The following is a 49,352-nucleotide window of genomic DNA, read 5'->3' as shown; positions in this document are numbered from 1 at the left end:
CGGGCGTGGCCAGCGCGGCGGCCGCCGTGGCCGAGCCGGTCTGCACGAAGGCGCGCCGCGTCAGCCGTCCGCCGGGCATGCCTTTGGGTGAGCCATCGCGTGCCATTGTCGTTTCCCCGTGATGAAAGGCTTTACCTGTATCCTGTGATCACATATCGTGCGCAAAAGCAATGCCCGAAAATCCAACCGGGCCAACCATGAGGGCAATCATGCAAGCAACCCCTTCGCGGCGCGGATTCCTGGCCGGCCTGGGCACGGCCGCGGTCGGCATCACGTTTTCCGGGCTGGCGGGGTGCAAGAAGCATCCTTCGCAGATGGTCAATTTCTACAACTGGGATACCTACGTCGGTAAGCATACCCTGTCGGGCTTTGAGCAGGCCAGCGGCATCGGCGTGAATATGAGCCTCTATTCCAACAACGACGAGCTGTTTGCCAAGCTGCGCGGCGGCAATCCCGGCTATGACGTGGTGGTGCCAGCCAACGATTTCGTGCAGCGCATGGCCAAGGCCAACATGCTGATGCCGCTCGACCATGCCAAGATTCCCAACATGAAGAACATCCTGCCGCGGTTCCAGGATGCGCCGTTCGATCCGGGCCGCAAATATGCCATGCCCTATACCTGGCTGGTGCTGGGCATCGGCTATCGCAAATCAAAGATCCAGGGCGTGCCCGACAGCTGGAAATGGGTGCTGGATTCGCCGCAATACAAGGGCCGCATTGCCGTGCTGTCTGACGCGGCAGACCTGTGCCGGCTGACCGAAATCTACCTCGGCGCCGACATGAACACGTTCGACAAGGCGACGCTCGCCAAGGTGCAGGACCTGCTGATCCGCCAGAAGGGCAACATCGCCACGTTCCATGACGACAATGGCCAGGATCTGCTGCTGTCTGGCGATTGCGACATCGTGATCGAATACAACGGCGACATCGCCCAGGTGATGCGCGAGGACAAGGACCTCGCGTTCGTGGTGCCCAAGGAAGGCAGCATCCTGCAGTCCGACCAGCTGTGCATCCCCGCTGGCGCGCCCAATCCCGATGCGGCGCACGCGTTCATCAACTACCTGCTGAGCGCAGACGCCGGCGCCGATATCTCGCGCACCATTCGCTATCCCACGCCCAATGGCGCTGCGCTGGCGCAGATGGACGCCGAATATCGCGACAACCCCGCGATCTTCCCGCCCGAGGCGGCGCTCGCCAAGTGCCAATACGCCAACTATCTGGGCGAAGATGCCTATCGTGCGTTTCAGGATGTGATCACCCGCGTGCGCGCGGCATAGGCGGAGGGGGAAAGCGGGCGTTGCTCTCCCCTCCTCTTCAGAGGAGGGGCCGGGGGTGGTGGAGGCGTAGCGCAAGGTTTCGCACCACCCCCCAACCCCCTCCTCTGAAGAGGAGGGGGCTTACTGTTGCTTTATTCCACCGGCTTTTCGGGGTCGTAGACCACGTAGAACTTTTCATAGCCCTTGGAATCCCACCGGCCTAGCCAGCCCTTGGGGATCGATACTGCATCGCCGGCCTTCACCTCCAGCACGGTGCCATCGGCCGAGGTGAGGGTGACGCCGCCCGAAAGGAAGACCATGAATTCGTTCACCGGATAGCCTGCGCCGGTGAAGCTGTCGTGGTTGGGGCCGGCAACGGCATAGGCGCCGCTCATGAACTTCTTGTCGGCCGAATGCAGCTGCGGCAGGTCTGATACAGCCGCGCCGCCTTCGCTGCTGTGGTGCGCGGCGCTGCTGGCGAGGGCGGCGGTGACCGCGCTGCTTGCCAGTTTGGCCGGCTTGGCGATGCTGGCGGCGCCGGTATCAGCAAGGGCTGCGGTGGCGGGCAGGGCCAGCGCCAGGCCAAGGCCCAGGGCAAAATGCCGCGCAGAGCGGATGTGGACGCGCATCGGACGGTCTCCTGTTGCAAAGTGCTGCGATCACAATTGCGATTGGATTGTCCGGCGTCAACTGCGCGATCGGCGGGAAATGTTGCGATTTTGGGCTGCGTGGTGCGTCTGGTGCACCGCCCAATTCGTGGTATGATGCGATCGCACCAGCAATGAGGACGTGCGTGCCCAATTCGTTGCCTCCCAAAGACCTGATTTCCGGCGATTTCCTGTCGGGCAAGGCCATTCCACCGTTTGCCGCGCTGCGCGCGTTCGAGGTGGTAGGCCGGGTCGGTGGGGTGCGCCGCGCCGCCGCGCTGCTGCGCCTCGATCACACGGTGGTGAGCCGCCATCTCAAGGCGCTGGAGGAATGGCTGGGGGTGATGCTGGTCGATCGCCAGGGCGGCCGCGTGACCTTGACCGAGGCGGGGCAGGCCTATCATGCGCGGGTTTCGGCCGCGATGCTCGATGTGGTGTCTGCCACGCGCGAGATCATGGCCCAGGGGCAGATTCACGACCTGCGGCTGTGGTGCGTGCCGGGCTTTGCCACGCAGTGGCTGTCTGCGCAGATTGCCGCGTTCGAGCAGACCGGGCCGGGTTTCCAGGTGGAACTGCGCCCCACCGACCGGCCGGCCAACCTGATCCAGTTCGAAGCCGATGTGGATATCCGCTATTACGGCGATGGCTGGCTGCCGCAGCCGGGCGGGCCGGGGCTGCACACGCTGGTGCTGGCGCGACCGCCGCTACTGGTCGTGGCGAGCCCGGGCGTGGCACGGGCGATGGTCGGGATCGGCGGGGTGGACGATCTCTTGGCCGCGCCGCTGTTGCATGAGGAGCACCACGAGCAATGGCGGTTCTGGCTGCGCGGCAATGGGCTGGACCTGGGGCGCCAGCCGCTGCCCGGCGCGCTGCTGTGGCATGCCCACCTGGCGCTGGCTGCGGCGCGGGCGGGACGCGGGCTGGCCCTGGCCAATCGCTATCTCGTGGCCGATGACCTGGCCAGTGGCGCGCTGGTGGAACTGGCGGTGCCGGGCGCGCAGGCCGTGGCAATCGGGTCTTATTGCATGGTGACGCGCGCCGATCGCGCCAACAATCCGGCCATCGCGCAATTGCGCCGCTTCCTGCGCCAGCAGGTGGAGTGAGCCGATGTGTGGTGCGCCCCATGCACCACCGACGATCGCTTTTCCCCCTCCCGCGTCGGCGTGCCATTTTCGAAAGGTAACCTGAAAAAGATTCACGGCATCGCCGTTTGCAGGAGCTTTCATGGCCAGCCAGACCCAGTCGCCCGCAGCGGCCCCAGCGTCGATCGATTTCGCCAGCATGGATGGCGTGGATCTTGATCATTTCTGGATGCCGTTCACCAACAATCGGTTCTTCAAGCAGAACCCGCGCCTGTTCGTGGCGGCGAGCGACATGCACTATACCACGGCCGATGGACGCCAAGTGCTCGATGCCACGGCGGGGCTATGGTGCGTGAACGCCGGGCACGGGCGCGCGGCGATCACCGATGCCGTGACCCGGGCGGCGCAGACGCTCGATTTCGCGCCGACGTTCCAACTGGGCCATCCCCTGGCGTTCCGCCTGGCCAGCGATGTGGCGCGGATCATGCCGGCGGGGATGGACCGCGTGTTCTTCACCAATTCGGGTTCGGAAAGCGCCGATACCGCGCTCAAGATGGCGCTGGCCTATCACCATGCGCGCGGCGATCACACGCGCTTTCGCCTGATCGGGCGGCAGCGCGGCTATCACGGCACCAATTTCGGCGGGCTTTCGGTGGGCGGCATCGGCGGCAACCGGCGCCGCTTTGTCAGCCAGGTGTGGGGGGTGGATCACCTGTCGCACACCCATGGCCAGGCCGTGCGGTTTTGCCGGGGCATGCAGCCGGGCAATGGTGCCCTGGCCGAGGAGCTGGAAGAACTGATGGCGCTGCATGGGCCTGAAACGATCGCGGCGGTGATCGTGGAGCCGGTGGCGGGCTCCACCGGGGTCTTGGTGCCGCCGCAGGGCTATCTCCAGGCGCTGCGCGATATCACCCGCAAGCACGGCATCCTGCTGATCTTTGACGAGGTAATCACTGGCTTTGGTCGCCTGGGCAAAGCCACGGCGGCGGAATACTTTGGCGTGACGCCCGATATCATCACCACGGCCAAGGGGCTGACCAACGGCACCGTGCCGATGGGGGCAGTGATCGCCAGCCGCGAGGTGCACGATACCGTGGTCAACGGCAGCCCCGAGGGCATCGAGTTCTATCACGGCTATACCTATTCCGGCCATCCCGTGGCGGCAGCGGCCGGGCTGGCGACGCTGGGGCTCTATCGCGAGGAAGGGCTGTTCGAGAATGCCGCCGCGCTGGCTGCGCATTGGGAAGCGGCGGCGCACGCGCTGGCTGATTGCCCGCATGTGATCGACGTGCGCAATCTGGGGCTGGTGGCCGGGATCGAACTGGCCCCGCGCGATGGGACAGTGGGCGCGCGGGCGATGGAGGCGTTCCACCGCGCGTTCGATGCCGGGCTGCTGATCCGCGTGACCGGCGATATCATCGCGCTGTCTCCGCCCTTGATGATCAGCGCCGCGCAGATCGACACGATCTTTGGCATGCTGCGTGAGATCCTGAACGATCTGGCGTGATCACGCATGGCGCGTGACCGGCTTCCCCCGCTCAAGTCCCTGGAAGGGTTCGAGGCGGCCGCCCGGCTGGGCAGCTTTGCCGCGGCGGCGCAGGAACTGGGACTGACGCAATCGGCGATCAGCCACCAGGTGCGCAACCTGGAAGAGGCGCTGGGCCATGCCCTGTTCCGCCGGGTCTATCGCCAGGTGGTCCTGACCGATGCTGGCCGCGATTTCCACCGCACGGTTCGCGACATGCTCAAGGTGCTGCGCGGCGGGGTGAGCCGGCTGGCGCCCTATCGCAAGGCCAATTCGGTGATTGTCTATGCCGATGCCGGGTTTGCCGGGTGCTGGCTGCAGCCGCGCCTGCCGCGCCTCATGGCCGATCTGCCGGGGATGGACCTGTGGCTCGACAGCCGCGGTCTGGCGGTGGATTTCGAGACGACCGAACTCGATATCTTCCTGACCGACGCGCCCGATGGTGGCGACACGGGCCTGCCCAGTGAAACGCTGCTGGGGCTGGACTATGCGGTCTATGCCGCGCCGGCGCTGGCCGGGGCGGCGGCTGGGTTTCTCGAAGGGCGGGGCACCGTGCCGCTGTTGCACGATGAAGGGCCGGTGGATTGGGCGGCATGGTATGCCCACTTCGGCTTGGCGATGCCGGGCGGTGACGCGCTGATCGCCGGGCCGACGTTTACCGCCGTGCCCGCCCTGCTGGGCGCGGCGGCCGATGGGCTGGGCTTGGCATTGGCGGCGCAGGGTTATGCCGCGCCATGGGTGGCGCGTGGTGAGCTGGTGCCCGTGGGTGACCGCATCTGGCTGGGCGCGGCGCAGCTGACCATGGTGGTGCGGGCCAAAGGGCGGGGCGATGCCCATGTCCATGCCCTGGCCGATTGGCTGCGCGCGGCTGCCGCGTCAGGCCAGCCAATCGACCGGTGAGGCGGCCACGGCCTCTGCCAGCCAGGCGCGGAAGCGGGCGATCGGTTGCGCGTCCCACATATCTGCCCGCGCGGTGAAGTAATAGGCGCCCGGCGCGCAGGGGGAAAAGGCCGGATTGCCCGCGCCCAGTTCGACCAGGCGCCCGCTGCGCAGGTGCTCTGCCGCCAGGAAGCCATTGGTGATCGCCACCCCCTGGCCATCGGCGGCCGCAGCCAGGGTCATGTGCGCCTGCCACAGCCGCGCGGCCAGTGGCGGCTGGGCATCTTCCAGGCCTTGCGCGGCAAACCAGGCGCGCCATTCGGCGTCGGAATCCTCGTGCAGCAGGGGCAGGGCCAGGAGATCGCGTGGGGTAGCGACGCGGGCGCCGGCCAGCCAGGGCGCATCGGCCCGCGCCACCGGAAACAGGCGTGGCCGCACGATCGCCTGGCGTGTGAGGTTGCGTGGGGTGGCCAGCGCCGGGGCCGTATCGAGATACCAGCGGATATCGCCCTGCGCCTCGCGCCGGACAAGGTCGGGCGGGCTGTCACTGGGCCGCAGGTCCAGCGCCATGCCGGGGTAGCGGCGGCCAAAGCCGGGCAGGTTGGGGGTGAGCCACAGATAGGCCAGGCCCGCCACCGACCACACATCGAGCCGCCCGCCCGCTGCGCCACCGCGCATCTGGCTGGTGGCGGTGCACAACTGGTCGAACGCCGGGCCGATCAGCGCGTGATAGCTTTCCCCCGCCGGGGTCAGCCCGCCGCCGTGGCGATCGACCAGCATGACCCCCAGCCAGTCTTCCAGCGCGCGCAGATGGCGGCTGACGATGGCATGGCTAACGCCCAGTGCAGCGGCCGTGCGGCGCACCCCACCATGGCGGCCAAACGCCTCGAACGCGCGCAGCGCGGCAAAGGGCGGCAGGTGTGGACGATCTGGCATGGCAATGGTAACCCCTGGTCACCATCCGGGTAGCATTAGTGGGCTTTTGCGCGCAAGCCGATGGTGCGACAAGCATGGGCATCTGTTTCTCTTGCCCGGAGTGTGCCGCCATGGCCGATAACGCCTCTCTTCTTGCCCGCCGTGAACAGGCCGTGCCGCGCGGCGTGGCATCATCCACCGCGGTGTTTGCCGATCGCGCGGACAATGCCGAATTGTGGGACGTGGAAGGGCGCCGCTTCGTCGATTTTGCCGGTGGCATTGCCGTGCTCAATACCGGGCACCGCCACCCCAAGGTCATGGCCGCGGTGCAGGCGCAACTGGAACGCTTTACCCACACCGCGTTCCAGGTCTGCCCTTATGAAAGCTATGTCGCGCTGGCGGAAAAATTGAACGCTCTCGCCCCATTTTCCGGGCCGGCCAAGACCCTGCTGCTCACCACCGGGGCTGAGGCCACGGAAAACGCGGTGAAAGTGGCGCGCGCGGCAACGGGGCGTTCGGCGGTGATCGCCTTTACCGGCGGTTTTCATGGCCGCACGCTGCTGGCCAGTGCGATGACCGGTAAGACCACGCCCTACAAGCGCCGCTTTGGCCCGATGCCGGGCGAGGTGTTCCACGCGCCGTTCCCCACCGGCCTCAATGGCAACACGGTGGAGCGCACGCTGGAGGCGATCCAATACCTGTTTGCCGCCGATGTGGAGCCCGAGCGCGTGGCGGCGTTCATCGTCGAGCCGGTGCAGGGCGAAGGCGGCTTTCACGTGGCGCCGCCGGCATTCCTGGAAGCGCTGCGTGCCCTGGCTGATCAGCACGGCATCCTGCTGATCGCCGACGAGGTGCAGGCCGGCTTTGCCCGCACCGGCAAGATGTTCGGCATCGAAAATTCCGGGGTGGAACCCGATCTGGTCTGCGTGGCCAAGTCGCTGGCCGGCGGCTTTCCGCTCGCCGGGCTGATCGGCCGGGCGCCGCTGATGGACGCGCTCGATCCTGGCGGTCTGGGCGGCACCTATGGCGGATCGCCGATCGGCTGCGCGGCTGCGCTCGCCGTGCTCGAGGTGATCGAGGAAGACGGCCTCTGCGCCCGCGCCGCTGCGATCGGGCAGCGCATGCGCACGCGGGTGGAAGGCTTTGCCGCCGCCGGCCTGCCGGTGGCCAATATTCGCGGGCTCGGCGCGATGTTCGGCTTTGACGTGACCAATGCCGCCGGGGAAACCGATGGCGCCCTGGCCAAGGCGGTGACCGTTGCTGCGCTGGAACGCGGGCTGATCCTGCTGTCGTGCGGCACCAAGGGCGAAACCATTCGCGTGCTTGTACCGTTGACCGCTTCGGACGAACTGATCGACGAAGGGCTCGATCTGGTGGAACAGGCCCTGGCGACAGTGGCCGGCAAGGTGATGGCATGAGTGATATTGTGGAAGTGACCCGCCCCGCGCTCAAGCGCCCCGACCTGTGGCGCGAACAGGCGTTCGTGGCGGGGCAATGGCGCGGCGCGGCGGCGACCATCGCGGTGGACAATCCCGCCACCGGCGCGGTGATCGGCCACGTGCCCGATCTGGGCGCGGCCGAAACGCGCGAGGCGGTGGACGCTGCGCAGGCCGCGTTCGGGCCGTGGAAGGCCAAGACCGCCAAGGAGCGTGGCGCGGTGCTCAAGCGCTGGGCCGCGCTGATGCTGGAGCATGCCGACGATCTGGCCACGATCATGACCGCCGAACAGGGCAAGCCCCTGGCCGAGGCCAAGGGCGAAGTGGGCTATGCCGCATCGTTCCTGGAATGGTTTGGCGAAGAGGCGCGGCGCGTGCGTGGCGAGGTGATCGCCCCGCACCAGGCCGATCGACGCCTGGTTGTCACCCGCCAGCCGGTGGGCGTGGTCGGCGCGGTCACGCCGTGGAATTTTCCGCTGGCGATGATCACGCGCAAGGCCGGCCCGGCGCTGGCCGTGGGCTGCCCGATCGTGATCAAGCCTTCGGAACTCACGCCGTTTTCGGCCCTGGCGCTGGCGGCGCTGGCGCAGGAAGCGGGGCTGCCCGATGGTCTGCTCAGCGTGATCACCGGGCAGGCCAAGCCAATCGGCGAAGTGCTGACCGGCGATTCGCGGGTGGCCAAGTTCACGTTCACCGGATCGACCGCCGTGGGCAAGCTGCTGGCCGCGCAGTGCGCCGGCACGGTCAAGCGGGTGAGCCTGGAACTGGGCGGCAATGCGCCGTTCATCGTGTTCGAGGACGCCGATCTCGATGCTGCGGTCGAAGGGGCGCTTGCCTCCAAGTTTCGCAATACCGGGCAAACCTGCGTCTGCGCCAACCGCCTGCTGGTGCACACCGATGTGCATGATGCCTTTGCGCAAAAGCTGGCCGCGCGCGTGGCCGCCTATCGCGTCGGGCCGGGCCTTGACGGGCCGACCGACCAGGGCCCGCTGATCGACGATCGCGCCGTGGCCAAGATCACCGCGCATGTCGCCGATGCCGTGGCCAAGGGCGGCAAGATCCTGACCGGCGGCAAGCAGGCAAAGGCCATCGGCGCGCGCTTTTTCGAGCCGACGGTGATTGCCGACGTGCCGGCCGATGCCCTTCTCAACCGCGAGGAAACCTTTGGTCCGCTGGCTGGCCTGGTCCGCTTTTCGAGCGAGCAGGAAGCCGTTGCCCTGGCCAACAACACCCGCGCCGGGCTGGCGGCCTATGCCTATACCGCCGATGCCGCGCGGCAATGGCGCCTGACCGAATCGCTGGAATACGGCATGGTGGGCATCAACACCGGGCTGATCTCTACCGAGGTGGCGCCATTCGGCGGGGTCAAGGAATCGGGCCAGGGCCGCGAAGGTTCACACCTGGGCGTGGATGATTATCTCGATGTGAAGCTGGCCTGCATCGCGGTTCCATCGCTATAATTTGCGCCGATCGCCGGATGTTCGGGAGAAAATCCCGAGATCCGGCGAATGCGCGCCAAAAATAGGGAAAAATAGCCCAGCGTTTTCCCATATCATCCTACTGGGATCGTAATCGATCGCTTTGGGAGATCACGCATGCTTGTCGGCACCGTCAAGGAAATCAAGAACCACGAATATCGCGTCGGGCTGACCCCCGAAAGCGCGCATGAACTGGTGGCGCACGGGCACACCGTGCTGGTGGAAACCGGTGCCGGCGCCGGCATCGGCGCTGCCGACGAAGCCTATGTGGCGGCCGGCGCGCAGATCGTGGGCACCGCGGCCGAAGTGTTTGCCCGCGCCGACATGGTGGTCAAGGTCAAGGAACCGCAGGCGGTGGAACGCGCCATGCTGCGCGAAGGCCAGATCCTTTATACCTATCTGCACCTGGCGCCCGATCCCGAACAGACCGCAGACTTGGTGAAGTCGGGCGCGGTGTGCATCGCCTATGAAACCGTGACCGACGCGACCGGTGGCCTGCCGCTGCTCAAGCCGATGAGCCAGGTGGCCGGGCGCATGGCGATCCAGGCCGGCGCCACCGCCCTGGAAAAGGCCCATGGCGGGCGCGGCGTGCTGCTGGGCGGCGTGCCCGGCGTGCTGCCGGCCAAGGTGGCGGTGATCGGCGGCGGCGTGGTCGGCTTCAATGCCGCGCAGATGGCCGCAGGCCTGGGTGCCGACGTGACGATCATCGACCGCAGCCCCGAAGTGCTGGAACGCCTGGCCACCCATTTCGAAAGCCGTGCCAAGACACTCTATGCCGGCAAGGCCAACATCGCCGCTGCCGTGGCCGAGGCTGACCTGGTGATCGGCGCGGTGCTGGTGCCCGGCGCCGCTGCGCCCAAGCTGGTCACGCGCGAGATGCTGTCCACGATGAAGCCCGGCGCCGTGCTGGTGGACGTGGCGATCGACCAGGGCGGCTGCTTTGAAACCAGCCATGCCACGACCCATGCCGAGCCGACCTATGTGGTCGATGGCGTGGTGCACTATTGCGTGGCCAACATGCCGGGCGGCGTGGCGCGCACCAGCACCTATGCGCTCAACAACGTGACCCTGCCCCATGCCCTGGCCATTGCCAACCTGGGCTGGAAGGCCGCGCTGGCGCGCAACGTGCACCTCGCCAATGGCCTGAACGTGGCGTTTGGCAAGGTGACCTATGAAGCGGTGGCCAACGACCTGGGCTATGCCTATACCCCGGCGGCCGACCTGATCGGCTGACGCCAAGCCCACCTGGAGATGCGATGATCCACACCGACCATGCCGCGCTGCGGGCCGCCCATGCTGGGGGCACCGGGCTGTGCACGGTGGTGGGGATCGATGGCAGCTTTTCGCGCCGGGTGGGCGCGCAAATGGCGACCCAAGGAGTCGAGCAAGGAGCCGGCGCGGATGCATCCGTGGCCGGCTCTTTGGCCGATGTCTGCCTGGAACGGCAACTGGCCGGAGACTTGGCGCAGATGGCGCCGGGCGCGGTGCCGGCGCTGCAGCGCTATGGCCGGGGTTCGCCGATCATCGATTTTCGCCTGCCCTGTGGTGGCGGGCTGGATATCCTGCTCGATCCCGCGCCCGATCGCGCTGCGCTGGCGCAGGTGGTGCAAGCACTAGACGCGCGCCAGCCGGCCAGCCTGCCGCTGCCCGTGCCGGCCGATGCCCCGCCGCACCTGCTGCGTGCGCGGCCCTATATTCCCGCGCTCTCGCTGGTCTTGCTGGGCGAGGGCGCGGAACTGGCCGCGACCGCTGCGCTGGCCCGCACGATGGGCATAGCCACGCAGGTCTTTGCCAAGGAAGACACTGGCGCGCTGCGCCTGGGCGGGGTGCCGCAGGGCGCGCAGGCTGATGCCTGGACCGCGATCCTGCTGCTGTTTCACGATCACGAATGGGAACGCACGATCCTGCGCTGGGCGCTCGATAGCCCGGCATTCTACATCGGCGCACAGGGCGGGATGCGCGCGCGGATGGCGCGGCTGGACGATCTGGCCCGCGACGGGGTAAACGAAACCCAGCTGGCGCGGGTAACCAGCCCGATCGGCCTGATTCCCCGCACGCGCGAGCCCGGCGTGCTGGCGCTGTCGGCGCTGGCGGAGATCGTGGGCGCTTACGAGGCGCTGCATCCGCTGGCGTAACGCACGAGGCGGCGGCCCTGTTGCACACCTGCCCGATTGCCATATGATAGCGATAACAAGGGCGCCCGCCTTGGCGCACCAGAGGGGATTGAGGGCAAAGATGCTGACAAGACGGGCGTTTGCAGTTTCGCTGGCAGGAACGGGAGCATCGGTTCTGGCGGGCCGTGCCGGCGCCGCCAATTTTCGGGCCATCCCGCAAAGACCATCGGCGCGGGTGATCGTCGACAATGATTTTGCCGGCGATCCCGATGGCCTTGTCGCGCTGGCGCATCAGTTGCTGACGCCCAAGACCCGGACGGTGCTGATCACCAGCTCGGCGCTGAACCCCAAGCTGACGGATCCCGCCATTGCCGGCAAGACCGCTGCCGCCGGCAAGGATATTGCCGAAGAACTGATGCGCCAGGCCGGCCTGGTCGCGCCGCCGCCGGTGTTTGCCGGGACCGAGGACCTGGGCAACAGCAAGGCACCCGCATCGAAGGCGGCGCTGGCGATCGTGGCAGAGGCAATGCGCGATGATCCCGTGCCGCTGTACTTTACCTGCGGCGGGCCGTTGACCAACCTTGCCGCCGCGCTGCGCATCGAACCGCGGATTGCCCAGCGGATGACGGTGGTGTGGATCGGCGGTGGCAGCTATCCCAATGGCAACTGGGAATACAATCTGGCAACCGATGTTGCGGCGGTGCAAGAGGTTGTCGAGCGCTCCGCCGTTCCCTTGTGGCAGATTCCCCAGGCGGCCTATCGGCAGATGCAGGCCTCGGTGGCCGAACTGGGTGACCAACTCAGGCCGATCTCGCCGTTCGGGGCGTGGCTCTATGATCGGTTTACCACGCCGCCTGCCTTTATCAACGTGGGGGGCAGTTGGCCGCTGGGAGACAGCCCGACGGTGTTGCTGACGGCGATCTCGCCCGAGAGCAGCACTTTTGTTGATCGGACGGCGCGCCGGATCAATGCCGATGGCACATACGGGGCGGAAATCGCGGGACGAACCGTGCGCGTCTATGAGACGCTCGATGCACGGCTGACGTTTGCGGATTTCTACGCCTTGATGCGGCAGCATGCGCAGGGGCACTGATGCGCTGGGCTGCTGACGCCCCCTCCGACGGCCTGCGGCCGCCACCTCCCCCGAGAGGGGAGGATCTGGCTGGGTTATCCTCCCCCCTCGGGGGAGGTGGCAGCCCGTAGGGCTGACGGAGGGGGAAGCAGCGCTGCGGCGCGTGCCAGGTCTTCGGGCGTATCGATGTCCAGTGCCTGCTCGGCCGTCAGCGCCAGCGCGGGCGCATCGCGCAACAAGGCGCCTGCGCCGCGATCTCCCGTCAGCGCCAGCAACGCGGGGAAGTGCTGCGCGCCAAGCAGGGCCGGCGGCAGCGGCTGGCCGTTGCAACTGCTGGTCAGGCGATCGCCATCGAATGCGGCCAGCATCGTGGCAAAGTGTGCCGCCGGCACCAGTGGCATATCGGCGAGCGCGATCAGCACGGCGTCTGCCCCCGGCGCGGCGGCAATGCCTAGCGCAAGCGAGCGGGATTGCGGCGCCTGGGGCGGATCGAGTGCCACGCGGGTAAAGCCTGGCAGGGCTGGCACATCGGGCGCGGCGACGAGGATGCGTTGCGCCAGGGGCAGGGCGGCGGTGGCAGTGGCGACGTGTTCGATTACCGGTTTGCCGGCCAGCTGGGCCGCGAGCTTGCCACCGCCAAAGCGGCTGGCGCGGCCCGCGGCGAGCACGACCAGGGCGATGTTGCGCGTCACCGCGCGCGCCGGATGCGGCTTTCGCTGATCAGCGGGGCCGGGCGGTTGATGAAGGTCTTGAGCGCGAAGCTGCTTTGCACATGGGCGACGCCCTCGATCTGCGTCAGCCGTTCGAGCAGTTCGCGGTAGTGATCGAGATCGCGCACCACGCAGCGCAGCAGGAAGTCTGACCCGCCGGACATCAGAAACCCGCTCATGATTTCGGGCAGTTGCGCCACCTGCCCCTCGAACCGGTCGAGCGCCTCGCGCTGCTGGCGTTCGAGCGTGACCGAGACGAACACGCTCATCTTCCCGGCCAGGGCGCGTTCGTCGAGCCGGGCGAAATAGCCGGTGATCAGGCCGGCTGCCTCCAACTGGCGCACGCGGCGGATCGTGGGGGTGAGCGACAGGCCGATTTCCTCGGCCAAGTCGCGCCAGCTCATCCGGCCATCGCGGGTGAGGCATTGCAGGATGCGGATATCCCAGGAGTCGAGTTCGGGCGGTGCGGTGGTTTCCGACATGTAAGCATGAATGCACTACATTTTGCCAAGATGGTAGTGCAAAGTGCACTCCCGTGCTTTTACCTGCCCCGCAATTGGCAACCCTTTCCAACCCTTTCGCGTTATGCTGCCAGGGAAACCGAAAGGCCTGGGAAAGGATAATCGTGGCAGAATTCGCCAACCAGCAGCCCCTGGCGCTGCATGTGCCCGAGCCCAAGGCGCGGCCCGGTGCCGAGCCGGACTGGAGCGGCCTCAACCTGCCGCCGGTGGGCGCGCAGCCCCGCCCGGACGAGGCCTGTGCCGCTGCCGATACCTGGCCCTTGTGCACCGACCTGATCCGCGTGCTGGATGAAAATGGTCAGGCGCTGGGGCCGTGGAACCCGCGGCTCGATCCAGAAACCCTGCGCGCCATGCTGCGCAACATGGCGCTGACCCGCGCGTTTGACGAGCGCATGTTTCGCGGCCAGCGCCAGGGCAAGACCAGCTTCTACATGAAGTGCACCGGCGAAGAGGCGACCTCGGTGGCGCCGGCTATGGCGCTGGCGGCCGATGACATGGTCTTTCCCAGCTATCGCCAGCAGGGCATCCTGATCACGCGCGGCTATCCGCTGATCGAGATGATCAACCAGATCTACTCCAACAAGGCCGACAAGCTGAAAGGCCGCCAGCTGCCGATCATGTATTCGGCGCGTGACTATGGCTTTTTCACCATCTCGGGCAACCTGGCCACGCAGCTGCCGCAGGCAGTGGGCTGGGCCATGGCCAGCGCCATTTCGGCCGATACCCGCATTGCCGCTGCCTGGGTGGGCGAGGGATCGACCGCCGAGGGCGATTTCCATTCGGCGATGACCTTTGCCACCGTCTATAACGCGCCGGTGGTGCTCAACGTGGTCAACAACCAGTGGGCCATTTCCAGCTTTTCGGGCTTTGCCGGGGGCGAGCGTCAGACGTTTGCCGCCCGGGCGATCGGCTATGGCGTGGCCGGGCTGCGCGTCGATGGCAACGATCCGCTGGCGGTCTATGCCGCCACGCGCTGGGCGGCCAACCGGGCGCGCAGCAATGCCGGGCCCACGCTGATCGAGCATTTCACCTATCGCGCCGAGGGGCATTCGACCTCTGACGATCCCTCGCAATACCGCAGCGCGCAGGAACGCAGCACCTGGCCGCTGGGCGACCCGATCGTCCGGCTGAAGAACCACCTCATCGCGCTCGGCGAATGGGACGAGGATCGCCAGGCAGCGATGGACCAGGAACTGGCCGAGGCGGTGAAGGCCGCGACGCGCGCGGCCGAGGCCAACGGCGTGCTGGGCCACGGGCTGCACCATCCGTTCCACACGATGTTCGAAGACGTGTTCGAGACGCTGCCCTGGCACCTGCAGGAGCAGAGCGAGCAGGCGATGCGCGAGCGGCGGATCAAGTGGCCCGACTGGCGGCCCGAAGATGGAGACGATATGCCATGACGGACCAGGGAACGAGCCGTCGCATGACGATGATCGAGGCGATCAACGACGCCCTCGACGTGATGATGGAGCGCGACCCCGCCGTGGTGATCATGGGCGAGGACGTGGGCTATTTCGGGGGGGTGTTCCGCGCCACCGCCGGCCTGCAGAAGAAATATGGCAAGACCCGCGTGTTCGATACCCCGATCAGCGAATGCGGGATCATCGGCGTGGCCGTGGGCATGGGCGCCTATGGCCTGCGCCCGGTGCCGGAAATCCAGTTTGCCGACTATATCTATCCGGGCCTGGATCAGCTGGTGTCGGAAGCGGCGCGGCTGCGCTATCGCTCGGCCGGGGAATTTATCGCGCCGCTGACGGTGCGATCGCCCTTTGGTGGCGGCATCTTTGGCGGGCAGACCCACAGCCAGAGCCCGGAAGCACTGTTCACCCATGTGGCCGGCCTCAAGACGGTGATCCCGTCAAACCCGCACGATGCCAAGGGGCTGCTGATCGCCGCGATCGAAGACAACGATCCGGTTGTCTTCTTCGAGCCCAAGCGGATCTACAACGGGCCGTTCACCGGCGCCTATGACAAGCCGGTTGAACCGTGGAGCAAGCACCCCGACAGCGAGGTGCCCGAGGGCCATTACACCGTGCCGCTGGGCAAGGCGCGCGTGGTGCGCGAAGGCGAGGCGGTGACGGTGCTGGCCTATGGCACGATGGTCCACGTCGCGCATGCCGTGTGCATCGACAAGGGCGTGGATGCCGAAGTGATCGACCTGCGCACGCTGGTGCCGCTGGATATCGCCACGATCCGCGAGTCGGTGCGCAAGACCGGGCGCTGCATGATCGTGCACGAGGCGACCCGCACCGGCGGATTTGGCGCAGAGCTTTCAGCGTTGGTGCAGGAGCATTGCTTCTACGAGCTGGAAGTGCCGATCGAGCGCGTGACCGGTTTCGACACGCCCTATCCGCACAGCCTGGAATGGGCCTATTTCCCGGGGGCCGTACGCATCGGCGAAGCCCTCGACCGTATCTGCAAGGATTGATCCCATGGCGCTTTACACCTTCCGCCTGCCCGACATCGGCGAAGGCATTGCCGAGGCCGAGATCGTTGCCTGGCACGTGCAACCCGGCGACACGGTGGGCGAGGACAGCCCGCTGGCCGACATGATGACCGACAAGGCCACCGTGGAAATGGAAAGCCCCGTCGCGGGCCGGGTGGTTTCGATCGCCGGCGAAGTGGGCGATCGCATTCCGATCGGCTCGATGCTGGTGGAGATCGAGGTGGCCGGCGAGGTTGGGGAAGGGGCTTCGACAGGCTCAGCCCGAACGGAACCTGAGCACGACGAACCCGCACCCGTTCGCCCTGAGCCTGTCGAAGGGCGCTTGCCGGACGTGGAGGTTGTGCAGGGGGCTTCGACAAGCTCAGCCCGAACGGAGGTTGTGCAAGAACAGCCTGCACCCGTTCGCGCAGAACCTGCTACCGGACACCAGAGCGCCCGCGTGCTCGCCAGCCCGGCGGTGCGCCAGCGCGCCCGGAAATTGGGGATCGACCTGGCCCAGGTGCGCCCGTCGCAGGATGGGCGCCTGCGCCATGGCGATCTCGACCAGTTCCTTGCCTATAATCGCAGCTATGCCCCCGGCGCGGCAGCGCGGGCGGATGAGCAGGTCAAGGTGATTGGCCTGCGCCGCCGCATTGCCGAGAACATGGCCGCGTCCAAGCGCGCGATCCCGCATTTTTCCTATGTCGAGGAATGCGATGTCACCGCGCTGGAAGAACTGCGCGCGCAGCTCAATGCCGGCGGTCTCGATCGTCCGCGCCTGACCATGCTGCCGCTGCTGATCGTGGCGATCTGCCGCACGCTGCCGCAGTTCCCCATGCTCAACGCACGCTATGACGATGAAGCCGGCGTGGTGACGCGCCACGGCGCGGTGCACCTGGGCATGGCGACGCAGACCCCGGCGGGCCTGATGGTGCCGGTGATCCGCAATGCCCAGGCGATGAACCCCTGGGCCCTGGCGCGGGAAATCGCCCGCCTGGCCGATGCCGCGCGCAACGGCACGGCCAAGCCGGACGAGCTTTCCGGCTCTACCTTCACTATCACCTCGCTCGGCCCGCTGGGCGGCGTGGCGACGACGCCGGTGATCAACCGGCCGGAAGTGGCGATCATTGGCCCCAACCGCATTGTCGAGCGGCCGATGTTCATGCCCGATGGCCTCGGCGGCGAACGCATCGCCAAGCGCAAGCTGATGAACATCTCGATCAGTTGCGACCATCGCGTGGTCGATGGCTGGGATGCAGCGAGCTTTGTCCAGGCGGTGAAGAAGCTGATCGAAACGCCGGCGCTTATTTTGGCGTAATTCCGGCTTTGCCGGAATTACGGTTGCGGCACCGGCCCGCTCCCCCACCCGACCTCCCAACGATAGTACCCTATGGGAGGTCGGGTGGGGGAGCGGGCCGGTGCCGCAACGCCGAAACTTCAGTTTCGGCGCAAACGTCAAAAATCCGACGCGCGCGAGGCGGCGCGGGCCTTGGCGAATGAGTCGCGGCGGAACGCCTCGAACGCCACGCGCTGGTCGTGCCCGGCATCCTTGGGATAATCGCGGTATTCGGCGATGATCTCGTCAAAGATCTCGCGCATCTCTTGCCTATGATCGGGGTGCGAGAAAATGTGCAGGCGGTTTTCGCGCATGGCGTCGAGCGTGCGCTGCGCGATCACGTCGGGCTCCATGCCGAATTCGTGAACGCCCGCCAGGCGCTCCACGGCTTCCTGGTTCACCGGCTTGGCGCCACCCTTCAGGCTGTCGGGGCGGATCGCGTCGCTGGCATAGATATAGCTTTTGACCAGGCCCGGGCACAGCACCGAAACGCCGATGCCATATTGCAGCAGCGAGTAGTGCAGCGATTCCGAAAGGCCGCGCACGGCGAACTTGGTGGTGTTGTAGATCCCCGGCGTGCCGGCGGCGAGGAAGGCGGCCATCGAGGCGGTGTTGGTAATATGCCCGCCCTTTTGCGTGCCGGCCTTCACCCGTTCCACCATGCGCGGCACGAAGGTCATCACCCCGTTGATCACACCGTGAAGGTTGACGCCGAGCAGCCAGTCCCAATCGTCATAGCTTGATTCCTCGATCGGCTGGAAAAGGTTGACCCCGGCATTGTTGAACAACAGCGAGACTGGCCCAAATTCAGCCTCCACGCGGTCAGCCGCCTCGCGAAATGCCTCGCGGCTCGACACGTCGAGCTGCACGCCCATGACTTCGCGGTTGTCGAGGCTGGCCAGGGCCTGGTCGATCGAATCCTGGCGAATGTCGGCAATCGCCACTTTGCAGCCCTCGTTGAGCAACTGGCGGACGAGGCCGATGCCAACGCCGTTGGCGCCACCGGTGACGAAGGCCGTGCGGCCGGCAAAATCCTTCATGCGGTTACTCCCATCCGGGTGGCCTTGAGTGCGTTCTGCCGCTCGATTTCGGCGGTGATCGCCGGGTTGCGGAACAGCATGGCAAACGTCTGCTTGTATTCGGGGTTTTCCGGCAGGTGGGTCTGCACCGCGGCGGTGGTCGCCTCGCCCCGTTCCTTCACGCCCACCAGGAATTCGGAGTGGGTGAGGATATAGAGTTCATCGTTGAGGATGCCTTCGAGCACGCGCTCCCCGACCTGCTCCTTGGTCTGGTAGAGGTGCGAGAAATTGCCGCCGGCCTGGCGGCGCTTGTCGGCTTCGGCATAGCCGGTTTCCGCCAGTTCTGCCGGGCGGGTCTTGCCGGCTTCGGCAATGTTGGATTGCACCGCGCCGGGGCAGAACGCGGAACAGATCACCCCGCGCGATTCCAGTTCGGGGCGCATGCATTCCATCATCGAAGTGACGGCCGCCTTGCCCGAGGAATAGATCGTGGTCGCCGCCGCCGGCACGAGGGCGGACATCGAGGCGGTGTTGACGATATGGCCGCCTTCGCCATGGGACAGGATGCGCGGCAGCACGGTAACGATGCCGTTGATCGTGCCGCCCAGGTTCACGCCCATGACCCAGTCCCAATCGGCGAACGTGGCGAGGTCGGTCGGGCCGACCACGGCGACGCCGGCATTGTTGACCAGGATGTGGATCTTGCCAAAGCGCGCCTCGATCGCATCGGCCACCGCGGCATAGTTGGCGCGGTCGGTCACATCGAGCTTGAGCGCGAGGATGCGGTCGGTCGCGCCGCCGGCCACGTCGGCCAGTTCGGCGCTGCCCTGCGCCAGGTGATCGTCGCGAATATCGGCAATCGCCACGTTCATGCCCGCGCCCAGCAGCGCCTTGGCGATTCCCAGGCCGATTCCGCTGGCCCCTCCGGTGACGAGTGCTGTTTTGCCCGGCAGATTCTGCATGGTTCCTCTCCGTTTTTGCAAGATAACGTTTGTTATGGTGGCGCGCGTTGATCGCAGCCCGTCATTTGTTTTTGTGCCTACCCTATTCACTACCTGAGAATTGTATGCAAGACTAACAATGATCCGGATGAAAATGGCCCGATTCCAAGAAAGGCCGGCCGGGAGAGGAGAGACGCGATGGCAGGTGCAATGGCACCGACGATCCCCGATGACGGGGTAGCCGCCCTTCAGGCAGAGGCAGCGTTCGACAGCGAATCGGCCGTGCCGACAACGCAGCCCTGGCCAGCGGCGGGCGCGGCGTGGTTCGCGCTGTTCGCCATCGTGCTGGCCACGTTCCTCAACTTCTTTGACCAGACCGTGTTTGGCATGCTGGCCCAGCGCATCAAGCAGGATTTCGCGTTGAGCGACGAGGCACTCGGGTTCCTGGGTGGGCCGGCCAGCGTGATTTTCTTCGTGGTGGTGGGCATCCCGCTGGCGCGGCTGGCCGATATCTATCCGCGCCGCCTGGTGCTGGCCGGTGGCATGCTGGCGACGGCCACGATCATGGCGCTGGGCGGCATGGCGCAAAGCTTTGGCCAGTTCGTGGGCAGCCGCATGTTCCTGGGGGCCGGCGGCTCTGCCCATGCGCCAGCGTCCTATTCGCTGCTCGCCGATTTCTTCCCGCCCAAGAAGATCACCCGCGCCTTTGCCGTGCTACAACTGGGTTTCATCGGCGGCACCACGGTGGGCGTGGCGCTGGGCGGCAAGTTGATCATGTGGCTGGCGGGCCGGCCCGATCCGGTACTGCTGGGCCTGCGCATCCATTCCTGGCAGCTGATCCTGCTGGGCGAAGCGGTGGCGGGCGTACTGGCGGCCCTGCTGCTGCTGGCGATCCGTGAACCGGCACGACGCGGCCATCAACCGGCCGCGCGCCAGGGCGGCGTGGCGGCTGAAACCAGCCTGGGCCGGCGCGTTGTGGCGTTCACCGGATTGGACGCGGTGCGTGCCATCCATGCGCGTGGCCGCGTCTATTATCCGCTGTTCCTGGGCCTGGCGCTGGCCGCGATCGAAACCTTTGGCCTGGCGTTCTGGCGGGTGCCGTTCATGATCCGCACTTATGGTTGGAACGAGGGGCGCATCGGCATGGTCATGGCGCCGATGCTGCTGGTCAGTTCGCTGCTGGGTATTTTCCTGGGCGGCGTTTTCGTGGAATGGATGGCCAAGCGGCACAAGGACGCCAACGTGCGCTGTGCCGCGATCCTGTTTGCGCTGGTCACGATCTGCGCGATTACCGCACCGCTGATGCCAACGGGCGAAACCAGCCTGGCGGTATTGGCGCTGGGCGGGATGTTCGGCCTGGCCGGCGCCGTGCCGCAGAACGCGGCGATCCAGCGCATCGCCCCCAACGAGATGCGCGGCCAGGTCACCGCGATCTATCTGTTCATGTTCACCTTCTTTGGGGCGATGGGCAGCTTTGTGGTGGGCGTGGTGGCGCAGCGCATCGTGGGCGTGGAAGCGCAGCTGTGGAAAGCGCTGGTGATCGTCGCCGGCGCGCTGCTGCCGATCGCCACGGTGTCGATGATCCTGGCGATCCGGCCCTATCGTGAGGAAGTGGCGCGGCTGGAAGCGCAAGGGCGTTGACAGCCGCTTCCTGATCCGCAATTTGTTAGTGACACATACAAAATGGAGAGAGCGATGACGGGCGAAGCGGCAGGCGATCGTATTGCGCTGCTTGAACAAAAGCTGGCCCAGGTGGAAGCCCGCCTGACCGTGCGCGAGGACGAGCTGGACGTGCGCAAGCTCCAGCATCTCTATGGCTATCTGATCGACAAGTGCCTCTATAACGAAACGGTCGACCTGTTCACCGACGATGGCGAAGTGCGCTTTTTCGGCGGTGTGTGGAAAGGCAAGGAAGGCATTCGCCGCCTCTATGTCGAGCGGTTCCAGAAGCGCTTCACCTATGGCAACAACGGCCCGATCGATGGCTTCCTGCTCGATCACCCGCAGTTGCAGGATATCATCGATATCCAGCCCGATGGCGTCACCGCGCTGGCGCGCGCGCGCTCGATGATGCAGGCCGGGCGGCACAAGGATTTCGAGGGCGACGCCCCGCACCTCAAAGCCCGGCAGTGGTGGGAAGGCGGCATTTACGAAAACACCTACAAGAAGGTGGACGGCAAATGGCGCATGCACATCCTGAACTACATGCCGATCTGGCATGGTGATTTCGAAAAGGGCTGGGCGCATACGCCGCCCGAATACGTGCCGTTCCCCAAGGTGACCTATCCCACCGATCCCAGCGGACCGGATGAACTGCTCGAAGGCCACTGGCTGTGGCCCACGCACAAGATCACCCCGTTCCACATGAACCACCCGATCACCGGCAAGCCGATCGAGGCGCAGCGCCTGCAGCGCGACCTCGATCACGATGCCGCGATCGCCGCAAAGTAAGCCCCAGCCCATGACCACGACGACCTATCCCTCGCTTTGCATGATCATCAACGGCCAGCGCGTGAGCGGGGGTGGGCGGCGCACCCACGCCGTGGTCAACCCGGCGACGGGCGCGGTGCTGGGCGAACTGCCGCTGGCTGATGCCGCAGACCTTGACGCCGCCCTTGATGTGGCGGCGCAAGGTTTTGCGCTGTGGCGCAAGTCCACCCCGCAGCAGCGTGCCGCCGTGCTCAATGGCGCAGCGCGGCTGATGCTGGAGCGCCAGGAAGACCTGGCGCGGATCGCCACGCTGGAGCAGGGCAAGACCCTGCCCGAGGCGCGGATCGAGGTTCTGATGAACGTCGGGCTGTTCCAGTTCTATGCGGGCGAGGTGCAGCGCATCTATGGCCGGGCGCTGGTCCGGCCCACCGGCATGCGCTCTACCGTCACGCACGAGCCGGTTGGCCCGGTGGCGGCCTTTGCGCCGTGGAATTTCCCGCTCGGCAATCCCGGGCGCAAGCTGGGTGCGCCGATCGCCGCAGGCTGTTCGGTGATTCTCAAGGCGGCCGAGGAAACCCCTGCCAGCGCGCTGGGCGTGCTGCAATGCCTGCTCGATGCCGGGTTGCCGCCGCAGGTGGCGCAGGCCGTGTTCGGCGTGCCTGACGAGGTCAGCCGGCATCTGCTCGGCAGCCCGGTGATCCGCAAGCTGTCGTTCACCGGATCGACGCAGGTGGGCCAGCACCTGGCCAAGCTGGCGGCCGACGACATGAAGCGCACGACGATGGAACTGGGCGGCCATGGCCCGGTGCTGGTCTTTGCCGATGCCGACCTTGATCGCGCGATCGAAACGGCGGTGGCGCACAAGTATCGCAACGCCGGGCAGGTCTGTGTCAGCCCGACGCGGTTCATCGTGGAAGAGCCGGTGTTCGAGGCTTTCCGCGATGGCTTAGCCGCCCGCGCGGCGCAGATGCGCGTGGGCAACGGGCTGGAGGATGGCGTGCAGATGGGCCCGATGGCCAATCCGCGCCGGCCCGAGGCGATGGAGCGCCTGATCGGCGACGCCGTGGCGCGCGGCGCACGCCTGCACACCGGTGGTGAGCGGGTGGGCAATGCCGGGTTCTTCTTTGCCCCCAGCGTGCTGTCTGACATTCCCCTGGATGCCGCGATCATGAACGAGGAGCCGTTCGGCCCGGTAGCGCTGATCAACCGCTTTGCCGATGCCGATGCGATGATCGCCGAGGCCAATCGTCTGCCCTATGGCTTGGCGGCCTATGCCTGGTGCCAGGGCCATGCCACCCGCGCCCGCGTGGCGGCCGAGGTGGAAACCGGCATGCTGGGCATCAACACGACGATGATCGGCGGCGCCGATGCGCCATTCGGCGGGGTGAAATGGTCGGGCCACGGGCACGAAGATGGCCCCGAAGGCCTGATGGCGTGCCTGGTGACCAAGACCGTGCACGAAGCCTGATGCGCAACGTCATGGGCGGGCAACATTCGGGAAAAGCAAGCGGCATAGCGGGGCAGGCTTGTCTGCTGCCTGCCGGAGTGCCCGATGCGCCGAATGCTTTTTCCTGCCCTGGTCCTTGCCGCCACTCCCGCTCTGGCGGCGGAGGACGACGCGCAGGTGTGGCTGGCGCAACAATCGTTCCTGAACCTCAACCAGAACCTCGTGCTGTTCACCGACGTGCAGCTGCGCCTGACCGACGATGCGCAGCGCGCCGGGCAGGCGATCGTGCGCGGGGCGCTTGGGGTCAAGCTCGACCGGTCGACTACGGTCTGGGGCGGCTATGGCTATATCCGCAGCGATCCGCTGGGCGGGCGGGTGAGCCACGAACACCGCGTGTTCGAGCAGGTGACCTGGCGCGCGTTTGGCGACGGGGCGGGCAATGGCACCACGCGCCCGACGCTGACCGGGCGCACGCGGCTGGAACAGCGCCTGGTCGACGGGCAGGGCGGAACGGGCTGGCGGCTGCGCCAGCTGGTGCGGCTCGACGTGCCGCTGGGCAAGCCGGGCACGCCGCAGGCGGTAGTCTGGGCCGAACCGTTCGTGGGCCTCAACCGCACCGGCTGGGGCCAGAAATCGGGTTTCGACCAGCTGCGCGGCTTTGCCGGCGTGGCCCTGCCGGTGGGCCGCGGCATCAGCGTGGAGGCGGGCTATTCCGGCCAGTATGTCTCGCGCCCGGCGCGCGAGGATCGCATGAATCACATTGCCAGTCTGTCGCTCATGATCCGCAGGTGATCGCGCGCGGGCCGGCTCATAACCAGGAGAGGCCCGCATGACCCAGGATCTGAAAACCGGCGGCGCGCAAGGATATTTGCGCATCGCCACCGAGGAAGCCTTTGCCACCCAAGAACAGGTCGATGCCTATCTGCGCATGATCCGCGATGGCGAGGCGGACAAGGGCATGGTCTCGCTCTGGGGGTTTTACGCCCAATCGCCGTCGGAGCGCGCGGTGCAGATCATGGAGCGCCTGCTCGACCTGGGCGAGCGGCGCATTGCCGACATGGACGCGACCGGCATCGACAAGGCGATCCTGGCGCTGACCTCGCCCGGGGTTCAGCCGCTGACCAACCTCAACGAAGCCAAGGCGATTGCCACCCGCGCCAACGATCGGCTGGCGAGCGCCTGTGAAGCCTATCCCGACCGCTTCATCGGGCTTGGCACCGTGGCCCCGCAGGACCCGGAATGGTCTGCCCGCGAAATCCATCGCGGTGCCAAGGAACTGGGCTTCAAGGGCATCCAGATCAACAGCCACACGCAAGGGCGCTATCTCGACGAGGAATTCTTCGATCCGATCTTCCGCGCCCTGGTCGAGGTGGACCAGCCGCTCTATATCCATCCCTGCACGCCACCCGATGCGATGATCGGGCCGATGCTGGAGGCAGGCCTGGATGGCGCCATCTTTGGCTTTGGCGTGGAAACCGGCATGCACCTGCTGCGGCTGATCACCATCGGCATCTTTGACAAGTATCCCAGCTTGCAGATCATGGTCGGCCATATGGGCGAGGCGCTGCCCTATTGGCTCTATCGCCTTGATTTCATGCACCAGGCCGGCGTGCGGTCACAGCGCTATGCCCGGATGAAGCCGCTCAAGAAGACCATTGCCGAATACCTGCGCTCCAACGTGCTGGTGACCAATTCCGGCATGGCGTGGGAGCCGGCGATCAAGTTCTGCCAGGAGGTGATGGGCGCAGACCGCGTGATGTATGCGATGGACTATCCCTATCAGTACGTGGCCGATGAAGTGCGCGCGATGGACGCGATGGACATCGCGCCCGAAACGAAGAAGAAGTTCTTCCAGACCAACGCGGAACGCTGGTTCAAGCTGTAATCTTGTCGATCACGCAGGCCGAAGGAGAATGAGCATGTACGCTGTTGCGGGTGCATCGGGCCAACTGGGGCGTCTGGTGCTGGCTGAACTGGTGGCCAAGGTGGGCGCTGGCAATGTCGTGGCGCTGGCGCGCGATCCGGCCAAGCTGGAAGGCAGCGGCGTGGCCGTGCGCGTGGCCGATTACGACAAGCCCGAAACGCTGGCGCCGGCGCTGTCCGGGGTGGAGCGGCTGCTGCTGATCTCGGGCAATGCCGTGGGCGCACGCGTGCCGCAGCACGCCGCCGTGATCGACGCGGCCAAGGCGGCCCGCGTCGGCCTGATCGCCTATACCTCGATCCTCCACGCCGATACCTCGACCATCGGCCTGGCGCAGGAGCATCGCGAGACCGAGGCGCTGCTGCGCGCCAGCGGCGTGCCTTTCGTGCTGCTGCGCAATGGCTGGTACAACGAAAACTACACCGGCGCCCTGGCGCCGGCGATTGCCCACGGCGCTATTCTGGGCGCGGCCGGGCAGGGCCGCATCGCCAGCGCCACCCGGGCCGATTATGCCGCGGCTGCGGCCCAGGCGCTGATCGGTGCCAAGGGCGGCGAAGTCTATGAACTGGCCGGCGATACTGCCTTTACCATGGCGGAATTCGCGGCCGAAGTGGCGCGGCAGGCGGGCAAGCCGGTGGCCTATGTCGATATGTCCAAGGCCGATTATGCCGCCGCCCTCGAAGGGGTGGGATTGCCCGGCTTCCTGGCGCAGATGCTGGCCAATTCCAGCTTTGAATCGAGCAAGGACCAGCTGTTTGACGACAGCCGCACGTTGAGCGCGCTGATCGGCCGGCCCACCACACCGATCGCCCAGACCATCGCTGCGGCATTGGCCTGAGCATGACAGAGAGCAATAGCGCGGCTGGTGAAAGGGCTGCCGGCCCATCGCGCACGATCGCGCGCGGGGGCTGGTATGCCCTGGTGCTGGTGGCGCTGACCAATGCGATGAGCCTGCTCGATCGCCAGATCCTGGCGATCCTGGCCCCGGCGATCAAACACGACCTGGGCGTGGGCGATGCCGAGATGGGGCTGCTCTATGGCACTGTCTTTGCGCTTTTCTATGCCTTGTTCTCGCTGCCGGTAGGGCGCCTGGCCGATGGCTGGACGCGCACCAGGCTGCTGGGCGTCAGCCTGGTGCTGTGGTCGGCGGCGACCGGGCTGGGGGGCCTCGCCACCAGCTTTGGCCTGCTGGCGCTGTCTAGGCTGGGCGTGGGCATCGGAGAGGCGGCTACCCAGCCGGCGGGCACGTCGCTGATCTATGATTTCTGGCCCAAGCACCGGCGCGGTTTCGTCATGGCGGTGATGGCCTCGGCCATTGCGCTGGGGCTGGGCGGCTCGTTGATCCTGGGTGGCGTTGCCGCGCAAGCCTGGACCGAGCATTGGGCGGGGGGCAGCGCGCCGCTCGGCCTCAAAGGCTGGCAGTTTGCGTTTCTGGTGGCAGCGGCGCCTGGTTTCGTCCTTGCCGCATTCGTCGGCACGATGAAGGAACCGGCACGCGGGGCGATGGATGGCATGCCCGCGCCAGCCGATCCGCACCCGTTTCGCGCCAGCATCGCGCTGTTGGGCGGGGTCACGCCGGGGTTGCACTGGATCGCCATGGCGCTGCGCCGGGCCAAGGCGGCGGCCTTTGCCACCAACCTGGCGGCGCTCGCCGGGATCGCGGCGGTAATGGCCGTGCTGGCGGTGATCTGCCGGGGCCTCTCGGCCCGGCCGCCGCTGCCGCTGGGGCCGATCACGGTCGATGCGCATAGCCTGCAATGGGGCGTGATCGGTTTTGGCCTGTTCGTGCTGGTCAACTTGATGCAGCGCATGCGCGCCGATGATGCCCAGGCCTTTCGCGTGATTGCCGGATCGCCCACGCTGATCATGGCGATCGCGGTAGGTACACTGCAATCGGCGATCAACTATGGGATGATGGCGTTCAACCCCAGCTTCCTGATCAAGACCTATCACCTTTCGATGAAGGACACCGCGCTGCAGTTCGGGCTGCTGTCGGCGGCGATGGGCATTATCGGGCCGCTGATCTGGGGGCCGCTGGCCGATCTGCTGCACCGCCGCCTGCCGTCTTCGGGCCGGGCGCTGGTGGCGTTGTTTGCCATGGGGGTTTCGCCGCTGCTGTCGTTCTGGACGTACCTTTCGCCCGATCCGACCACGTTCTATTGGCACTTTGCGATCTACAGCCTGGTGCTGACCGGGTGGATGCCACCGCTCTATGCCATCATGTATGATCAGGTGCTGCCGCGCATGCGGGGGATCACCGCCAGCCTCTATCTGCTGACGATGACCATCGTGGGCATGGGCATCGGCCCCTATGCCGTGGGCCTGATTTCCGATGCCACCGGCAACCTGACCCACGCCATGCTGACGATGAATGCCGTGGCCATTCCCATCGTGGTCCTGATGCTGCTGATCGCACGGCGCAGCGCGCGGGACGAGACCGGGTTGCGCGCGCGAGCGTGAGGGGGCGGAGTTGGGACAGGCTTCGCACCACCCCCCCGACCCCCTCCTCTGAAGAGGAGGGGGAGTTAAGGTGTTGACGGAAAAGCCCCCTCCTCTTCAGAGGAGGGGGTTGGGGGTGGTGGAAACCACAAGCAGCTTCACAGAACGCGCCACACCCACAGCTTGATGCCCAGGGGATAGCGCGCGCCGCTGCACACGAAGATCGAGCGGTTCATCCATTCATACTTGCCCACCGGCGCAATGAATTCGGGCACGGTGCGGAAATAGTATTCGGCCGGATCGACTTCCTCGCCGGCGGCAAGGCGGGCCATGACATCGGGCGGGCCGTGGCGCAGGCCCTTGTTGCGGATCTGGATCAGCACGCCATCGTCGGTTTCGATCGCATAGAGCGCATCGGCCACGGTAACGCCGTCGGGCCGGGTGAGCTGCCAATCGGCGGAATTGCCGACCAGTTGCCCCTTGATCAGCGGTCCTTCGACACGCCCGCCGCCGACGATGGGAATGATGCGGCGGGCGCCGTCATAGGTCTGGCCGATCTGGCGCGGCGGCTCCAGGTCGCCGCTCGCCTCATAGACGAATTCCAGTTCGGGCTTGATCATGCATGCTCTCCCATCGGCCAGATCGTTATGCGTCATAGCATGGTGTGGTTATGCCGCCAGGCCGATGTCGGCCGCATCGGCCCAGTTTCCGTGCAGGCCAAAGCGCAGGCGAATGGGGATATGCACGGTGGCAAGCGGCCCCTGGGCGATCGCCTGCGCATCGAAGATCAACAGGTCGCTGCGGGCCTCTTCCAGGCGGTTGCACACCTGCACGATCCAGCCATCGCCTTCGGGCGCGTCCTTGCTGCGCGGGATGAAGCACGGCTCTTGCAGGCTGCTGACCGGGCCGCACCACCAGTGCTGCTCTTCGCCAGTGGCAAAGTTCTTGTGGAACAGGCAGTTCATCAACAACCCACCGGCGCTGCCGCCGCGCAGCTCGACCGGGCGCTGCATGTCCATTTCCAGGAACCAGCCGTGGTGCGTGTGCTGCCCGGCAAAGCGATCGTCGATGCGCGGAAATTCGCAGGCGGTGTTCGACAGGCGCTCGATCGCGGTAAAGGCATCGCCGTTGCTGGCCATGTCCACCACCCAATCGGTGGGATAGCTCATCGCTTCGCGTCCGTTGAACGGGGCGCCGTGCACATCGGGGAAGAACGGGAACATGTTGTTCTTCGCCTCGCAGGTGACGAAGTGGATCTTGCTGCCATCCTGCCAGGCGTTCAGCACGTGGCTGGCAAAGCAGTTGTCGCGCGTGAACCAGCGAATGTCTTCCTGGCTCACGCCATCGCGCCGGGGGATCACGCCCAGGTGCACGGGCTTGGTGGTGTCAAAGCCGAAGTGCGGCAGGCCCGCCTCCAGCCGCTCCCAACTGCCGATTGAGGGCACGATGTGCAGCAGCAGATAGTCCTGCGTGATGCCGAAGTCGTGCATCATGCAGTAATAGGGCACCTTGAACCACACCTCGCGCACCAGTTCGCCGGTCGGACTTACTTCCATATAGGTCACGTCATCGGTGCACAGGCCGCTGGCGGCATAGCCGATCGCCACCATGTTGCCGGAGGCCGGATCGACCTTGGGATGGGCGGTAAAGGTTTGGCCGGTCATGCGGCCACCGAACTTTTCAAAACCGATGGTTTCCATGCTGGCCGGGTCCATCAGCAGGGCGGGGCTGTCTTCCTTCATTGCCCACAGCTTGCCAGCGTGGATGAAGGCGTTGGTATTGGCGGTGGAGCGGATTTGCCCTTGCACGCTCTCGTCATCGGTCAGCGGGTTGCGATAGGCGCCGAACAGGCCCTTGCCGGCGGCCTTTTCCAGTTTCCACTTGTCGGTGTGGGCCCAGCGCTGGCGGAAATCCACCTGCCCATCGTGGATGTGGAACCGGGTGATCATGCCATCGCCGTTGAAGGCAATATCGTCACCCAGGCGCGGGGGGAATTGCGGGTCTGGCTGAACGCGGTAAAACGCCCCGTTCAGTTCGCGGGGAATTTCCCCATCGTGGGCCAGGTCGGCAATGTCGGCCTCGACCCGCGACGGGGTGTTGAAGCCGGTAAAGCTGGGCGAGGCGGGAAAGTGAGACACTGGCATCCTCCTGCTAGTTTTGTATGGTTGACTAACAATTGCGCTTATCTGATGCGCAAGGCAATGGGGAGCAGGCATTGATCAAGGACAAGTTTGCCGATGTGGTGACCCCGCCACCGGGCGAAGAGGCCGATATCGGCGAAATCAACGGCATCCTGGGCTTCCATATCCGCCTGGCCCATGGCGCCTGCCTGCGCCATTTTACCGAGACCTTCACCGAGCTGGACCTGACGCAGAAGCAGGTTTCGGTGCTGTGGCTGGTCGACGATCACCCCGGCATTGCCCAGACCGACCTGGCTCAGCGCCTGCGGATGGACCGTGCCACCACCATGGCGATCATCAACCGCCTTCAGGCCAAGCACTATCTGCGGCGCGACCGATCGGCCGAGGACGGGCGCAAGCAGGCGCTGTTCCTGGAACCTGAAGGCCAGGCCATGCTTTCGCGCGCCAAGTTCGCGATCGGCGAGCACGAGGCCTGGGTGAAGCGCCACTTTTCCGACAAGGAAGTGAAACTGCTGCTGGAATTGCTGGCGCGCATTCACGAGTAGCCAGATCGCTCCGGCATGTTATAAACCATAGCAATAACGCGTCAGCCGGGCGCGGACGGGAGAGATACGATGTTGCACGATCCGCGCGAGGTGATTCGCCAATCCCCGATGGGAACGCGGCAGTGGATCGCCGTGGCGCTGATGATCGCCCTCAACGCGCTCGATGGGTTCGACGTGCTGTCGAGCGCCTTTGCCGCGCCGGGCATTTCCAAGGAATGGGGCATCGGGCGCGATGCGCTGGGCGTGGTCCTGTCGATGGAACTGATCGGCATGGGCTTTGGCTCGATCCTGCTGGGCGGCGCGGCAGACCGGTTCGGCCGGCGTCCCACTGTGCTGGGCTGCCTGGTTGTCATGGCGATCGGGATGGGCTTGGCCACGACGGCCGCCAATCCCTACACGCTGGGCTTGTGGCGCCTGCTCACCGGTTTGGGCATCGGCGGCATGCTGGCGGCGATCAACGCGGTCACGGCCGAAATCTGCAGCAACAAGGGCCGCAGCTTGGCGATGTCGTTGATGGTGATCGGCTATCCCATCGGCGCCACGGTGGGTGGCACGATCGCGGCGCTGCTGCTGAAAAGCGGGGACTGGCGCGTGGTGTTCGAATTCGGCGCCATCGCCACGCTGGTGTTCATCCCGCTGGTCTATTTCCTGGTGCCCGAAACGCCGGCCTGGTTCCTGGTCAGCCGCCCGGCCGACGCCCTGGCGCGTGCCAATCGCTCGCTCGCCGCGCTGCGCTTGCCCACGGCCCAGGCGCTGCCTCCGGTGGAGCCAGGTGCGCCGCGGGCCAGCCTGCTCGATATCCTGCGGCCCGGCCTGGTTGGCACCACGCTGCTGCTGACGCTGGGCTATTCGCTGCATTGCATCACGTTCTACTACATCCTCAAGTGGAGCCCCAAGATCGTGGCCGATTTCGGCTATACCCAGCCGCAGGCGGCCAGCGTGCTGGTCTGGGCCAACATCGGCGGGGCGATCGGCGGCGGGATGTTCGGCTTCCTGATGCACCGCTTTGGCATCAAGTGGCCCACGATCGCCATGCTGGTGGCCGGCACCGTGGCGGTGTCGCTGTTCGGGCTGGGGGCGCAGAGCCTGGCCGGTTGGCGCCTGGCGGTGTTCTTCACCGGGTTCACTACCAATGCGGCGATCGTCGGGTTCTATTCCGCCTTTGCCCACGGCTTTCCGGCCAAGGTGCGCGCCACGGGCACCGGCTTTGCCATCGGTGCGGGCCGCATCGGCGCGGCCGGTTCGCCGATCCTGGCGGGCGAGTTGTTCCACACCGCCGGGCTGCCGCTGCTGACCGTATCGGTCATCATGGCGCTGGGGTCGCTCGGCGCGGCCGCCACTTTGCTGGCGCTGCGGCTGCGCGCTGCGGATTGAGGGGGTTGAGAGTGCGGGCGCGGCGCCAGGGTGCCGCGCCTGCCGTGTTCAGCGCAGGATACCCGGCCCCAGAAGGGTGAGAATCTTCACGTCCACCGCCATGCCCTCGGCCCGGCGCGCGGCGATATAGTCTGCCATGCCATCCAGCGGCACGTGGTGCACGGTAATGCCTTCGCCTTCCACCCCGCCGCCGGCCGAAACGCGCGCCAGGCCATGGGCGCGGAACAGGGTGAAGCTTTCCGAGACCATGCCGGGGCTGGACCAGAATTCGCCCAGCGGTTCCATGTGCGTGGCGCGATAGCCGGTTTCCTCTTCCAGCTCACGCAGGGCGGCCAGGGCAGCATCTTCGCCGGCGCTGCTGTCATCGTCGCCGATCAAGCCGGCGGGCAATTCGATGCAGGGCCGGCCCAGTGGCACGCGGAACTGTTCGACCAGGATAACCTCGCGCGCGTCGGTGATCGCCAGGATCACGGCGGCGCGGATATTGCGCGCCCGGCCGACATATTCCCAGCGGCCGCGCGTTTTTGCGGTGATGAAGCGGCCTTCCCAGCGGGTTTCTTCGGGATTGTCGCGGTATTCGTCTTCAAGACTCATAGCAGGATAGGTCCGTCGGGCAGTTCATTGTGATCGTGCGCCCGCGCCGGGGAGGCCTCGCGGAGCACGGCGCCGATCTGGGCGAGGGCGGCCTCCATGCCTTCGGCGAGGTGCCCTTCGCGCAAGGGGCCGAGCAGCGCGGCCATCGCCTCGCCCCAGACATCGGGACTGACGCGATCGGCGATGGCGCTGTCGGCAATGATCTCGGCCTTGCGTTCGGCCAGCGAGACATAGAGCACCACGCCGGTGCGCCCGGTGGTACGGCTTTCCGCGCTCAGGCGGAAGGCAGTCAGCGCGCGGGCATGGACCCGCGCCCGCTTGATCGGCGTCGGGGTGAGCCACAGGCGCAATGCGCGCCATTGCAGCAGCGCCAGCATGGCGGTGAACTTGAGAAGGGCGACGCTCAGCGCCAGGCCGAAATAGGCCCGGGCGGTCCATTGCGTGGCCCACAGGCCCAGCACGCGATCGACCAGCGCGACATAGAATGCCGGGGCTGTTTCCAGCGCGGCGAGGGCGAGGAACGCGATGAACACCGCCCAGGCCAGCGCAACATCGGCATAGGGATCGGACGCCGGCGTGATCACCGGGACGATCTCGCCGGCGGTCTCAGCCTCGGCCCGGGCCACGGCTGCGGCAATGCGGGCCTGTTCCGCCTCGGTCAGGATCATGTCACCAACTCCCCGAGGCGCCACCGCCGCCAAAGCTGCCACCGCCGCCGGAAAATCCGCCGCCACCGCCGCCGCCCCAGTCGGAGCCGCCGCCCCCGCCACCGCCGCCCCAGCCACCGCTGGGGAAGATGAACACGCCTGGCCCACCACCGCCATAGCGGCGACCGCCGCCGCGCATGGCGCGGATGAACGGCAGGACGAAGAACAGGCCGAAGATCACCAGGAATACCACGGTGCCGGCATCGAAATGCGGTTCGCGCGCCTGTTTCTGCGCCTGCTCGGCCTTGGCCGCTACCTGGCGGGCCTGGTCTTCGGGCAGCTTGAGCTGGGCGATCAACTGATCGGTGGCGGCGTTGATGCCACCGGCATAATCGCCGGCCTTGAAGCGGGGCACGATCTCGCGCTGGATGATGATTTCAGACAAGGCATCGGTGAGGATACCCTCCAGGCCATAGCCGACCTCGATCCGCACCTTGCGCTCTTTGGGAGCAACCAGCAGAATCGCGCCATCGTTGCGCTGCTTGTCGCCCAGACCCCAGGCGCGGCCAAGGCGATAGCCATAGTCCTCTATCTCGTACCCTTGAAGATCGGGCACGGTGGCCACCACCAGTTGGCGCTGCGATTGCTGTTCCAGCGCGGCCAGCTTGGCATCGAGGGCCTGGACCTGCTGCGGGTTGAGCAGATGGGCATCATCCACCACGCGCCCGGTCAGTTGCGGGAACGTCTGCGCCCAGGCTGGCGTGGCGAAGATCGCCAGCACCAGCAGGGCAAGGGCGGCCAGCCGCTGCGCCGCGCTCTGTTTCATCGGCTTAATTGAAATTGACCTTGGGCGCGGTATCGGCGCCCGGCGTCGTCGCCTGGAACGGCACCATCGGCTTGGCACCATAGATCACCTTGGCGCCGATCACCGCCGGGAACGTGCGGATCGTGGTGTTGTAGGACTGTACCGCGTCGTTGTAATCGCGGCGGGCCACGGCGATACGGTTTTCCGTGCCTTCCAGTTGGCTTTGCAGCGCCAGGAAGTTTTCGTTCGACTTGAGGTCGGGATAGGCTTCGACATTGGCCATCAGCCGGCCCAGGCCCTGCGACAGCTGGCCCTGGGCGTTCTGGTAGGCGGCCACCTTGGCCGGATCGGTAAGATCGGCTGCGGTGATCTGGACCGAGGTGGCCTTGGCGCGTGCCTCGGTCACCTTGACCAGGGTATCCTGTTCCTGCTTGGCATAGCCTTTGACTGTGGCAACCAGGTTGGGCACCAGATCGGCGCGGCGCTGGTACTGGTTCTGCACTTCGGCCCACTTGGCCTTGGCGTTTTCCTCGGCCGTGGGGATCGTGTTGACGCCGCAGCCGGCAAGGCTGCCGGCCGCCACGGCGACCAAGGCAAAGCGGGGCAGGAAGCGGTTGAAAGCGCGGGACATGGATCGATCCTCGTTGCAGATGCGCAAGAGACATAGCGCGGCATGGTTGCGGATCAAGGGCAGTGCCTTGTCGTTGATCGAACTGTAAACGATTTGCCTGCGCGCTTGCCGCCGGCTGGCGGTGGTGGCAATCATTTGCGATTGTGTGGTTAAGAAGGGGAAATGCGCCGTGGCCATTCTCGAAGAGTTCAAGACGTTCATCGCGCGTGGCAACGTGCTCGACCTGGCGGTCGGTGTGATCATCGGCGGTGCCTTTGGCAAGATCGTCACCTCGCTGACCGAAAGCGTGATCATGCCGGTGGTCGGCTTTGTTACGGGCGGCGTGGATTTCACCAAGTACTTCGTGCGGCTTGGGCCGATTCCGGCCAGCTTCAAGGGCGATCCGGAAAACTATGCCCAGCTCAAGACGGCGGGCGTGCCGATGATCGGCTATGGCGATTTCATCACCCAGGCGGTGAACTTCCTGATCGTGGCGTTCATCATCTTCCTGATCGTGAAGGCGGCCAATTCGCTGATCCGCAAGGAAGAAGCCAAGCCCGCCGCGCCCAAGGGGCCGAGTGAGGTGGACCTGCTGATCGAGATCAGGGACGCGCTCAAGGCGAAGGACTGACGCTGGCTGGCGCGCGCCATCTCATGCTCCCCTCCTCTTCAGAGGAGGGGCTGGGGGTGGTGCGAAGCCTTGCGCTATCTTTCCACCACCCCCCGACCCCCTCCTCTGAAGAGGATGGGGAGAGAATGCGGCCGATCCTGGCGCGATTTTTTGCACAGGCTGCGCCGGGCACAGCACCCCCTTCCCAACGCCGCAGGAATCCCTATATGGAGTCGTGCCGGGTTTGACCCGGCTATGGCGATAAACTGCGGCGTGCAATAGACGCAGCGGACCCGGGGGCGGTACCCGGCGGCTCCACCACCTCTCTCGTTCCGGCTCTTGGGCCAGGCGGGAAAGATGACGGGGCCGAACTAGGATCGACGTGTGTTGAAAAGCGTTGTTTTCGCCCGGGCTGAGTAACCCGTTCAAGGCTCAAAACCAACAAGTGCCAACGACAACGAAGCACTTGCTCTCGCCGCGTAACCTGACGGCCTAACGGCCTGATCTTACAAAGCGAAAGCGCGGCTGGACACGCCGGTCAACAGAAGTGATACCAGCGGCCCGGGGGGTGCCGGGCAACAGAAATCCCCCCACCTTTCCCAATTTGCCATCGCGATTGTCCGCCGCTCAGGCAGGCACGGTTTCCGCAGCGCATTCGGCGGCCGCTTCGCTTTCCTGCCGGCGCGCCTGGCTCACCACCCGCGCCTTTTCGCGCCAGCCGGGCCGGGCATAGGCGATCGCCGCCATGGCCACGGCCGCGAGCGAGCCAACCGGGAAGGCGAGCCACAGCGCATCGGCCCCGAGCGAGGGATAGGCGAAGGAATAGAACCCCAGCCGCGCCGGGAACATGGCGATGGACAGCACGATCAGCGGCGCAATCACCACGCCGCCCGCGCGCATCGTGCCGAACAGCATGATCGTCATCCCGAACAGGATGTAGCTCCAGCTGGCGAGCAACTGGATATGGCGCGCCATGTCCACCGCCGGGCTGGTCGAGCCCAGGAACAGCACCAGCACCGGGCGGTCGAACGCCAGCAGCAGCGCGGTCATCAGGCCGGTGACGGCGAAATTGAGGATCAGGCCAGCGCGCGTGATCCGCCCCAGCCGATCGATCAGGCCGGCGCCGATCGCCTGCGCGGCCATGGCGCTGAGCGCGGCGGAAATGGCCATGGCCGGCATCTGCAGATAGGTCCACACCTGCAGCGATGCGCCATAGGCCGCGCTGACGATCGAGCCTTCGCGGTTGACCAGGCCCAGCATGATGATGCCCGCGCCCGACACGATCAGCATCTGCGCGCCCATCGGCAGGCCCTTGGTAACGATATAGCGCAGCTCGTCCATGCGCGGCACCAGATAGCCCAGTTCCGCCCCGCGCAGGCGCAGCGGCAGGTTGCGGGCATAGGCATAGATCACCAGCACCAGCATCGAGACATAGGACGAGATCGCGGTGGCCAGCGCCGATCCGGCAATGCCGAGCGCCGGGATCGGCCCCAGCCCGGCGATGAACACCGGGTTGAGCCCGCAATCGAGCACTACCGACACGATCATGAAATAGAGGCTGGTCTTGGCATCGCCCGCGCCGCGCAGGCCCATCGAGATCATGACCGAGATCATCGTTGCCGGCAGCGCCACGAAGATCACGCGCAGATAGGCCAGGGCAAAGCCGAAGATATCGGCCGGCGTGGACATCAGGCGCAGCAACGCCGGGGTAAAGATCCAGCCCGCCGTGGCCACGATCATCGCCAGGCCCACGCAAAAGCCCACGGCCGTGCCGAACGTGCGCCGCGCGGCATCGACATTGCCCGCGCCAAACGATTGCCCAACCTTGACCGTGGCGGCCATGCCGAAGCCGAACACGGCGGCAAAGACCAGGAACATCACCACGTTGGCATTGGCCGTGGCCGCAAGCGCCGAATCGCCCAGCAGGCGCCCGACCCAGATCGCGTTGATCGACCCGTTGAGCGATTGCAGGATATTGCCCACCAGCGTGGGCATCGAAAACAGCAGCAGCGTTTTCAGGATCGGCCCGCGCGTGAGATCGCGCGCGCCGGGCCCGCCGGGGGCGGTGTTGCCTTGCGGTCTGGCCATGTGCCTTATTCCTTGCCGCGCAGGGCAGCCAGGGCGGCGAACGGCCCGCTGGCCTCGTCACCGGCGAGGTTGTGTTCGGCCCGGGCCTTGTCGGCCAGGGGGCCTTCGGCAAAGGGATCGATCGCCAGCGCCAGGCTTTGCGCCACCGCTTCGCCCAGGTCGAACGTCAGCCCGGTATAGGGGATCTCGTCGCAATCGTCGGCAGACAGCTCGATCTCTTCATCCGGCTCGGCCGCGATCTGCGTTTCGGGCACGAAGCGCAGGTGCAGCGGCTCGTCGATCTTGACCGGGAAATCCTCGCCGGAAATCGCGCAGGCCTGGATGATCGCGGCGGTCAGGCGGCCATCGGCGCGCACCACCGGGCCATCGGCGGTCAGCTTGACCTGTGCCCGCACGGCATCGATCGCCGAAATACCAAAGCGGCCGGCCAGGCGCCGGCGCGCATCGGCATCGGGCTCCAGCACCAGGGGCGCGTCGCCGATCTGGCGCAGATCGACGATGTAGGAATATTCGGGGGTATTGCTCATCGTCCAATCTCCGCAGCCAGGACCCGGTCTGCCGGCGCCAGCGCCAGGCCGGCGGCAAAGGCGCGTGCACGGCGGGCAAGGGGCAGGGGGTCTGTGCCCTCGGTCAATGTCATGTTGCGGGCAAGCGCGGCGGCAAAGGCGTCTTCATCCGCTTCCAGCCCGTCGCGATAGGCGCCCAGGCGGCCGCCCAGCGTGCTCATCAGCTTGCCCACATGCTTGCCCACCACCAGATCGCCCACGCCGCTTTCGCGTAGCTGGCCGTCCATGTCTTCCACGAACAGTTCGGTCAACCACACCGATGCCGGGATCAGCCCGGGATCGCGTTCCATGCGCACCAGCACGATGCTGAGCACCAGGGTGATCATGTCGAACCGCCCGGCCACGGTATCGGCCACGCCGCAATCGGCATACCATTCCTTTTCGCGCGCGATTTCCACCACGCGGTGCCACAGCGGGCGGGCGGCATCGCGATCATCGCGGGTCTGGCCCAGCAGACGGGCAAGAAGGGACATGGGGCGGGCATCCTTTGCAAGCGTGGCAGCAGCGCCGGGGCGCGGCCAATTTCAACCGGACGGCGCAAACCGGCACGCCGCCATTGCGGACAACCCGTTTCGCCCCTAAGGCTTGCGCGGATATAGGGCGCTGTGGCGCGAAGGCAAAGTGTGCCTTTGTGCGTGGTGCCAGTGGGGATCGGGCCCATCAGACAGCCCGCATGTCCCGCAAGGGTCGAATTTGGAGTGATCGAATGCGCGAGAATCGGATGGCCCTGAACGGTGCGGCGCGGGTGGCAAAGGCGACGGCGCTGGCTGGTCTGGTCGTGCTGGTCAGCGGCTGCGCCAGTATCCGCGACCATCGCGGGTTCCAGATGGACAAGGCGCTGACCGATTCGGTGCAGCCGGGCGTGGACAACCGCCTGTCGGTGGAACGCGCGCTGGGCCAGGCCACGTTCAAGAGCCAGTTCGGCCCGCAAAGCTGGTACTACGTGTCGATCGATACCCGCCAGAAGCCGTTCAAGCGCCCGCGCACCAGCAGCGAGCAGGTGCTCAAGGTCAATTTCGATCCCGCCGGCAACGTCAGCACGATCGACCGCGTCACGCTGACCCGCGTGCCCACGATCCATCCGGTGCGCGAAGCGACGCCGACGCTGGGCCGCAACCGCAGCTTCTTCCAGGATCTGTTCGGCAATATCGGCTCGGTCGGCGCCATGCCGGGCGGCACCACCGGCCAGGGCCGTGGCCCCGCCGGCTCGGGCCCGAACGGCAGCTGAGCCAGGGCGGTGGCTTGAAAGCCATGCCGGCGATCCCATATCGCCGGCATGGACGATAGCAAGGCGAGCCACGGCCTGGTCCAGTGGCACGGCACCACGATCATCGGGGTGAAGAAGAACGGCCGTACCGTGATTGCGGGTGACGGCCAGGTTTCCATGGGCAACACGGTGATGAAGCCGAATGCGCGCAAGGTGCGGCGCATCGGCGATGGATCGGTGATCGCCGGCTTTGCCGGGGCCACGGCCGATGCCTTTACCCTGTTCGAGCGGCTGGAGCGCAAGCTGGAGCAGCATCGCGGCCAGCTGATGCGCGCGGCGGTGGAACTGGCCAAGGACTGGCGCACCGACAAATACCTGCGCAATCTGGAAGCACTGATGATCGTGGCCGATGCCAGCACGCTGCTGGTCTTGACCGGCAACGGCGACGTGCTGGAGCCCGAAGGCGGCATTACCGCGATCGGTTCGGGTGGCAACTATGCCCTGGCCGCCGCGCGGGCGGTGGATGCCTATGAAGACGATCCCGAAAAGATCGCCCGCCGCGCCATGCAGGTGGCGGCCGAAATCTGCGTGTTCACCAATGACCGCGTGACGCTGGAAGAAATCTGATGCTCGACAGTCTGACCCCCAAGGCCATCGTCCGCGCGCTGGACGAGCATATCGTTGGCCAGGCCGATGCCAAGCGCGCCGTCGCCGTGGCCCTGCGCAACCGCTGGCGCCGCCAGCGCCTTTCGCCCGACCTGCGCGATGAGGTGAGCCCCAAGAACATCCTGATGATCGGGCCGACCGGCTGCGGCAAGACCGAGATCAGCCGCCGTCTGGCCCGCCTGGCCGATGCGCCGTTCGTCAAAGTGGAAGCGACCAAGTTCACCGAAGTGGGCTATGTCGGCCGAGACGTCGAGCAGATCGCCCGCGACCTGGCCGAAGAAGCGATCCGCCTGGAAAAGGACCGCCGCCGCGAAGCCGTGCGCGAGGCGGCAAGCAAGGCGGCGATGGACCGCCTGCTCAAGGCCCTGGTGGGCGATGGTGCCAGCGAAGCGACGCGCGAAAGCTTTCGCCAGCGGCTGAGCGAAGGCGCGATGAACGACGTGGAAGTGGAAATCGAGGTGGAGGATGCCCCTGCCGCCCCGATGGAAATTCCAGGGCTTGGCGCCAACGTTGGCATGATCAACCTGTCGGACATGATGGGCAAGGCGTTTGGTCGCCAGCCCTTGAAGCGCCGCAAGATGCGCGTGGCCGATGCCTGGGACAAGCTGGTGGACGAAGAGTCCGAAAAGCGCATGGACCAGGATGACGTGGCGCGCGTGGCGCTGCAGAACGCGGAAACCAACGGCATCGTGTTCATCGACGAGATCGACAAGATCGCCGTGTCCGACGTACGCGGCGGCTCTGTCAGCCGCGAAGGCGTGCAGCGCGATCTGCTGCCGCTGATCGAGGGTACGACGGTTGCCACCAAGTATGGCCCGATGAAGACCGACCATGTGCTGTTCATCGCCTCGGGCGCGTTTCACGTGGCCAAGCCTTCGGACATGCTGCCCGAATTGCAGGGCCGCCTGCCGATCCGCGTGGAACTGAAGGCGCTGAGCGAGGATGACTTTGTGCGCATCCTGGCTGAAACCCGCGCTAATCTGGTGGAACAGTATCGTGCCTTGCTCGGCACGGAGCAGGTCACGCTGGACTTCACGCCCGAAGCGGTGCGCGCGATTGCCCGCACCGCCGCGCAAGTGAACGAGAGCGTGGAGAACATCGGCGCCCGGCGGCTGCAGACGGTGATGGAAAAGCTGCTGGAAGAAGTGAGCTTTGACGCCGAGGATCGCGTCGGCACCACGGTGACGGTGGATGAGGCCTATGTCGCCGATCGCCTGGCGGGACTGGCCGGCAATGCGGATCTGTCGAAGTATATCCTGTAACGGCGTGGGGGCGGTGGGTTAGTGACCCGCCGTCCCAGCTTCGTTTTTCACCAGCGTGTCGGGGCCGCCGAACACCCGCAACGGATGGCGCAGGGCCAGGAGCAGGACGCCGGCAATCGCCGGGATCGCTGCCGTCACGAGCCAGAACACCGGCGGGCTGACCTGGGTGTACCATCCTCCCATCGGCCCGCTGATCAGGCTGGCCACGGCCACCGAAAGCATTTCCACCCCGATGAGCGTCCCGCGCCAGCGTTCCGGCGCGCGGGTGGCGAAATAGGCATGCATCACCGGGGCAAAGAACATTGCGCCCAGGTTTGAGAGCAGGTGAAACGCCACCGGCAGCCAGATCGGCCCGCGCGTGGCCGTGGGCGAGAGAGCGAGCAGGAGCGTGGAGGCGGCAAAGATCAGGCAGCCAGTAGCCAGCTTGGTCAGGCTGTCAGGTTCGGCCTTGCGCGTGGCCTGCCAGCGCCACAGCAGGATCAGCAGCGGCGCCTCCACCGCCGGGGCCAGCCCGTCAAGCGATTGCAGCCAGGGGATCGGCACGGCAAACGTGCCCACGGTCATGGCGATATGGTCCCGCACCCACAGGCTATAGACGTTCCACACCTGCGCCTGCGCGGTCCAGAATGCCACGCTGAATGGCCAGACCATGGCGAGCAGACAGACATTGCGCTTTTCCGGCCCGGTGAGCGGCACCGCCGGTCCGGCCTGGCGCGGCGGCACCTGCGGCGGCAGGTGGCGCGATCCGGCCAGATACCAGATCAAGCCGGCCAGCATGCCCACGCCCGCCACGGCAAAGCCGGCGTGCCAGCCATAGTACTTGGCCATGGTGCCGCTGGCGATCGGGGCGATGAACGCACCGACATTGATGCAGAACGTATAGACCTGGAAGGCATCGCCCAGCCGCCGGTCGCCCGCCGCATAGAGCGCGCGGATCTGCGGCATCAGATTGCCGCGCAACAGGCCCGCGCCGATCACCAGCAGGACCAGCGCCAGCAGGAACGTGGCATCGAATGCCATGGCGAAATGCCCAGCCGTCATCGTCAGGGCGCCCAGACTGACCGCAGCACGGCGGGTCATCACCTTGTCACCGATCCAGCCGCCGACCAGCGGCAGGAACGTGATCGCCGAGAAATAGAGCGCGAAGGTTTGCGTGGCCAATTGCGTCACGCTCATCGGGCCGAACACATGCTCGAGGCCCGCGCGATAGCTGGTAAAGCCGACGACATGCTCCACCCGCCCGGGCAGCAGCAGTTCGCCGGTCATGTAGAGCACCAGCATGGCCACCATGCCATGCCAGGAAATGCGGTCCCACAACTCTGTGCCGGCCAGCACCCACAGCCCGCGCGGGTGATCGAGCCAGTTGCGCTTTGCGGTCTCGGGAGAAGGGATGGCGTCGGGACTGGCGATCGGTTCCATGGCCGCCGGTGGTGCCGTCAAACACGCGGGCTGGCAAGCGGGCGCCGCCATGGTAAACCCTGCCCATGCACGAAACGCCCGACAACCGCCCGATCTATCGCCTGCTCACCGGCAAGGACGACCGCGCCTTTTGCGAGCGCGTGTCAGAGGCCCTGGCCCAGGGCTGGCGCCTCTATGGCTCACCGTCGATGACCTATGACGGCGGCATGGACTGCATCAAGGTGGCGCAGGCCGTGGTGTGGCACGGGGCCGATGTGGTGAAGTGACGGATTCGCTTGAGGTAAAAGAAAACTTTGTAAAATCAGCTTCATACCCCCCTCCTCTTTAGAGGAGGGGCTGGGGGTGGTGCGAAGCCTTGCGCTGCGCATCCACCACCCCCCGACCCCCTCCTCTGAAGAGGAGGGGGAGAAAAGAGCCTTACTCTGCCGCCTCGCCCAGTTCCTCGCTTTCGGCGGCCTGGCGCGCCCACATTTCGGCGTAGAGCCCGGCGCGGCGCAGCAGATCGGCGTGGCTGCCCTGTTCGGCCAGGCGGCCCTGGTCGATCACCAGGATCGTGTCGCTATCGGCAATGGTGGAAAGCCGGTGCGCGATCGACAGCGTGGTGCGATTGGTGGCCACGTCGCGCAGCGTGCCCAGGATATCCTGCTCGGTGCGGGTATCGAGCGCGCTGGTCGCTTCATCGAACAGCAGGATCGGCGGATTTTTCACCAAAGTGCGGGCGATCGCCACGCGCTGCTTTTCCCCGCCTGACAGCTTGAGCCCGCGTTCGCCCACCTCGGTGTTCAGTCCTTGCGGCAGGCGGGCGATGAAATCGCCGATCGCCGCACCGCGCGCCGCTGCGGCCACATCATCGGGCGTGGCGCCTTCGCGGCCATAGGCGATGTTGTAGCCGATGGTATCGTTGAACAGCACCGAATCCTGCGGCACGATGCCGATCGCCGCGCGCAAGCTGGCCTGCGTGACCGTGGCGATATCCTGCCCATCGATCAGGATGCGGCCCGAGAGCGGATCGTAAAAACGGAACAGCAGGCGGCCGATAGTGGACTTGCCCGCGCCCGAAGGCCCGACAATGGCCACGCGGCTGCCCGCCGGCACTTCGAACGAGAGGCCATGCAGGATCGTGCGATCGGGATCATAGCCGAACACGACATTGTCGAACGTGAGCGATGGCCGGCGCACGACCAGCGCCGGAGCGCCGGGCTTGTCGGCCACTTCCACGTCGGTGTCGATCAGGCGGAACATCTCGGCCATGTCGATCAGCCCCTGGCGGATCGTGCGATAGACCATGCCCAGCATGTCGAGCGGGCGGAACAGCTGCGTCAGGTAGGTCTGCACGAACACCAGTTGGCCTGCGGTGAACTGGCCATGCCACCAGCCCCACACGGTGTAGGCCAGCGCACCGGCCATCAGCAGGTTGACCACCAGCGCCTGCGCGATGTTGAGCAGGCCAAGGCTGTTTTCGCTGGCAACGGCCGCATCGGCATAGGCGCGCGCGGCCTGGCCATAGCGGGCTTCCTCGCGCTTTTCGGCGCCGAAATACTTGACCGTTTCGTAGTTGAGCAGCGAATCCACCGCGCGCGACAGCGCCTGCCCATCGAGCCGGTTCATCCGCTCGCGCAGGTGGCTGCGCCATTCGGTGATCGTGCGCGTGACCCAGATATAGGCCGCCACCGCCACGGCCGTTGCCGCCACCAGGCCCCAGCCAAAGGTGATCCAGAAAATCACCGCGACAACGATCAGTTGCAGGATGGTGGGGGCGATGTTGAACAGCATGAAATAGAGCATCGTATCGATGCTCTTGGTGCCGCGCTCGATCGTCTTGGTTACCTCGCCGGTGCGGCGTGCCAGGTGAAAGCGCAGCGACAGGCGGTGCAACTGGGCAAAGACATGCTCTGCCAGCGAACGCGTGGCATCCTGGCCCACGCGTTCGAACACGATGTTGCGCAGGTTGTCGAACGCCACCCCGGCAAAGCGCCCGGCGGCATAGCCCAGCACCGTCCACATCGCCAACATGCCCAGGCGCGGCCCGGACGTGTTCATGGCGTCGACCGCCCATTTCAGCAGATAGGGCAGGTAAAGCTGCACCCCGGTGGAGGCGAGGATGAACACGCACGCCACGACGATGCGCCAGCGCAGACCGGGATTATCGGCCGGCCATAGATAGGGAAGAAAGCGCTGGAGTGTGTGCCAGCCATCGTGGCGGGCACCGGGGGCATTTGGTTTTTCGGGCGGCATCGCCTTCACATAGGCATTTTGCCGGCAGATGCCACCTGCTGTTTGCCAGCAATCAGCGCGCGGCCAGCGCCTGTGGCGCGGCTGGCGTGAAATCGAACATCACCCGGCGCCGGGCAAAATCGATCCCCACCTTCTGGAACGCGCTCAAATCGCGCATGCCCAGCAAAAGCGCGGGGCGGCGGCTGAGCTTGAGGTGGGCAAAGGCGGGGGCATCGGCAAACGCGAAGGTCAGGTTGCGGATATCCATGCCGCCGATCCGCATAACGCGCGCCTGGCCCACGTCGGCAGTGATGACCTGTCCGGTCACCGCGATCAGGCGGGCCTGTTGCTCGCCCTGCCGGCGGTTGAGCGCGCGCTGCAGGGCGCGATTGCCGATAGAGGTATCCGATCCGGTATCGATCATCACATCGGTCCTCACGCCATCGACCGTGGCCTCGGTCATGATCAACTGACCCGAACGGCGCCGCGCGGTAACGACGATGTCATAGCCGTCGGCATGCGGCGCATCGGGCGCGGCATTGCCGATCATCATGCGGTGCGCGGCAAAATCGATCGTCACGCGCTGGTCCTGCAGCCCATCGAGGCCGACAATGCCCTCAGCCTCCAGGTCGTGCCCGTCCACCAACGGTGCTTCCAGCCCGGAAAAGCGCCGGGTGCCAAGCGACATTTCGGCCACGGTGACCAGGTCCACGTCTTCCAGCCCGGCGACGCTCACCAGCGTGGCGCGACCACTGGGCGCCAGGCCGAGCACCTGTGCTGTCTGCCGCGTCAACACCGTGCGTTCCGCGCCGGTATCGACGATGAAGGCAAAGGGCCCGGCACTGCCGATCGTGACCGGCACGGTGAGTCGGGTGCGCGCATCCTGTCCCAGGTGGATTTCTTCCATCGGGGGCAGGCCATCGCCCGTGGCAGGTTTCGGTGCGGCAAGCAGGGGCGTCGCAGTCAGCGGGGCGGTTTGCGCAGGTTGCGCGGACACCGGCAGGGCCGCCGCCATCAAGGCGAGCGGGCCGAGCGTGCCGGCAACCTTTTGGGCCAGCATCAACATCGTCAGGTTCCTCTCCGCTCAGCAGGTTACGCCTGCTTGGACGGCAGCGCCATTGCTATTTTCAACTGCGCAGGCCCGGATCGAACGGAAACGGGATATTCACCACCGTATCACGGCGAAACCGGTTGCTTTCGCCAAGGCAGCGCCGCGACGATTTCACCCACCAGGCCCAGCACTTCGCCAAGCAGGGGGTGGCGCGTCAACCGCATGACGACAAGCCAGCACAGGATGCCTGCTGCCACCATGGCAAAGACTTGGCCCAAACCGCACGCGCCCGGCCCGGCCCATAGCGCATAGCTCGCCAGCAGCGGCGCCACTGCCGCTGCTGTCACGGCCAGGCTCTGGCCATAGATGCGCGCCAGGCTCGACCAGGAAAAATCCAGCATCGCCCGCATGAACGGGGCATAGATCACCATCCAGATCAGCCCGTGGACAAAGCGCGAGATCGCCACCGCCACCAGGCCAAACGGCGCGGCGGCGATGATCAGGCCCACCGACAGCACGGTTTCCACGATGTTGCGGTGGATCAGCCCGCGCTTGCGCCCCAGCAGCAGCGGCAGATCGGCATTGAGCGGCAGCGAGATATAGCACAGCTGCGCCAGCGCCACCCACAGCAGCAGTGGCGCGGCGGCCAACCAGCGCTCGCCATAGAGCGCCTGGATCAGCGGCTGCGCCAGCGTGGCGATGCCGGCCATGGCCGGCCAGGTCACGCCGGTATAGGCGGCGACCACGCGCAGATAGGGCGGCCCCAGCGGATCGCCCTGGTCGCGCACCCGGCGGAACGCGGGATAGAACACGCCGGTCACCGCGCCCGCCACCAGCATGCGCAGTTGCAGGGCCAGGCCTGAAGCGCGCGCGAACAGCCCGACGGCGGTGTTATCGATCAGCCGCCCGATCACCAGTTCGGGCGCCCGCGCCGTAATCGAATAGCAGGTGGACAGCACCGAATTGGTCCCGCCCAGCTCCAGCACCGGCCGTGCCCCCTTCAGCCGCAGCGGCCAGGGCACCATCACGCCGGCGCGCCACTGGCTCACCACCAGGCGCGCGCCCTGCTGGGCAAAGGCGCCCCAGGCCAGCGCCAGCGCGCCATGACCGAGCACCGCCAAAGTCACCGCCGTGGCGGCGTTGGCGATCGACGATCCCACCTCGATCATGGTGTTGGACTTGTAGTCCATGCGGCGCTGGCAGGTCGCCTGCGGCACGATCGACAAGGGCACCAAGAGATAGGACGATGCCACCACCAGCAGCACCGGCAAGAGTGCGGGATCGTTGTAGAAGCGCGCCACCGGTACGGCGCTGGCCAGCGCCAGCAGTGCGATGCCCCAGGCAAAGACCACCGAGATGGTGAACGCGGTCTGCAGCTTTTCCGGCGTCAGGTCGCGCTCGCCGTTGACATAGCGCGCCACGCCGAAGTCCTGCAGGAACGCCACGATCGTGACCGCGGCAAAGGCGATCGAAAACAGCCCGAGCTGCGCCGGCGTGATGAACCACCGGGCCAGAACCACGCTGGTGGCGAACTGAATGGCAAAAGAGGCGTATTGCGACATCAACGCCCAGGCCGCTGCCGTGCGCACCGACATTTCGGGCGCCGGGCTGCCGGTTGCCGGATGGGGCCGGCGGGGCGTGTCGCGCTTCGCCGTCATGCTGCTTGCCGCGCCAGGGCGATCGCAGTCTGCATGGCGCGCAGCGGATGCCCGGCTTTCAGCAGGCGGATCGCGGTGCGCCACAACCGTGCCCTGGGGGCGCCATCGGCGATATGGCCCAACAGCACGGGCCAGGCCTCGCCTGCCAGGCGATCGGGCGCATAGAGCAGGCGATCGATCATCCGCTGCCGCACATAGGCCGCGCTGCCTGCGCCAAACATGCCATCCAGCATGTCGAGAGTGGGCAGGGCGGAAAGCTGCGCGGTCGGGTCGCTTCCGGTTCGCGCCCGCGCACCATGGGCCAGCCAGGCAATCGCGGCATTGCGCGCCTGGGCCACGACATGGCGCGAACTCACCTGGCCGGGCGTGATGCGATAGGCGAGCAGGCATTCCGCCAGGTTGGCCATGCGCGTCTCGCTCGCCAGGCGCAGCCACAGGTCATAGTCTTCCGCGTGGATAAACGCCTCGCGATAGCCGCCCGCCGCGCGCACCAGATCGGTGCGCACCATGACGGCGCTGTGGCACAGGATCGGTCCATGCTCCAGCGCGGCCAGAATGGCGCCATGATCGTGCGGGCGCTGGATCGGCGGGTTTGGCGCCGGGGCGCCGGTCTCGTCGATGAACGTAGTCTCGCAAGCGACCAGCCCGTGGTCGGGATGCTCTGCCAGGAACGCCACCTGACGCGCCAGGCGTTCCGGCATGCAGATATCGTCGGCATCGAAGCGGGCGACCAGCGGGGCGCGGGCCTGCGCGAACAACTGGTTGAGGCTGCGCACCAGGCCCTGGCGCGGCATCGCGATCGGCCGCACGCGCGGATCGCGCGCAGCATAGGCCTGGGCAATCGCCAGGCTATCGTCGGTCGATCCATCATCCAGGATCAGGAATTCGAAATCGCCAAAGGTCTGCGCCAGCACGCTCTCGATCGCCGGGCCCAGGGTTTGCGCCGCGTTGTACACGCTGGTGGCCACGGTGACGGCCGGTGTCGAAGAAGGTGAGGCAGGAATGGCGGGCATCTTTGCAAAAGGAGTAGGGGATGGTGGGGCAAGCAGGCCGGGCATGGTCACTGCTCGCTATCGAGATAGCTGGGAGACGCTGCGCCGCGCGTGCCGCCACGGCGATGGGCGCGGCGGCGCCAGCGCAGCATAGGCGCGGCCAGCCCCGGCAGCCAGTGCCACAGCGCTAGGGCCAGCTGCCAAATCGGGCCACCCATATGCCCATTCAGCCGCGTGCCGATCTGGCGCAGGTCCGCCAAGCCCGAACGCGCCTGGCCGGCGACGATGCGATCGATGGCTTCCTCGAATGCCAATGCATCGCGCGTGTCGTTCATCAAGCGCTCGACCGTGGCAATGTCCGGCGCGCCAGGCGGTAGGCTGGCGCGGGCCTTGCTCTGCACTTTCAGGCTCCCGCGCAGCAGGCGCAGCGCCTGGGCCGATGCGGAACCGGCGCGAACGCGGTATTCGCATAGCACCGCGTCGACATAATGCGCTTCGCCGCCCAGCGCCATGAGCCGCACCCACAGGTCGAGATCTTCGGCATGGGTCATGGTTTCGTCAAAGCCACCCACGGCCAGGCAATCGGCGCGGCGAAAGACCGAGCCGATATAGACATTGAACGAGCGGTCGAGCACGCCAAGCCAGGTGCCGCGCGTGCTCTGGAGGTGCTCCACGCAATAACGCTCTCCTGCCACGGCGCCAAACATGCGGGCATTGCAGGTGGCGAGGCGCAGCGCGGGATCGGCTTCCAGCACCGGCACCATGGTCGCAAGGTAGGCCGGGCGAAACAGGTCATCGCCATCGAGCAGCGCGATCAGAGGCGCCGTGCTTTGCGCGATGGCGGCATTGCGCGCGGCCGAAACGCCGTGGTTCGCGGTCTGGCACAAACGAATACGCGGATCGGACCGGAACGGCGCGAGCGCACCGGCCACCGCCGGATCGCCATCATCCACCACGATCGCTTCCCACGCGGTCATGTCCTGGCGCTGCAGCGATGTCAGTGCCTCGCCCAGGAACGCCGCCACGCCAAAGCCCGGCACGATCACGCTGACGCGCGCGGGCGTGCCATCAGGCGGAAGAGGCGGGGCGAGTGGGGCGACCATTGATGCGGGCTTATTCCGTGCGGGTTTAAGGATTGGCTTACAATGGCCCAAAGAATCAGGAGAATCACGGAATGTCGGCGCCATCTGGCCACAAGGGCAGGCTGACGCGATCGAGGTGCACCAAAATGCGTGAAAAAACGCGTTCTTTTCCAATGGGTTCCAAAGATTTTGAAACAAAATTGCAAAACGTCGTTGACGCCTGTGCCA

General features: G+C 66.2%; 47 protein-coding genes and 1 other RNA gene. 27 read left to right on the top strand and 21 right to left on the bottom strand.

What is annotated here, in order from left to right:
• The first annotated feature begins 209 nt into the window (after nucleotides 1-209).
• Nucleotides 210-1,277 carry an ABC transporter substrate-binding protein gene (locus SCA01S_RS19455; protein WP_022675408.1) on the top strand — a complete coding sequence of 356 codons (1,068 nt, stop codon included), beginning with the start codon at nucleotides 210-212 and terminating at the stop codon, nucleotides 1,275-1,277.
• Nucleotides 1,278-1,408: 131 nt separating this feature from the next.
• On the opposite strand, the gene SCA01S_RS19450 is transcribed toward SCA01S_RS19455, so the two are convergent.
• Complete coding sequence (locus SCA01S_RS19450) at nucleotides 1,409-1,885, bottom strand: cupin domain-containing protein (protein WP_062788339.1); 477 nt, start codon at nucleotides 1,883-1,885, stop codon at nucleotides 1,409-1,411.
• A gap of 164 nt (nucleotides 1,886-2,049) precedes the next feature.
• Here SCA01S_RS19450 and SCA01S_RS19445 point away from each other — a divergent pair, with 164 nt between their 5' ends.
• From SCA01S_RS19445 to SCA01S_RS19435, 3 genes are all read left to right on the top strand, one after another.
• Nucleotides 2,050-3,006, top strand: coding sequence for a LysR substrate-binding domain-containing protein (locus SCA01S_RS19445; protein WP_062788348.1), 957 nt, complete (start codon nucleotides 2,050-2,052; stop codon nucleotides 3,004-3,006).
• A 121-nt stretch (nucleotides 3,007-3,127) separates the two neighbouring features.
• Nucleotides 3,128-4,492, top strand: a complete 1,365-nt coding sequence (gene aptA / locus SCA01S_RS19440) for an omega-aminotransferase AptA (protein WP_084391141.1) — start codon at nucleotides 3,128-3,130, stop codon at nucleotides 4,490-4,492.
• A gap of 6 nt (nucleotides 4,493-4,498) precedes the next feature.
• Nucleotides 4,499-5,410, top strand: a complete 912-nt coding sequence (locus SCA01S_RS19435; RefSeq protein ID WP_062788337.1) for a LysR family transcriptional regulator — start codon at nucleotides 4,499-4,501, stop codon at nucleotides 5,408-5,410.
• Here SCA01S_RS19435 and SCA01S_RS19430 read toward each other — a convergent pair.
• Nucleotides 5,387-6,325, bottom strand: coding sequence for a LysR substrate-binding domain-containing protein (locus tag SCA01S_RS19430; protein ID WP_062788336.1), 939 nt, complete (start codon nucleotides 6,323-6,325; stop codon nucleotides 5,387-5,389). The genes SCA01S_RS19435 and SCA01S_RS19430 overlap by 24 nt on opposite strands.
• 110 nt (nucleotides 6,326-6,435) lie before the next feature.
• Between SCA01S_RS19430 and gabT the strand changes: the two genes are divergently transcribed.
• The 5 genes from gabT to SCA01S_RS19405 all read left to right on the top strand — a co-directional run bounded on the left by gabT (nucleotide 6,436) and on the right by SCA01S_RS19405 (nucleotide 12,425).
• Nucleotides 6,436-7,722: a 4-aminobutyrate--2-oxoglutarate transaminase gene (gene gabT, locus SCA01S_RS19425; RefSeq protein ID WP_062788334.1), complete on the top strand. Its 1,287-nt coding sequence runs from the start codon at nucleotides 6,436-6,438 to the stop codon at nucleotides 7,720-7,722.
• A complete protein-coding gene (locus tag SCA01S_RS19420) occupies nucleotides 7,719-9,200 on the top strand; it encodes an NAD-dependent succinate-semialdehyde dehydrogenase (RefSeq protein ID WP_062788332.1) in 1,482 nt (493 codons plus the stop codon). Before gabT ends, SCA01S_RS19420 begins: the two co-directional genes overlap by 4 nt.
• 135 nt (nucleotides 9,201-9,335) lie before the next feature.
• Nucleotides 9,336-10,451 carry an alanine dehydrogenase gene (gene ald, locus SCA01S_RS19415; protein WP_054132664.1) on the top strand — a complete coding sequence of 372 codons (1,116 nt, stop codon included), beginning with the start codon at nucleotides 9,336-9,338 and terminating at the stop codon, nucleotides 10,449-10,451.
• Nucleotides 10,452-10,474: 23 nt separating this feature from the next.
• A complete protein-coding gene (locus tag SCA01S_RS19410; RefSeq protein ID WP_062788330.1) occupies nucleotides 10,475-11,353 on the top strand; it encodes an XdhC family protein in 879 nt (292 codons plus the stop codon).
• 214 nt (nucleotides 11,354-11,567) lie between these two features.
• Complete coding sequence (locus tag SCA01S_RS19405; RefSeq protein ID WP_245652794.1) at nucleotides 11,568-12,425, top strand: nucleoside hydrolase; 858 nt, start codon at nucleotides 11,568-11,570, stop codon at nucleotides 12,423-12,425.
• A gap of 74 nt (nucleotides 12,426-12,499) precedes the next feature.
• On the opposite strand, the gene SCA01S_RS19400 is transcribed toward SCA01S_RS19405, so the two are convergent.
• Both SCA01S_RS19400 and SCA01S_RS19395 read right to left on the bottom strand, forming a co-directional pair.
• Complete coding sequence (locus SCA01S_RS19400) at nucleotides 12,500-13,096, bottom strand: nucleotidyltransferase family protein (RefSeq protein ID WP_062788327.1); 597 nt, start codon at nucleotides 13,094-13,096, stop codon at nucleotides 12,500-12,502.
• Nucleotides 13,093-13,596, bottom strand: coding sequence for an Lrp/AsnC family transcriptional regulator (locus SCA01S_RS19395; protein WP_062788325.1), 504 nt, complete (start codon nucleotides 13,594-13,596; stop codon nucleotides 13,093-13,095). Before SCA01S_RS19395 ends, SCA01S_RS19400 begins: the two co-directional genes overlap by 4 nt.
• A gap of 143 nt (nucleotides 13,597-13,739) precedes the next feature.
• On the opposite strand from SCA01S_RS19395, the gene SCA01S_RS19390 reads away from it, so the two are divergent.
• From SCA01S_RS19390 to SCA01S_RS19380, 3 genes are read left to right on the top strand one after another with little or no spacing between them, the layout of a single operon-like run.
• On the top strand, nucleotides 13,740-15,035 hold the full coding sequence (locus tag SCA01S_RS19390; RefSeq protein ID WP_245652792.1) for a thiamine pyrophosphate-dependent enzyme: 1,296 nt from the start codon (nucleotides 13,740-13,742) through the stop codon (nucleotides 15,033-15,035).
• Nucleotides 15,032-16,063 carry an alpha-ketoacid dehydrogenase subunit beta gene (locus SCA01S_RS19385; RefSeq protein WP_231627798.1) on the top strand — a complete coding sequence of 344 codons (1,032 nt, stop codon included), beginning with the start codon at nucleotides 15,032-15,034 and terminating at the stop codon, nucleotides 16,061-16,063. Before SCA01S_RS19390 ends, SCA01S_RS19385 begins: the two co-directional genes overlap by 4 nt.
• Before the next feature lie 4 nt (nucleotides 16,064-16,067).
• The gene (locus tag SCA01S_RS19380; protein WP_062788323.1) at nucleotides 16,068-17,378 is read left to right on the top strand and encodes a dihydrolipoamide acetyltransferase family protein; all 1,311 of its coding nucleotides are present in this window, start codon (nucleotides 16,068-16,070) and stop codon (nucleotides 17,376-17,378) included.
• A 137-nt stretch (nucleotides 17,379-17,515) separates the two neighbouring features.
• Here SCA01S_RS19380 and SCA01S_RS19375 read toward each other — a convergent pair whose 3' ends face one another.
• Together SCA01S_RS19375 and SCA01S_RS19370 are read right to left on the bottom strand one after the other, a co-directional pair.
• Nucleotides 17,516-18,436, bottom strand: coding sequence for an SDR family NAD(P)-dependent oxidoreductase (locus SCA01S_RS19375; protein WP_062788322.1), 921 nt, complete (start codon nucleotides 18,434-18,436; stop codon nucleotides 17,516-17,518).
• Nucleotides 18,433-19,377, bottom strand: a complete 945-nt coding sequence (locus tag SCA01S_RS19370) for an SDR family NAD(P)-dependent oxidoreductase (RefSeq protein ID WP_062788321.1) — start codon at nucleotides 19,375-19,377, stop codon at nucleotides 18,433-18,435. The genes SCA01S_RS19375 and SCA01S_RS19370 overlap by 4 nt, the downstream gene beginning before the upstream one ends.
• A gap of 189 nt (nucleotides 19,378-19,566) precedes the next feature.
• Here SCA01S_RS19370 and SCA01S_RS19365 point away from each other — a divergent pair, with 189 nt between their 5' ends.
• The 7 genes from SCA01S_RS19365 (at nucleotide 19,567) to SCA01S_RS19335 (ending at nucleotide 27,614) form a co-directional block, all read left to right on the top strand.
• Nucleotides 19,567-20,997 carry an MFS transporter gene (locus tag SCA01S_RS19365; RefSeq protein WP_062788342.1) on the top strand — a complete coding sequence of 477 codons (1,431 nt, stop codon included), beginning with the start codon at nucleotides 19,567-19,569 and terminating at the stop codon, nucleotides 20,995-20,997.
• A 54-nt stretch (nucleotides 20,998-21,051) separates the two neighbouring features.
• Nucleotides 21,052-21,807, top strand: a complete 756-nt coding sequence (locus SCA01S_RS19360) for a nuclear transport factor 2 family protein (protein WP_022676907.1) — start codon at nucleotides 21,052-21,054, stop codon at nucleotides 21,805-21,807.
• 10 nt (nucleotides 21,808-21,817) lie between these two features.
• On the top strand, nucleotides 21,818-23,254 hold the full coding sequence (locus SCA01S_RS19355; RefSeq protein ID WP_062788319.1) for an NAD-dependent succinate-semialdehyde dehydrogenase: 1,437 nt from the start codon (nucleotides 21,818-21,820) through the stop codon (nucleotides 23,252-23,254).
• Between the two features lie 93 nt (nucleotides 23,255-23,347).
• Nucleotides 23,348-24,025 carry a DUF2490 domain-containing protein gene (locus tag SCA01S_RS19350; protein ID WP_062788317.1) on the top strand — a complete coding sequence of 226 codons (678 nt, stop codon included), beginning with the start codon at nucleotides 23,348-23,350 and terminating at the stop codon, nucleotides 24,023-24,025.
• 37 nt (nucleotides 24,026-24,062) lie between these two features.
• Nucleotides 24,063-25,118, top strand: a complete 1,056-nt coding sequence (locus SCA01S_RS19345; RefSeq protein WP_062788315.1) for an amidohydrolase family protein — start codon at nucleotides 24,063-24,065, stop codon at nucleotides 25,116-25,118.
• Nucleotides 25,119-25,152: 34 nt separating this feature from the next.
• Nucleotides 25,153-25,992: an NAD(P)H-binding protein gene (locus SCA01S_RS19340; RefSeq protein WP_054132671.1), complete on the top strand. Its 840-nt coding sequence runs from the start codon at nucleotides 25,153-25,155 to the stop codon at nucleotides 25,990-25,992.
• A 2-nt stretch (nucleotides 25,993-25,994) separates the two neighbouring features.
• Entirely contained in the window at nucleotides 25,995-27,614 is a 1,620-nt protein-coding gene (locus SCA01S_RS19335) for an MFS transporter (protein ID WP_062788313.1), read from the top strand.
• Between the two features lie 137 nt (nucleotides 27,615-27,751).
• On the opposite strand, the gene SCA01S_RS19330 is transcribed toward SCA01S_RS19335, so the two are convergent.
• Together SCA01S_RS19330 and SCA01S_RS19325 are read right to left on the bottom strand one after the other, a co-directional pair.
• On the bottom strand, nucleotides 27,752-28,213 hold the full coding sequence (locus SCA01S_RS19330) for a DUF3237 domain-containing protein (RefSeq protein ID WP_062788312.1): 462 nt from the start codon (nucleotides 28,211-28,213) through the stop codon (nucleotides 27,752-27,754).
• Between the two features lie 48 nt (nucleotides 28,214-28,261).
• Nucleotides 28,262-29,737 (bottom strand): lignostilbene-alpha,beta-dioxygenase, encoded by a 1,476-nt coding sequence (locus SCA01S_RS19325; protein WP_500797062.1) that lies wholly within the window; start codon nucleotides 29,735-29,737, stop codon nucleotides 28,262-28,264.
• A gap of 71 nt (nucleotides 29,738-29,808) precedes the next feature.
• Between SCA01S_RS19325 and SCA01S_RS19320 the strand changes: the two genes are divergently transcribed.
• Nucleotides 29,809-30,279: a Saro_0803 family transcriptional regulator gene (locus tag SCA01S_RS19320; RefSeq protein ID WP_022676914.1), complete on the top strand. Its 471-nt coding sequence runs from the start codon at nucleotides 29,809-29,811 to the stop codon at nucleotides 30,277-30,279.
• A 108-nt stretch (nucleotides 30,280-30,387) separates the two neighbouring features.
• Nucleotides 30,388-31,653, top strand: coding sequence for an MFS transporter (locus SCA01S_RS19315; RefSeq protein ID WP_062788310.1), 1,266 nt, complete (start codon nucleotides 30,388-30,390; stop codon nucleotides 31,651-31,653).
• A gap of 48 nt (nucleotides 31,654-31,701) precedes the next feature.
• On the opposite strand, the gene SCA01S_RS19310 is transcribed toward SCA01S_RS19315, so the two are convergent.
• The 4 genes from SCA01S_RS19310 to SCA01S_RS19295 are packed head-to-tail and all read right to left on the bottom strand — an operon-like array spanning nucleotide 31,702 to nucleotide 34,330.
• Nucleotides 31,702-32,247 carry an NUDIX hydrolase gene (locus SCA01S_RS19310; RefSeq protein WP_062788308.1) on the bottom strand — a complete coding sequence of 182 codons (546 nt, stop codon included), beginning with the start codon at nucleotides 32,245-32,247 and terminating at the stop codon, nucleotides 31,702-31,704.
• Nucleotides 32,244-32,915 carry a TPM domain-containing protein gene (locus SCA01S_RS19305; RefSeq protein WP_062788306.1) on the bottom strand — a complete coding sequence of 224 codons (672 nt, stop codon included), beginning with the start codon at nucleotides 32,913-32,915 and terminating at the stop codon, nucleotides 32,244-32,246. Before SCA01S_RS19305 ends, SCA01S_RS19310 begins: the two co-directional genes overlap by 4 nt.
• Nucleotide 32,916: 1 nt before the next feature.
• Nucleotides 32,917-33,720: a TPM domain-containing protein gene (locus SCA01S_RS19300; protein ID WP_062788304.1), complete on the bottom strand. Its 804-nt coding sequence runs from the start codon at nucleotides 33,718-33,720 to the stop codon at nucleotides 32,917-32,919.
• Between the two features lie 4 nt (nucleotides 33,721-33,724).
• The gene (locus SCA01S_RS19295; RefSeq protein ID WP_043609664.1) at nucleotides 33,725-34,330 is read right to left on the bottom strand and encodes a LemA family protein; all 606 of its coding nucleotides are present in this window, start codon (nucleotides 34,328-34,330) and stop codon (nucleotides 33,725-33,727) included.
• A 169-nt stretch (nucleotides 34,331-34,499) separates the two neighbouring features.
• Between SCA01S_RS19295 and mscL the strand changes: the two genes are divergently transcribed.
• Nucleotides 34,500-34,940 (top strand): large conductance mechanosensitive channel protein MscL, encoded by a 441-nt coding sequence (gene mscL / locus SCA01S_RS19290; protein WP_062788302.1) that lies wholly within the window; start codon nucleotides 34,500-34,502, stop codon nucleotides 34,938-34,940.
• A 177-nt stretch (nucleotides 34,941-35,117) separates the two neighbouring features.
• Nucleotides 35,118-35,475: a transfer-messenger RNA gene (ssrA, locus tag SCA01S_RS19285) on the top strand.
• Between the two features lie 71 nt (nucleotides 35,476-35,546).
• On the opposite strand, the gene SCA01S_RS19280 is transcribed toward ssrA, so the two are convergent.
• Genes SCA01S_RS19280 through SCA01S_RS19270 form a run of 3 tightly spaced genes read right to left on the bottom strand, consistent with a single transcriptional unit; the run spans nucleotide 35,547 to nucleotide 38,046 of the window.
• Nucleotides 35,547-37,007 (bottom strand): MATE family efflux transporter, encoded by a 1,461-nt coding sequence (locus SCA01S_RS19280; protein ID WP_062788301.1) that lies wholly within the window; start codon nucleotides 37,005-37,007, stop codon nucleotides 35,547-35,549.
• A 5-nt stretch (nucleotides 37,008-37,012) separates the two neighbouring features.
• Nucleotides 37,013-37,534, bottom strand: coding sequence for a YceD family protein (locus SCA01S_RS19275; RefSeq protein ID WP_062788300.1), 522 nt, complete (start codon nucleotides 37,532-37,534; stop codon nucleotides 37,013-37,015).
• Nucleotides 37,531-38,046, bottom strand: a complete 516-nt coding sequence (locus tag SCA01S_RS19270) for a ubiquinol-cytochrome C chaperone family protein (RefSeq protein WP_062788298.1) — start codon at nucleotides 38,044-38,046, stop codon at nucleotides 37,531-37,533. The genes SCA01S_RS19275 and SCA01S_RS19270 overlap by 4 nt, the downstream gene beginning before the upstream one ends.
• A 233-nt stretch (nucleotides 38,047-38,279) precedes the next feature.
• Here SCA01S_RS19270 and SCA01S_RS19265 point away from each other — a divergent pair, with 233 nt between their 5' ends.
• Genes SCA01S_RS19265 through hslU form a run of 3 tightly spaced genes read left to right on the top strand, consistent with a single transcriptional unit; the run spans nucleotide 38,280 to nucleotide 40,708 of the window.
• Nucleotides 38,280-38,801: an outer membrane protein assembly factor BamE gene (locus SCA01S_RS19265; RefSeq protein WP_054132673.1), complete on the top strand. Its 522-nt coding sequence runs from the start codon at nucleotides 38,280-38,282 to the stop codon at nucleotides 38,799-38,801.
• Between the two features lie 48 nt (nucleotides 38,802-38,849).
• Nucleotides 38,850-39,407: an ATP-dependent protease subunit HslV gene (gene hslV / locus SCA01S_RS19260; RefSeq protein ID WP_022676924.1), complete on the top strand. Its 558-nt coding sequence runs from the start codon at nucleotides 38,850-38,852 to the stop codon at nucleotides 39,405-39,407.
• A complete protein-coding gene (hslU, locus tag SCA01S_RS19255; protein ID WP_062788297.1) occupies nucleotides 39,407-40,708 on the top strand; it encodes an ATP-dependent protease ATPase subunit HslU in 1,302 nt (433 codons plus the stop codon). Before hslV ends, hslU begins: the two co-directional genes overlap by 1 nt.
• Before the next feature lie 18 nt (nucleotides 40,709-40,726).
• Here hslU and SCA01S_RS19250 read toward each other — a convergent pair whose 3' ends face one another.
• The gene (locus SCA01S_RS19250) at nucleotides 40,727-42,127 is read right to left on the bottom strand and encodes a peptide MFS transporter (protein WP_084391138.1); all 1,401 of its coding nucleotides are present in this window, start codon (nucleotides 42,125-42,127) and stop codon (nucleotides 40,727-40,729) included.
• A gap of 65 nt (nucleotides 42,128-42,192) precedes the next feature.
• Here SCA01S_RS19250 and SCA01S_RS19245 point away from each other — a divergent pair, with 65 nt between their 5' ends.
• Complete coding sequence (locus tag SCA01S_RS19245) at nucleotides 42,193-42,393, top strand: DUF1737 domain-containing protein (RefSeq protein ID WP_062788295.1); 201 nt, start codon at nucleotides 42,193-42,195, stop codon at nucleotides 42,391-42,393.
• Between the two features lie 151 nt (nucleotides 42,394-42,544).
• On the opposite strand, the gene SCA01S_RS19240 is transcribed toward SCA01S_RS19245, so the two are convergent.
• The 5 genes from SCA01S_RS19240 to SCA01S_RS19220 form a co-directional block, all read right to left on the bottom strand.
• Nucleotides 42,545-44,362, bottom strand: a complete 1,818-nt coding sequence (locus SCA01S_RS19240) for an ABCB family ABC transporter ATP-binding protein/permease (protein WP_062788293.1) — start codon at nucleotides 44,360-44,362, stop codon at nucleotides 42,545-42,547.
• A 52-nt stretch (nucleotides 44,363-44,414) separates the two neighbouring features.
• The gene (locus SCA01S_RS19235; RefSeq protein WP_062788292.1) at nucleotides 44,415-45,407 is read right to left on the bottom strand and encodes an aspartyl protease family protein; all 993 of its coding nucleotides are present in this window, start codon (nucleotides 45,405-45,407) and stop codon (nucleotides 44,415-44,417) included.
• Nucleotides 45,408-45,517: 110 nt separating this feature from the next.
• The gene (locus SCA01S_RS19230) at nucleotides 45,518-47,050 is read right to left on the bottom strand and encodes a lipopolysaccharide biosynthesis protein (RefSeq protein WP_062788290.1); all 1,533 of its coding nucleotides are present in this window, start codon (nucleotides 47,048-47,050) and stop codon (nucleotides 45,518-45,520) included.
• On the bottom strand, nucleotides 47,047-48,063 hold the full coding sequence (locus SCA01S_RS19225; RefSeq protein WP_062788288.1) for a glycosyltransferase family 2 protein: 1,017 nt from the start codon (nucleotides 48,061-48,063) through the stop codon (nucleotides 47,047-47,049). The genes SCA01S_RS19230 and SCA01S_RS19225 overlap by 4 nt, the downstream gene beginning before the upstream one ends.
• A gap of 47 nt (nucleotides 48,064-48,110) precedes the next feature.
• Nucleotides 48,111-49,145 (bottom strand): glycosyltransferase family 2 protein, encoded by a 1,035-nt coding sequence (locus tag SCA01S_RS19220; protein ID WP_062788286.1) that lies wholly within the window; start codon nucleotides 49,143-49,145, stop codon nucleotides 48,111-48,113.
• Nucleotides 49,146-49,352: the final 207 nt, after the last annotated feature.

The sequence above is a fragment of the Novosphingobium capsulatum NBRC 12533 genome, from assembly GCF_001598375.1.
In the GTDB taxonomy this organism is placed as follows: Bacteria; Pseudomonadota; Alphaproteobacteria; order Sphingomonadales; family Sphingomonadaceae; genus Novosphingobium; species Novosphingobium capsulatum.
This window is presented reverse-complemented; position numbering and strand designations above follow the sequence as displayed.

Coding starts and splice junctions, on each gene's coding strand:
- SCA01S_RS19455 (WP_022675408.1), top strand. CDS start 210: ATGCAAGCAACCCCTTCGCGGCGCGGATTCCTGGCCGGCCTGGGCACG.
- SCA01S_RS19450 (WP_062788339.1), bottom strand. CDS start 1,885: ATGCGCGTCCACATCCGCTCTGCGCGGCATTTTGCCCTGGGCCTTGGC.
- aptA (WP_084391141.1), top strand. CDS start 3,128: ATGGCCAGCCAGACCCAGTCGCCCGCAGCGGCCCCAGCGTCGATCGAT.
- SCA01S_RS19435 (WP_062788337.1), top strand. CDS start 4,499: ATGGCGCGTGACCGGCTTCCCCCGCTCAAGTCCCTGGAAGGGTTCGAG.
- SCA01S_RS19430 (WP_062788336.1), bottom strand. CDS start 6,325: ATGCCAGATCGTCCACACCTGCCGCCCTTTGCCGCGCTGCGCGCGTTC.
- gabT (WP_062788334.1), top strand. CDS start 6,436: ATGGCCGATAACGCCTCTCTTCTTGCCCGCCGTGAACAGGCCGTGCCG.
- SCA01S_RS19420 (WP_062788332.1), top strand. CDS start 7,719: ATGAGTGATATTGTGGAAGTGACCCGCCCCGCGCTCAAGCGCCCCGAC.
- ald (WP_054132664.1), top strand. CDS start 9,336: ATGCTTGTCGGCACCGTCAAGGAAATCAAGAACCACGAATATCGCGTC.
- SCA01S_RS19410 (WP_062788330.1), top strand. CDS start 10,475: ATGATCCACACCGACCATGCCGCGCTGCGGGCCGCCCATGCTGGGGGC.
- SCA01S_RS19395 (WP_062788325.1), bottom strand. CDS start 13,596: ATGTCGGAAACCACCGCACCGCCCGAACTCGACTCCTGGGATATCCGC.
- SCA01S_RS19385 (WP_231627798.1), top strand. CDS start 15,032: ATGACGGACCAGGGAACGAGCCGTCGCATGACGATGATCGAGGCGATC.
- SCA01S_RS19380 (WP_062788323.1), top strand. CDS start 16,068: ATGGCGCTTTACACCTTCCGCCTGCCCGACATCGGCGAAGGCATTGCC.
- SCA01S_RS19375 (WP_062788322.1), bottom strand. CDS start 18,436: ATGAAGGATTTTGCCGGCCGCACGGCCTTCGTCACCGGTGGCGCCAAC.
- SCA01S_RS19370 (WP_062788321.1), bottom strand. CDS start 19,377: ATGCAGAATCTGCCGGGCAAAACAGCACTCGTCACCGGAGGGGCCAGC.
- SCA01S_RS19365 (WP_062788342.1), top strand. CDS start 19,567: ATGGCACCGACGATCCCCGATGACGGGGTAGCCGCCCTTCAGGCAGAG.
- SCA01S_RS19360 (WP_022676907.1), top strand. CDS start 21,052: ATGACGGGCGAAGCGGCAGGCGATCGTATTGCGCTGCTTGAACAAAAG.
- SCA01S_RS19355 (WP_062788319.1), top strand. CDS start 21,818: ATGACCACGACGACCTATCCCTCGCTTTGCATGATCATCAACGGCCAG.
- SCA01S_RS19350 (WP_062788317.1), top strand. CDS start 23,348: ATGCTTTTTCCTGCCCTGGTCCTTGCCGCCACTCCCGCTCTGGCGGCG.
- SCA01S_RS19345 (WP_062788315.1), top strand. CDS start 24,063: ATGACCCAGGATCTGAAAACCGGCGGCGCGCAAGGATATTTGCGCATC.
- SCA01S_RS19340 (WP_054132671.1), top strand. CDS start 25,153: ATGTACGCTGTTGCGGGTGCATCGGGCCAACTGGGGCGTCTGGTGCTG.
- SCA01S_RS19335 (WP_062788313.1), top strand. CDS start 25,995: ATGACAGAGAGCAATAGCGCGGCTGGTGAAAGGGCTGCCGGCCCATCG.
- SCA01S_RS19330 (WP_062788312.1), bottom strand. CDS start 28,213: ATGATCAAGCCCGAACTGGAATTCGTCTATGAGGCGAGCGGCGACCTG.
- SCA01S_RS19325 (WP_500797062.1), bottom strand. CDS start 29,737: ATGCCAGTGTCTCACTTTCCCGCCTCGCCCAGCTTTACCGGCTTCAAC.
- SCA01S_RS19315 (WP_062788310.1), top strand. CDS start 30,388: ATGGGAACGCGGCAGTGGATCGCCGTGGCGCTGATGATCGCCCTCAAC.
- SCA01S_RS19310 (WP_062788308.1), bottom strand. CDS start 32,247: ATGAGTCTTGAAGACGAATACCGCGACAATCCCGAAGAAACCCGCTGG.
- SCA01S_RS19305 (WP_062788306.1), bottom strand. CDS start 32,915: ATGATCCTGACCGAGGCGGAACAGGCCCGCATTGCCGCAGCCGTGGCC.
- SCA01S_RS19300 (WP_062788304.1), bottom strand. CDS start 33,720: ATGAAACAGAGCGCGGCGCAGCGGCTGGCCGCCCTTGCCCTGCTGGTG.
- SCA01S_RS19295 (WP_043609664.1), bottom strand. CDS start 34,330: ATGTCCCGCGCTTTCAACCGCTTCCTGCCCCGCTTTGCCTTGGTCGCC.
- SCA01S_RS19280 (WP_062788301.1), bottom strand. CDS start 37,007: ATGGCCAGACCGCAAGGCAACACCGCCCCCGGCGGGCCCGGCGCGCGC.
- SCA01S_RS19275 (WP_062788300.1), bottom strand. CDS start 37,534: ATGAGCAATACCCCCGAATATTCCTACATCGTCGATCTGCGCCAGATC.
- SCA01S_RS19270 (WP_062788298.1), bottom strand. CDS start 38,046: ATGTCCCTTCTTGCCCGTCTGCTGGGCCAGACCCGCGATGATCGCGAT.
- SCA01S_RS19265 (WP_054132673.1), top strand. CDS start 38,280: ATGCGCGAGAATCGGATGGCCCTGAACGGTGCGGCGCGGGTGGCAAAG.
- hslV (WP_022676924.1), top strand. CDS start 38,850: ATGGACGATAGCAAGGCGAGCCACGGCCTGGTCCAGTGGCACGGCACC.
- hslU (WP_062788297.1), top strand. CDS start 39,407: ATGCTCGACAGTCTGACCCCCAAGGCCATCGTCCGCGCGCTGGACGAG.
- SCA01S_RS19250 (WP_084391138.1), bottom strand. CDS start 42,127: ATGGAACCGATCGCCAGTCCCGACGCCATCCCTTCTCCCGAGACCGCA.
- SCA01S_RS19245 (WP_062788295.1), top strand. CDS start 42,193: ATGCACGAAACGCCCGACAACCGCCCGATCTATCGCCTGCTCACCGGC.
- SCA01S_RS19240 (WP_062788293.1), bottom strand. CDS start 44,362: ATGCCGCCCGAAAAACCAAATGCCCCCGGTGCCCGCCACGATGGCTGG.
- SCA01S_RS19235 (WP_062788292.1), bottom strand. CDS start 45,407: ATGTTGATGCTGGCCCAAAAGGTTGCCGGCACGCTCGGCCCGCTCGCC.
- SCA01S_RS19230 (WP_062788290.1), bottom strand. CDS start 47,050: ATGACGGCGAAGCGCGACACGCCCCGCCGGCCCCATCCGGCAACCGGC.
- SCA01S_RS19225 (WP_062788288.1), bottom strand. CDS start 48,063: ATGCCCGCCATTCCTGCCTCACCTTCTTCGACACCGGCCGTCACCGTG.
- SCA01S_RS19220 (WP_062788286.1), bottom strand. CDS start 49,145: ATGGTCGCCCCACTCGCCCCGCCTCTTCCGCCTGATGGCACGCCCGCG.